Source organism: Streptomyces sp. NPDC056361, assembly GCF_042262805.1.
Classification (GTDB): Bacteria; Actinomycetota; Actinomycetes; order Streptomycetales; family Streptomycetaceae; genus Streptomyces.
This window is the reverse complement of the sequence record NZ_JBHJQI010000049.1, coordinates 1-56,295: the sequence shown is the minus strand read 5'-3', so window position 1 is coordinate 56,295 and position 56,295 is coordinate 1. Positions and strand designations below refer to the sequence as shown.

The window sequence follows — 56,295 nt, the reverse complement described above, 5'->3', positions numbered from 1 at the left end:
GGGCCACCCTGTTCGGGTGGCCCGCTTTCTCTTCTGTGGAGCTAAGGAGAATTGAACTCCTGACCTCCTGCATGCCATGCAGGCGCTCTACCAACTGAGCTATAGCCCCTTGCTGTTTTCCGTCTCCGTTTCGGTTTCCCTCGCGGCGACAGACAGAACATTAACCGGCTCCCGGGCAGATCACCAAATCCATTCCCCGGACCCCTCTGACCAGGCGGGTAGGGTCGCCGACTGTGTCCGTCTCCGTGCTCTCCAAAACCCGCGCCCGGCCGTGGCCCCTGGCCACCGCCGCGGCGGTCTGCCTGCTCTCGTTCGCGGCCTTCTGGGTGGCGCAACGCCTCGCCCACGTGAACATGCTCGACGTGATGGTCTACCGGGCCGAGGGCGAGACGGTCCGGGCCGGCGGCGACCTCTACGCGATGCGCGCCACCTCGGCGAACCTCGGCATGACCTACCCGCCGTTCGCGGCCCTGCTGTTCGTCCCGCTGACCCTGGTGGGCGTCCCGCTGATGCGGACGCTCAGCACCGCGGGCAACCTGCTCCTGGTCGTCGCCCTGGTCCAGCTCTCGCTCCAGCTGGTCCGCCCGTCGCTGTCCCGCACGAACCTGTGGCGCACGACGCTGTGGGTCGCCGCGGTCGTGGTCTGGTGCGAGCCGGTGTGGACGACGCTGCGGTACGGCCAGATCAACCTGCTGATAGCGGTGGCGGTGCTCTGGGACCTCACCCGTCGCGAGGGCAGCCGCTGGGCCGGCCTGGGCATCGGCCTGGCGACCGCGGTGAAGCTCACACCGGGACTCTTCGTGGTCCTGCTGCTCGCCGCGGGCCTGCTGCTGTGGCGCCGGGACCGGTCCTGGAACCAGTGGCTGCGCACGGCGGTCACGGCGACCGGGGTGTTCCTGGGGACCACGCTGGCCGTGGCGCTGGTCCTGCCGGCGGACTCGAAGCGGTTCTGGACCCAGACGCTGTTCGAGACGGGCCGGGTCGGCTTCGCCGAGGAGACCGGCAACCAGTCCATCCGCGGTGTCCTGGCGCGGCTGATGCACACCGACGACCCGGGCATGTGGTGGGCGGTGTCCGCGGCCGTCCTGGGCGGCGCGGCGATGGTCCTCGCGGTACGCGCCGCGGTGCGGGGCGACAAGGCGGTGGCCGTGGTCGTCTGCGCGTTCACGGCCCTGATGATCAGCCCGATCTCGTGGTCCCACCACTGGGTGTGGTGCGTGCCGCTGCTGATCCTGCTGGCGGACCGCGCCACGCGCGCGTGGCCGGTGACGGGGGCGGTGGCCCTCGCCTTCGCCTCGTTCGCGCTCTGGTGGGTGCCGCACGACCCGGGCCGTCCCGAACTGGACCAGAACGCGGGGCAGATGCTGCTCTCGGCGATCTACCCGCTGACGACGACGGCGCTGCTCGTGGGGTACGCGCTGACGCTGCGGCGTCAGGCCGTGGCGAAGGAGTAGAACCGCTTGAGGGTGCAGTGCTCGTCCAGGAGCCGGCCGTAGATCGGCTCGCCCTCCAGCTCGCGGTACGTCTCGATCGGGTCGCCTTTTATGATCAGCGCCCGCGCGCACTCCTCGCACCAGTACTGGAACCCGGTGTTGACGGGATCCATGTCTCGCACGATGGGCGTGCCGCTGCCGCACCAGTCGCACTTCCGCCTGTGTGCACCCATCGATCAGCTCCAGCCGTGGCCGCAGGCCGTGCACCCACAGGACGCCCCGCCGTAGTCGCCGAGCACTTGGGTCACCCTCCCGTCCGGAGCCTCGTCCCCCTCCGGCCGTCCGATTCTGCCATGGCCCCGCAAGAGGGTCAGCGTGCTCGGCGCGGCAGCCCCGCCGAGGCGGCGCCCACGACCGAGGCGGCGGCCAGGGCGAGGGTGGTGACCCACAGCGCGTCGGCGGAACTCTGCGCTCCGGGGGCGGCCAGGCGGCCGAGGAACAGCGTGCCGAAGGTGGCGACCCCGATGAGCTGGCCGAGCTGGGTGACGGTGGCGAGCAGACCGCTGGCGTCGGCCGCGTCCTCGGCCCGTACGGTGGCCAGCGCACCGGTCAGCGCCGGGCTGAAGGCCAGTGAGATGCCCGCGCCGAGCGCGCCCAGAGCCGGGTAGAGGCCCCAGCCGCCCGAGTCGCCGTCCCCGAGCAGCCCGCCGACGGCGAGGGCGGCCACGGCCGCGATCAGGAACCCGCCCGGGACCAGCGCGCGCTGCAGCCGGGCCGGCCAGCGCCGCCAGGTCAGTCCGACGGCGCCGAACACCACGGCGGCGGGCCCGAACGTGAGTCCGGCGCGCAGGGCGCTGTGACCGAGCCCGCCCTGGAGGTGCAGGGTGAGGGTGAACAGGAATCCCGCGTTGACGCCCATCGCCACGGTGATCCACAGGACGGCCCGCCCCATGCCGGGGATGCGCAGGACCCGCGGTGCGATGAGCGGCGCGCCGCCGCGGCGGGCGAGCCCCGACTCGTACGCGCCGAAGGCCGCCAGGAAGACCAGGGAGGCGCCGAGGGAGAGCCAGGACCACAGCGGCCAGTCCTGTTCCTGGCCGAGGACCAGGGGGACGGTCAGGAGGGACACGGCGGCCGCGAGCAGGAGCAGGCCCGGCAGGTCGAGGCCACGCGCACGCGTGGGCCCGCAGTGGGCGTCCCTGGGCAGGAACCTGGCGCCGAGGACGAGCAGGACGAGCCCGATCGGGACGTTGACGAGGAAGACCGGCCGCCAGCCGGTGCCGAAGAGGTCGGCGCTCACCAGGATGCCGCCGACGACCTGGCCGGCGGCGGCGCCGGTGGCCAGGACCGCGGAGTAGGCGCTGAGGGCGCGGACCCGGTGCTCGCCGGTGAAGTTGCGCTGGATGAGGCTCAGGACCTGCGGGATCATCAGGGCCGATCCCGCGCCCTGCGCGAGCCGGAAGGCGATCAACTGGCCGGTTCCCGCCGCGAGTCCGCAGGCGAGGGAGGCGGCGGTGAAGAGGGCGAGGCCGCCGAGGTACATGCGCCGGTGCCCCAGCAGATCGCCCAGGCGGGCTCCCGTGATCAGCAACACCGCGTAGGCGATGGTGTATCCGGCGATCACGAGCTGGAGCGCGGCTCCGGACGCGGCGAGTTCGGTACGGATGGTGGGGGCGGCGACGTTGACGATGAAGACGTCGAGGAGCGCCATGAACTGGGCGGCGAGCACCACGCCGAGCAGCAGTCCGGGGCGGTTGTCGGTGCCACGGTCTTTACTGAGTGCGGGACGTGTCGTGGTCGGGGTCATGCGACGAGCGTGACGGCGATCCGATACGGGTAACGAGAGCCCGCTGATGCTGGTACTGACAGCACCTGGCAGCGGCGGCACGGGGACTCGACCATGGGGGTGTGACGATTGTGGCAGCAGCACCGACACAGCGGCGCCGACGGCCGGAACTGGCCGCGTTCCTGCGCAGCCGCCGGGCCAGGGTGACACCCGAGGACGTGGGCATGCCACCGGGCCTGCGCCGCCGCACACCGGGGCTGCGCCGCGAGGAGGTCGCGCACCTCTCGGGGGTCGGCGTCACCTGGTACACCTGGCTGGAACAGGGCCGGCCCATCAACGCCTCTGCGCAGGTCCTCGACGCGGTCGCCCGCACGCTGCGGCTCGACCGGCCCGAGCGCGAGCACCTCTACCACCTCGCCGAGGTGCCCTACGCCCCGGACCGGCCCCCCGCGGCCTCCGAGGTGGTCAGCCCGGAGATCCAGGGCATCCTCGACGCCCTGGTCCCGCACCCCGCCGTGCTCTACAACGCGCGGTACGACGTGCTCGCGACCAACGTCATGTACGAACGGCTCCTGATGCAGGGCGGGCAGGGCCTGGACACGGGCCCGTTCGGCATACGCAACGTGCTGTGGGCGCTCTTCAGCGTGCCCGAACCCCGATGCCCCGTCGTCGACCGGAAGCGGGAGCTGCCGCTGATGGTGGCCCAGCTGCGCGGCGCGTACGGACGCCATGTGGGCGAGCCCGCCTGGGAGGAGTTCGTGCGGCGCCTCGCGGACGCCAGTCCGGAGTTCGCCAGGCTCTGGCGGAGCGGTGACGTGGTGCCGCCGGGGACCCGGGTGAAGACCTTCCGTCACGAGCGGGTGGGCGAGGTCCGGTTGACCTCGGTCTCCCTCTCCGTCAACGGGATGCCGGAGTGCCGGATCGTCGCCTACACGCCGAACGACGAGGAGAGCCGCCTAGGGATCGCGTCCCTGCGTGAGGGGCCATGACAGCGAGGGGATGCCGCATCGAGGCGCCATGACGGCAAGCGAGCCGTGACGACGATGGGCCACAACGACGAATCCCGCCCCCTTGCGGGGACGGGATCCGGTGATTGTGGAGCTAAGGAGAATTGAACTCCTGACCTCCTGCATGCCATGCAGGCGCTCTACCAACTGAGCTATAGCCCCTTGTGTTCTTCTGTTCTCTGCGCTCTGCGCTGCGAACAAGAAGAACTCTAGCCTGTGACCTGCCGGAAAGTGAAATCCGGGTCCGACAGGCAGGCCTCCGGCGTCAGTCGTCGTCGCCGAGGACCGGCTCGGGCAGCGTGCCGGCGTTGTGCTCCGTCAGGCGCCACCCGCGCGCGCCCTCGCCGAGGACGGACCAGCAGCAGTTGGAGAGGCCGCCCAGGCTCTCCCAGTGCCGGGCCTCCAGACCCAGGAGCCGGCCGATGGTGGTGCGGATCGTGCCGCCGTGGCTGACCACGACGAGGGTGCCGTCCTCGGGCAGCTTGTCCGCGTGCGTCAGGACCACCGGAGCGGCCCGGTCGGCCACCTCGGTCTCCAGCTCGCCGCCGCCCCGGCGCACGGGCTCGCCGCGCTTCCAGGCGGCGTACTGCTCGCCGTACCGCGCCACGATCTCGTGGTGGGTCAGCCCCTGCCACTCCCCCGCGTACGTCTCGCGCAGCGCGGAGTCGTGGACGACGGTGTGGCCGGTCAGCGCGGCGAGCTCGGCGGCGGTGGCCGCCGCCCGCTTCAGGTCGGAGGCCACGATGGCGTCCGGCTTCAGCGCGGCCAGCAGCCGGGCGGCACGGCGCGCCTGGGCGACGCCGGCCTCCGTCAGCTCGATGTCGGTCGAGCCCTGGAAGCGGCGCTCCAGGTTCCAGGAGGTCTGGCCGTGGCGCCAGAGCACGATGCGGCGGCCGCTGCCGCCCTTGGTGGTGCTCAGCTCAGCTCACCGTCCACCTCGTCGGGCAGGCCGGCGGCGTGGTCGGAGAGGTCGACACCGGTCAGGGCGGCGTGCTCGGCGCCCTTGCCCCGGGTCTTCTGCGCGTCCTCGGGCAGCGGCAGCTCGGGGCAGTCCTTCCACAGCCGCTCCAGGGCGTAGAAGACGCGCTCCTCGCTGTGCTGGACGTGGACGACGATGTCGACGTAGTCCAGCAGGATCCAGCGCGCGTCGCGGTCGCCCTCACGGCGGACCGGCTTGGCGCCGAGGTCCTTGTTCAGGCGCTCCTCGATCTCGTCGACGATCGACTTGACCTGGCGGTCGTTGGGCGCGGAGGCGAGCAGGAAGGCGTCGGTGATCGACAGCACGTCGCTGACGTCGTACGCGATGATGTCGTGCGCGAGCCGGTCGGCGGCCGCCTGGGCGGCGGCGTTGACGAGCTCGATGGAACGGTCCGTAGCGGTCACAAGCAGGCTTTCGTCGGCGGTCCAGTACCCCTCCAGGGTCTCACGGACCGCCGACGGCCCCGCCAACGTTTTCCGGAGCGCCGCTACGAGGCTCCCGGGACCTTGTAGTCCTGGCCGAGGATCACGGTGACCGCGGCCGCTCCCACCGGCTTGCCCTTGGTGACCGCGCCGACCGGCAGACCGAGCGTCTTGGCCACCTCGACCGCCGTCGGCTTCTGCGCGTCGTCGCCGTAGACGACCTGCGACTTCGCCTGGGTGTCCCCCGTGCTGCCGCCCACGAAGGCGTAGCCGCCGTTGATCAGGACGACCCGGGCGGCCTCGGTGGCCTTCTTGCCGGAGCCGTCCCGCACCGAGACGCGGGGCACGTCGCCCGCCTCGGGAGCGGTGACCTTTCCGCCGAGGATGTCCTTCACCACACTGTCGCTCGCGCCCTCGGTCAGCGTGCCGTCCTGCCCGACCGGGAGCAGGGCGGTCTTGTAGTCGCCGATCTTGGCGTGCTCGGCGAGCTTGGCGAGGGAGGCGGCGAGGTCCTTCTCCGGGAGCGAGGGGTCGAGGATCTGCTGGAGGGTCTCGACGGTGACCGTGGCGACCTCGGGGTCGGAGGAGATCTTGCGCAGCACCCCGTACATGACCTGGCCGAAGCGCTGGAGCTGCTTGGCCTCGGCCTCGCCGGGCGCCCGGTAGGTGGCGTAGGCGACGGCGGCGCGGCCGTTCAGGGTCTGCTTCTCGCCCTTCCTGACGAGCGGCTCGGCACCCTTCTTCGTGTCCGGCACGTCCGTGTCGGTGTCCGTCTCGATGCTGCTGACGGCCTCGACGAGGTTCTCCAGGTACGGGGTGTCCAGGCGCCAGGTGCCGGTGATCTTCGTCCCGAGGAGGTTGTCGATCGCCTCCCGGGTGCCGCCGGAGCCGTCGTCCTCGACCGACTTGCCGAGGGTGGTCGCGGCGCCCTCGTCGTCGGCGACGACGACGGAGTTGGGAAGCAGGATCGTGGTGCCCTGGCGGGTGGTCGTGTTGTCCACCAGGAGGGCGGTGGAGGTGCTGCCGCTCTTGAGGTCGTGGAGGTGGAGGACGATCGTGTCGCGCTTCTGCGGACCGGTCGCGGTGTTCCCCTTCTGCTCCGGGGCGGACGTCCCGGGGAGCAGGCCGGCGGACCAGAGGTAGCCGACGCCGCCCACGGCGGCGAGCACGAGGACGACGACGAGCGCGGTGATCCGGTTGCGGCCCCGGCGCCTGGCCTCCTCGCGCCGCTCGGAGCGGCTCTCGGTGAACTTGAGCCAGTCGATGACGTCCTCGGAGTCCTCGTCGGGCTCCTCGATGAACGAGAACTGCTCGGTGCGGTACTCCCGGTCGTCGTCGGCCTGCCGTGACGGGGCGGGGCGCTCGGGGGCGGGCCGCTGGCCGGGCACGCCGGCCGGGGCCGCGACGGGCGCGGCCGGCGGGGCGGGCGGCGCGGGGGCGGCCGGGGCCGCCTGCGCCGGGGCGGGCTCGGCCTGGGCCGCCCACTGCTGCCCGGTGTCGTAGGCCTGCGGGTAGGCGTAGCCCTGCTGTCCGTAGGGGTCGTACTGCGGCTGCTGGGCCTGGGGTTGCTGCGCCTGCGGCTGCTGGGCGTACGGGTCGTAGCCGTACGCCTGCTGGTTCTGCTGGGGCTGGTGCTGCTGCTGTTGGCCTGCGTACGGGTCGTAGTGCTGCGCGGGCTGCTGGTACACCGGCTGCCCGTACTCGTCGTAGCCGATGATCTGCGGCTGCTGCGGATAGTACGGGTCGTACGGATGCTGCTGGTCGTTCACCGGTGCCCCTCCCCGAAGCTCACTCGCCGCGGTACAGCTGGCGTTTGTCGATGTAGCGCACCACGCCGTCCGGAACCAGGTACCAGACGGGATCGCCCTGCGCGACCCTCGCCCGGCAGTCGGTGGAGGAGATGGCCAGGGCGGGGACCTCGACCAGCGAGACGCCGCCCTTGGGCAGTCCGTCGTCGGTGAGGTCGTGGCCCGGCCGGGTGACGCCGATGAAGTGGGCGAGCGAGAAGAGCTCCTCGGCGTCGCGCCAGGTGAGGATCTGCGACAGCGCGTCGGCCCCGGTGATGAAGAAGAGGTCCGAGTCGCTGTTGAGAGAGCGCAGGTCCCTCAGGGTGTCGATGGTGTACGTCGCGCCGCCGCGGTCGATGTCGATGCGGCTGACCGAGAACTGCGGGTTGGACGCCGTGGCGATGACGGTCATCAGATACCGGTCCTCGGCCGCGGAGACCACCTTGTGGCTCTTCTGCCACGGCTCCCCGGTCGGTACGAACACCACCTCGTCCAGGTGGAACAGGGCGGCCACCTCGCTCGCCGCCACCAGGTGTCCGTGGTGGATCGGGTCGAAGGTTCCGCCCATCACGCCGACTCGGCGCTTGCCACGCCCGCCAGTAGGCACTTCCTGCTCTCCCATGCGTGCAGAGCCTACTGGCACGGCAGCGGACGCCTGATCAGAGGTCGCCGGATCAGCGGTCGCGGTTGAAGCGGGTGGTGATCCACAGCAGCAGGAGCAGGGCACCGAAGGCGCCGAAGCCGGTGAGGTAGGGGCTGAGGCTGTCGTGGTTGCCGCCGCCGTGCTCGGCGCCCTCGGCAAGGGTGACCAGGTTGACGGCGGTGCTGTGGAGGCTCATCTTCGGCAGACCTATCGATCGGGGATGGGAGCGGAGACTTCGCGCACATCGTATGCGGGCCGTCCCGACGCGCTCACGCCGACTCAGGCGTTGGCGTCGCGGTCCGTGCCGCCGTCCGTGCGGACCGCCGGTCCGCCGGCCGCGTCGGTGGCGTCCGCGTCGTCGCCGCGGTACCCGCGCAGCAGGAACCAGGCGAGCAGGGCGCCGCCCACGAGCGAGACGATCAGCACGATCCGGAGCGTGTTGCCCGGCCCTTGTGCGGCGGCTTCCGCGAGCAGGGCGGCAGCGGCGTCTGCGGTGTCCGGCATGTCGGTCGTGCTCCTAGGTCGTCCTCGGTGCCCGAGTTATCCACAGGCCCCGGCACACGGTAACGCCAGCCCCTACGCTGGGTTCAGTCAGGGGGACGAGCACCGACTCGTACGAACAGGGGGCATCCATGACCGAGAACGACCAGGGGAACGTGCCGAGCAGGCAGCGGAAGCGGTTCCCGGGCATCTCCTCGCGGGCCTACGAACATCCGGCGGACCGATCGGCCCTGGTGGCCCTGCGGAAGCTCAGTGGCTTCGACACGGTCTTCAAGGCGCTCAGCGGTCTGCTGCCCGAGCGCAGCCTGCGGCTCCTCTTCCTCTCGGACTCCGTCCGGGTGAGCGACGCGCAGTTCAGCCATCTCAACGACATGCTGCGGGACGCCTGCTACATCCTGGACCTGGAGAAGGTCCCGCCGATGTACGTGGCGCAGGACCCGAAGCCCAACGCGATGTGCATCGGCCTGGACGAGCCGATCATCGTCGTCACCACCGGTCTGGTGGAGCTCCTCGACGAGGAGGAGATGCGGGCGGTCGTCGGCCACGAGGTGGGTCACGCCCTCTCCGGCCACGCGGTCTACCGCACGATCCTGCTCTTCCTCACGGGTCTCGCCCTCAAGGTCGCCTGGATCCCGCTGGGGAACGTGGCGATCATGGCCATCGTGACGGCGCTGCGCGAATGGTTCCGCAAGTCGGAGCTCTCCGCGGACCGGGCCGGCCTGCTGGTCGGGCAGGACGTCCAGGCGTCGATGCGCGGCCTGATGAAGATCGCCGGCGGCAACCACCTGCACGAGATGAACGTGGACGCGTTCCTCGCCCAGGCCGACGAGTACGAGAAGTCCGGGGACCTGCGGGACTCGGTCCTGAAGATCCTCAACGTGCTGCCGCGCTCGCACCCCTTCACCACCGTCCGGGCTGCGGAGCTGAAGAAGTGGTCGGAGAACCGCGACTTCCAGCGGATCATGGACGGGCACTACCCGAAGCGCTCGGAGGACAAGGACACCTCGGTCACGGACTCCTTCCGGGAGTCGGCCGGGCACTACGCCGACACGGTGCGGACCAGCAAGGATCCGCTGCTGAAGCTGGTCGGGGACATAGCCGGCGGCGCCGGCGACCTGGCGGGCGGCGCCGGCGACCTGGCGGGCGACCTGGGCGGCCGGCTGCGCAGCCGCTTCGGGTCGGGTCAGGGGCCCCAGAAGCCGGACGCCGGGAAGGACGGGACGGGCGGCGCCCCGGACGGTCAGAGCGCGGGCTGAGCGCGCGGCGCGAGGGCTCCGCACAGCGAGGGTGCGGCGGGCCGGCCCGTGGCGTACGGGTCGGTGGCCGCCGGGCCACCGCCCGTGTCGGGGACCCGCGACCCGGCCAGGAGCGGCTTCAGCGAGCCGGTGGTGTCGGTGCCGCACGCCTGCGGGCCGGCCTCCACGGTGCTGGTCAGCAGCTCGGCCCGGTGCATGCGCAGGTCGTCGCGGTCGAAGCGGAAGTGCACCTGGCGGTGGACCGTGAAGAGGGACGCCGCGACGACCGGTCCCGCGCCGTGGGCGGCCGGGCGCAGCGCGTAGGTGTACGTGTGGTCCGCGGTGACGTCCAGGGTGTCGGGGCCGATCTCCTCGAAGCGGAGGGTGCCCTGCACGCGGGCGGCGGGATCGGCGAGGACGACCCGCTCGGGGTCGAAGCGGACGAGCCAGCCGGCGAGGGCGTGGCGGCCGTCGTCGGCCGGTGACTCGACGCTCCGGTCGAACTGCTCCAGCTGGTCCGGGTCGAGCAGCAGCCGGGCGGGCCTGACGGTCGCCCCGGACAGGACGTCGGGCTCCAGGGAGGAGGCCACCAGATAGTCCTTGGCGATGCCGAGGGCGGCGACGACCTGGCTCTCGGCGAAGTGGGAGGTGCGCCCGGCGACGGGCAGGTTGATGCCGGCGGCCCCGGTGCGGTACTCGGCGGCCGGGCTGTGTGCGAAGAGCCGCGCGGGCTCGCCGCCGGGCACGGTGCCCTGGGGGGCGAGCGGGACCACCGTGGTCCGCAGCGGTTCGGCCCGCTGGTCGACGGGGGGCTGGTACGGGCTGCGGACGCCCAGGTAGATGGCGGTGCCGAAGGCGAGGAGGATCAGCAGGACCAGCATGACCGCCTGGCGGGAGCCGGTGCGGCCCTCCCAGGCGGAGGGGCGGCTGCGGACGGCGCGGGCGTGCTCGCCCATCCGTTCCTGGGCCGAGAACTCCTGGAGGCGGGCAGCACGGACGAACGCCTCGTCGAAGACGACGGATCGGTACTCGTCCTCACCACCGCCGGGGAACCCCTCGGGCGTCCCCTCAGGCGGGTCGCCACGCCCTGCCATACCTTCAGGGTAGGTCTGCGGGGGCTTCGATAAACGCCCAGGTACACGACAAGTTCGGAAGAATTCCGCCGTAGGGGTGTACGGGCGGTGGGGGGACCGGGCGGCGGCTGCTATTCGGGCACGGCGGACCGGAGCGCGGGCGCGACGGCCGCGGGCGGAGCGGGGAGCGGCTTCGGCGTGTCGACGCCGGTGGTGGCCGGCGGCGGGACCTGGTCGTCGCGGTTGGCGGCGGCGCCCCGGTAGACGGCGCTGAAGGCCAGGGCGACCATGCCGATGCCCATGACGAGGGCGAGGAGCCAGGCCACCGGGCGGTGCCAGCGCGCGCTGCCCCGGTAGGGGCGCAGGGCGCCGCCGTGGCGCCCGTAGGGGCTGGCGTCGTCGCCGACGTCGTCGGGCTCGTAGGTGAGGCCCAGGGGGTCGTGGCCGTCCTCGTACGGGTCGTCGTCGGCCGCTCCGATCCCGGCGCGGGCGCGGGCGGCCTCGGCCTCCGCACGGGCCTGGGCAGCGGCGAGGAGCCGTTCCACCGCCGTCGGCTCGTGGACGGTGGCGGCCCGTACGAACTCCTCGTCGAACACCACGGCGGCGTAGACCTCGTCGGCGCCTCCGCGGTCGACACGGTCCTCGGGGTCCCCGCCGTCCTGGAACGGCCTGCCCCCCACGTCGTCCGGCACGGATTCAGAGTAGACCCGCGAGGTGGTTTTGGGCAGGGAGAGTGCGAACCCTCCCCGCCCGTACCGAAAGGAGGTGTTACCGCACGTGACCGTCGCCGGTGACGATGTACTTGGTCGAGGTCAGCTCGGGAAGGCCCATGGGGCCCCGGGCGTGCAGCTTCTGGGTGGAGATGCCGATCTCGGCGCCGAAGCCGAACTGTCCGCCGTCCGTGAACCGGGTGGAGGCGTTCACGGCGACCGTGGTCGAGTCGACCAGCTGGGTGAAGCGGCGGGCCGCGGCCTGCGAGGTGGTGACGATCGCCTCGGTGTGACCGGACGACCACATCCGGATGTGCTCCACGGCCTTGTCGAGGGAGTCGACGACCGCGGCGGCGATGTCGTACGAGAGGTACTCGGTCTCCCAGTCCTCGGCGGTGGCCGGTACGACGGTGGCCTTGGAGCCCTGGGAGAGGGCGAGCACGCGCTCGTCGGCGTGGACGGTGACGCCGGCCTCGGCGAGGGCGGCGAGGGCCTTGGGCAGGAAGGCCTCGGCGACGTCCCGGTGGACGAGGAGGGTCTCGGCGGCGTTGCAGACGCTGACCCGGGACGCCTTGGAGTTGATCAGGATGTCGACGGCCATGTCGAGGTCGGTCTGGGCGTCGACGTAGACGTGGCAGTTGCCGGTGCCGGTCTCGATGACCGGGACCGTGGACTCCTCGACGACGGTCCGGATGAGGGAGGCGCCGCCGCGCGGGATGAGCACGTCGACGAGGCCGCGGGCGCGCATCAGCTCGTGGACCGACTCGCGGGACTCGCCGGGGACGAGCTGGATGGCGTCGGCGGGCAGTCCGGCGCCGCCGACGGCGTCGCGCAGGACGGTCACCAGGGCGGCGTTGGAGGCGTACGCGGAGGAGGAACCGCGGAGCAGGACGGCGTTGCCGGACTTGAGGCAGAGGGCGGCGGCGTCGACGGTGACGTTGGGGCGGGCCTCGTAGATGATGCCGACGACGCCGAGCGGGACGCGGACCTGGCGCAGGTCGATGCCGTTGGGGAGGGTCGAGCCGCGGACGACCTCGCCGACGGGGTCGGGCAGCGCGGCGACGTCGCGGACGTCGGCGGCGATGGCCCGGACGCGCTCCGGCGTGAGGGTGAGCCGGTCGATGACGGCCTCGCTGGTCCCGGCTTCGCGGGCCTTGGCGATGTCCTCGGCGTTGGCCTCGACGATCTCGGCGGTGCGGACTTCGAGGGCGTCCGCGATCGCCAGCAGGGCGTCGTCCTTGGCCGCACGCGGGAGTGGCGCGATTTCGGCGGCGGCGCCACGGGCCCGGTAGGCGGCCCGGGCGACCGGGGAGAGGTTGTCGAGGGGCGTGAGCGAGGTCATGCCCGCAGGGTACTTGCCCCCCTGCGGACATCCCTCACGTATCCCGCACTCCGAGACGTACCCCGGCAGGGGCACGGGCCCGGTTCCCGGGCCGTGTCCCCGATGCTCGGTGCGGTGTCCCCGGCGGTCGGTGCGGTGTCCCTGGTGCTCGGTGCCGTGTCCCCGGTGCTCAGTAGGGGTGGACGCCGACCGGGGCGGCCGGCGGCGGGCCGTAGCCCTCCGCGATGCGCTGGTGGTAGGTCTCGCGGTCGATGACCTCCAGGCCGACGATCTCCCAGGGGGGCAGCTTGGCGGTCTGCCGGTGCTCGCCCCAGAGGCGCAGGGCGACGGCCGCGGCGTCGTGGAGGTCGCGGGCCTCCTCCCAGTACCGGATCTCGGCGTGGTCGTTGGCGTAGCGGCTGGTCAGCAGGAAGGGGTGGTCGTGGGCGAGCTGTTCGAGCCCGCGCCGGACCTCCTTCAGCGGCGACTCCACACCGGAGACGCTGAGGGTGATGTGCCAGAGCTTGGACTCGGGCTGTTCCTTGGCTCGTGCCTCACGCGCCTCGCGTGACTCACGTGCCTCGGTGGTGGTCTCGGTCTTCCTGTCGGTTGACCTGTCCCGTGCCTCGTCGAAGTCGGCTCCGGCCTCGACACTGGTCAGGGCGCGTTCGGCAGTCCCGCGGGGCGGTGCCCCTGGGCGCGCTCGTCTCACCGGCGGCCTCCTGTGTGATGCGTGTGGTGCTGTACCCCGCCTTGGTCTTACCCCCGAGACAAAGTTGACCAGCCCGAGGCGGCAGATGGGGCGGTTTTGGTAAAGGTCCCTTCCGGATGGCCAGACTTTCAGCCGTTTCGGCGGGGGCGGTCAACCGGGCGTGGTGCGGTCAGCCGATGACGACCAGGTCGTCGCGGTGCACGACCTCGCGTTCGTACTCGGGTCCGAGCTCCGCGGCCAGCTCGTGGGTGGACCGGCCGAGCATCCGGGGGAGTTCCTTGGCGTCGAAGTTGACGAGGCCGCGGGCGACGGCCCGGCCGGCGGTGTCGCGCAGCTCGACGGGGTCACCAGCCACGAATTCGCCTTCGACGGCCGCGACACCGGCCGCCAGCAGGGACTTCTTTCCCTCGACCACGGCGCGCACGGCTCCGTCGTCGAGGGTCACGGAGCCCTGCGGGGTGGAGGCGTGGGCCAGCCAGAGGAGCCGGTCGGCGGAGCGGCGGCCGGTGGAGTGGAAGTACGTGCCGGTGTCGCGGCCGGCGAGGGCGTCGGCGGCGCGGCTCGCGGAGGTGAGGACGACGGGGATGCCGGCGGCGGCGGCGATGCGGGCGGCCTCGACCTTGGTGACCATGCCGCCGGTGCCGACGCCCGCCTTGCCGGCCGAGCCGATCTCGACGTGGGCGATCGACTCGGGGCCGGTGACCTGCGCGATCCTCGACGTGCCGGGCTTGGAAGGGTCCCCGTCGTACAGCCCGTCGACGTCGGAGAGGAGGACGAGCAGGTCGGCGCGGACGAGGTGGGCGACGAGGGCGGCGAGCCGGTCGTTGTCGCCGAAGCGGATCTCGTCCGTGGCGACGGTGTCGTTCTCGTTGACGACGGGCAGCGCGCCCATCGCGAGGAGCTGGTCGAGGGTCCGGTACGCGTTGCGGTAGTGCGCGCGGCGGCTGGTGTCGTCGGTGGTGAGGAGGACCTGGCCGACGCGGACGCCGTAGCGGGCGAAGGAGGCGGTGTAGCGGGCGACGAGGAGGCCCTGGCCGACGCTGGCCGCGGCCTGCTGGCGGGCGAGGTCCTTGGGGCGGCGGGTGAGACCGAGGGGGGCGAGGCCGGCGGCGATGGCGCCGGAGGAGACGAGGACGATCTCCTTCTCGCCGCCGCTGCGGACCTTGGCCAGGACGTCGACGAGGGCGTCGACGCGGTCGGCGTCGAGGCCCCCGGAGGCGGTGGTGAGGGAGGAGGAGCCGACCTTGACGACGATCCTGCGGGCCTCCGTCACGTACTGCCTCGTCACGTCCGTCTGTCCCGTCACCTGCGTCGCCACCTGCGTCGTCCTCACTCGGCCTCACGGCCTCACCCGGCTGTCCACCGCCGCGCGCTCCCCGCCGCGGCTGCCAGGCAATCTACGCGAGCCGGGAGTGCCGCCGCTCGTCCGTTTCGCTCTCTGGACCGGGCGCGGCCGAGCTCTGCCCGGTGTTCCGGGGCACCAGGATCCGCCGGGAGACGAGGTAGGTGAAGGGGATCGCGACGACGGCGGCGACGAGTGGCGCGATCCGGTCGTCCATCCCGGCCCAGGTGACGAGCGCGTAGAGGCCGACGCTCTGCACCAGGTAGTTGGTGACGTTGGTGAGGGGGAAGAGGGCGAACTTCTTCCAGGTCGGACGGGTGCGGTAGGTGAAGTAGGTGTTGAGGAAGAAGGAGCCGATCATGCTGAGGAGGAAGGCGAGGGAGTACGCGGCGAAGTACGGCATCCACGGGTGGAGGAGCAGGTAGCACCCGAAGAACGTGCCGGTGTTGACCCCGCCGACGAGGGCGAAGCGGAGTATCTGTGCGAGCCGCTCCCGCCGTGGAGGGGCCTCCGGACGCGAACCGGCCTCCGGACGCGGACCGCTCCCCCGGGCCTCGGCCATCAGCGCTCCCGGTCGGCGGTCACGACGCGGATGCGCTCGGCGGCGGCGCGCTCGGCGGCCGCGCGGCCGAAAGAGCGGTGGGTCTCCTTGACGAGGAAGTGCGGGCGGCGCTTGGTCTCGTAGTAGATGCGGCCGATGTACTCGCCGATCAGTCCCAGCATCACCATCTGCACGCCGCCGAGCCCCACGATGATCGCCACGAGGGTGACGTATCCGGGGGCGGTGACGCCCTGGGTGAGGGCCGCCGCGGTCACCCAGACCGCGTAGAGGACGGCGAGGCCGCTGAGCGTCATCCCGAGCCAGAGGGCGATGCGCAGGGGCCGGTTGTTGAAGGAGATCAGCCCGTCCATGCCGTAGTTGACCAGGGAGCTGAACTTCCACTTCGTCTCGCCGCCCTCGCGTGCGGCGTTCTGGTAGTCGAAGGTGACGGTGTCGAAGCCGATCCAGGAGAAGAGTCCCTTGGAGAAGCGGTTGTACTCGGGCAGCGAGAGCAGGGCGTCGACGGCGGGGCGGGAGAGCAGCCGGAAGTCCCCGACGCCGTCGGTGAGTTCCACGTCGACCCAGCGGTTGACGGCCCGGTAGTACATGCGGCTGAGCGCCGAGCGGAGTTTCTTGTCGCCCTCGCGGGTGCGGCGGGCCATGACCTGGTCGTGGCCCTGGTGGTAGAGGTCGAGCATCCGGGCGAGCAGCTCGGGCGGGTGCTGGAGGTCGGCGTCCATGATCACCACGGCGTCGCCGGTGGACTTGCGGAGGCCCGCGAGCATGGCGGCCTCCTTGCCGAAGTTGCGGCTGAAGGAGGCGTACTGGGTGCGGTGCGGGTGCCGGGCGGCGATCTCGCGCAGTTTGCCCAGCGTTCCGTCGGAGCTGCCGTCGTCGACGTAGCAGATCTCGTAGCCCACCGGGAGGGTGTCGAGCACCTGTCGCATGCGGGCGTCGAACCGCTCGACGACGTCCTCCTCGTTGTAGCAGGGGACGACGACGGAAAGCCTGGTCATGGAACGGTCACTCCAGAGGGATGGGCAAGAGTACGTCCTGACGGACCGCCACCGAGCTCTCCTGCGAGCAGCTCGGCCACGGTACGGAGCGGCGGTGACGACCTGGCGTCGCCCGAGTGACCGCCCCCGGTCGGCATGTCGTCCATGCAGCAAAGCATGCGGGGAAGATATTGATATACGTGGCATTTCACCCATTCGTCACCCATTAGGACGACGCGCCACGGACCGTGGACGGCTGGAGCGATGACCGTTGAGCAGGACCACCATCTCGGAGCACGGTGACGCGCGGGCGCGGGAGGACGGAGCGGACGCCGACGGCGAGGGCCTTCGGCGGGCCTCGTCCGGGGTCGCCCTCGTGGTCGCCGCAGGCGCGGCGGCCCTGCTCGCGGTGGGGGCCTTCCTCGGTCTCTACGTGCGCCCCACGTCGGACGACTGGTGCGCCCTCTGGAAGACCCGGGACATGGGCGTCCTGGGGATCACCGCCGACTTCTACGGCACCCAGAACGGACGCGTCACCAACGCCTTCCTGACCGGCCTGATCTACACCGGCGACATGCGGGGACCGAAGCTCCTGCCCGCCGTCCTCGTGGTCGCGCTCGGCGGCGGGCTGTTCTTCCTCGGCCGCGCGGCCCTGCGCGCCCTGGGCCTCCCCCGGCCGCCCGCCGCGCCGCTCGTGGCCGCCGCGGCCCTCCTCTCGGCGCTGCTGTTCTTCGCCGGCACCCGCACGTACCAGGTACTGCTGTGGGCGCCGGCGACCATCTCCCACACCCTGCCGAGCGTGATCGGCCTCTGGGCCGTGCTCGCCGCCGTCCGGGCAGCGCACGGCGCGCCGCGGTGGGCCAGGGGCGCGGCGGTGGGATCCGCGCTGGTGACCGGGGCGGCGCTCGGCATGCTCAGCGAACCGTTCACCCTGGTGGCCGGGCTGCTCGCCGCCACCACCGGCGTCCTCTGCCTGCCCCGGCTCGGCTGGACCCAGGACCGGTACGTCTCCACCTGGTGCGCGGCGGCCTGCCTCGGGCTCGCCACCGGCCTCGCCCTCCTCTACACCTCGCCCGGCGCCCGGTGGCGGCGCGAGCAGCACCCCCAGGAGCCGCTGTCGATGGCGCAGATCGGCGAGACGTTCCACGACTGGTGGCGCGTCTGGCAGACGATCGGCGGCCAGGGGGCGTACGCAGGAGCCGTCGCCGTCGGCGTACTCCTCGGCCTGGCCCTGGTCGCCGTCCGGCCCGAGCGGGACCGGACGGGCGGCCGCGACCGCCCCGCCGGCCTCCCCCCGCGCCGGCTCCTGCGCGTCGTGGTGCTCCTGCCGGTCCCGCTGGTCGCCCTCGCGAGCCTGGCCGTCGTCCACGGACTGCGCAGCGGTTACGGCGACACCGGCTGGACCTACGGCCGCACCTGGACGAGCTTCCTCTTCCCGCTCCTGCTCGCCCTCTGCGCGTACGGCACGTGGGGCGGCCACCTGCTCGGCCGGCGCCTCCTGACCCCCGTCCCACGCCCGGCCGCACGGGCCGCCGCGCTGGTCGCGACGGGCGCCGTCGCCCTCGGCGGCGCCGCCGCCCTGGTGCAGCCGGTGTACGACCTGACCACGGCCACGGTGGTGCGGAGCGTCGCCTGGGACCGCCAGAACGCCCGGATCCGCGCCGAGGCGGCGGCGGGCGCCCGGGACGTCGCCTACCGGCCACTCCTCATCGGCGGCCTCAGCGAGCCCCTGTTCGCCTCCTCCTACGAGCGGGACTGGGCGGCGCGGTGCACCGCCACGTACTACGGCGTGGACCGCATCCACCGGCCGCCGGACACGCCCAGGACGCCCTAGGGGTGTCCCGCCCGGAGGAGAACCCGGCCTGATCGGCAGGACGGCCCCGGTCGGATCCCGCCGGACGGCCGGCACACGAAGACCGGTACACGAAGGCGGGCACGCGAAGACGGGCGCACGAAAGCCGGCGCACGAAAGCGGGGTGCCCCGTCGGGGGCACCCCGCCTCGCGTGTGGATCGGCGGCGTCAGCCGGCGGTGCGGGCCGCGCGGTTCGCGCCCCAGCCCTCCCAGGCGGAGGTGATCATGGAGCGGACGTCGTGCTGCGCCTTCCAGCCCAGCTCCGACTCGATGCGCTCCGCCGAGGCGACCACGCGCGCCGGGTCGCCCGGACGGCGCGGGGTGACCAGCGGCTCGACGCTGTGGCCGGTGATCTCGTTGATGAGGTTCACCATCTCGCGCACCGACACGCCCTCGCCGCGCCCGATGTTCAGGGTCAGCGTGGCGGTCTCGCCGGCCTCGCCCGCCGCGACGAGCGCGCGGGCGGCGGCCAGGTGCGCGTCCGCGATGTCGGCGACGTGGATGTAGTCGCGGATGCAGGTGCCGTCCGGCGTCGGGTAGTCGTCACCGAAGATGCGCGGGGACTCGCCGGCGTCGAGGCGCTCGAAGACCATCGGCACCAGGTTGAAGACGCCGGTGTCGGCGAGCTCGGGGGCCGCGGCGCCCGCCACGTTGAAGTACCGCAGGCAGGCGGTGGACAGGCCGTTCGCCTGGCCGGCGGCGCGCGCCATCCACTCGCCGACGAGCTTGGTCTCGCCGTACGGGCTGAGGGGCAGGCACTCGGTGTCCTCGGTGACGAGGTCCACGTCGGGCATGCCGTAGACGGAGGCGGAGGAGGAGAAGAGGAAGCTCTTCACGCCCGCGGCCGCCGCCGCTTCGAGGATGACCTGGAGGCCCGTCACGTTCTCGCGGTAGTAGTACAGCGGCTTCTCGACGGACTCGCCGACCTGCTTCTTGCCGGCCAGGTGGACGATGCCCTTGATCCGGTGCTCGCGCAGCACGCGGTCGAGGAACTCGCGGTCGAGGACCGTGCCCTGCTCCAGGACGATGCCCTCGGGGACGCGCGCGGGGTTGCCGGTGCTGAGGTCGTCGACCACGACGACGTGCTCGCCGCCCTCGGTCATTGCTTTGACGACGTGGGAACCGATGTAACCGGCGCCGCCGGTGATGAGCCAGGTCATTCGGACAGTGTAGCCACAGCGCCCGGACCCCTCCGGGGGCTCCGGAAGCGGCCCCGGACACACGGGAGCCCCGCCCGGAGCCCGGCCGGAAGGGCTTCCGGCGGGGTCGCGGGCGGGGCTCACGGGCGGTTCCAGCGGGCGGTTCTAGCGGTCGATCTCCTCGAACGCCGACTCCCACTGGTCGAGCACGTGCGGCAGTGCCAGGTGCGCGACGTGCTCACGCCCGGCGCTGCCGTACCGCTGCCGCAGCTCGCCGTCGTCCATGAGCTCGCCGAGCGCGGCGGCCAGACCCGGCACGTCCGCCGGCGGGACCAGGGTGCCGGTGACGCCGTCCGCGACGAGCTCCCGGACACCGCCGGAGACGTCGAAGCTCACGCACGGCACACCGCAGGCGGCGGCCTCGGCCAGCGCCATCGGCCGGCCCTCGCGCTCACTGCTGATCGCGACGATGGACAGCTCGCGGTAGGCGGACGCCATGTCCTTGGCCGTGCCGCGGAAGACGACCTGGTCGGCGACGCCGAGGTCGGCGGCGGTCATCCGCAGCTCGCTCTCCAGCGGACCCTCGCCGAAGAGGTGCAGCTCCCAGCCCTCGCGGCCCTTGTGGGCCTGCGCGAAGGCCTCGATCATCCGGTCGTACCGCTTGATCGGGTCGAGACGGCCGACCGCACCGATCTTGCGGGTGTCGAGCGGGGCCTTCTCGTCCGGGTAGAACGGCAGCGGGTTCGGCATGACCCGCACGTTCGGCACGCGCTGGTTGACGAACTCGACCGCGTCGCCCTCGGAGAGCACCAGCGTCTGCTCGAGCTCCGGGTAGTGACGCCGGATCAGCGACAGGTTGGCGCTGCGCTTCGCCTGCGCGAAGGACTCGTGGTACTGCCCGATGCCCTTCAGGTGCCGCCACTTCAGCGGCATGATCCAGTCCACCGCCCACGGCGAGCCGAAGACGATGTAGCCGTCCCGCACCTCGGCGAGCTTCCGCTCCAGCTCCGCGCGCGCGTGGTCGCGCTCGGCCCTGGCCCGCCGGGTCTCGGCGCGCCGCGCCAGGCTGAGCCGGTCCCCGACCGTGCGCACGGGCGACTTGGGCTCGACGGGCGCCGGGTAGAGCGTCGTGTGCCGGTAGGTGCGCTCGGCGTTGTACGGGAAGGGCTCGGGGCTCGGGCGGATGCCGATCAGCTCCACCCGGTGACCGCGCTCCCCCATGCCCTGGGCGAGGGTGTGCAGCACCCGCTGGGATCCGCCCATCGAGTCGACGTCGATGCCGACGAAGAACACGTTCTTGCGGGCAGGGGAGGCCTCAGTCATGGGTGCCGCCTTCGAAAAAAGCGTCGACCACCATCTTGCTGGCGTGGCCGGTCTCGTACGAGCAGAACATTTCCTGGAAGCGCGCGTACCGCTGCGCGTGCCGCTCCTGGACGCCGTCCAGGTCCCGCACGGCGGCCGCGAGGTCCTCGGTGGTCGTCAGCATCGGACCGGGCGCGATCTCTTCGAGGTCGTAGTACGTGCCGCGGTCGCCGCCCCGGTAGGCCTCGTAGTCGTCCGTGTAGAGCAGGATCGGACGGCCGGTGTTGGCGTAGTCGAACATCAGCGACGAGTAGTCCGTGAGGACCGCGTCCGACAGCAGCATCAGGTCGTTGATGTCGGCGAACGTGGACCCGTCGCGGAGGAAGTGACCGAGCTCCGGGGCGATCTTGAAGTTGTCGTACGGGTGGGTGCGCACCACGATGACCCACTCGTCGGACAGGTACGGGGCCAGCTCCTCGAAGTCCACCCGGACCGACTGGCCCGTGCGGCGCGCCGCGTCGCGGAACGTCGGGGCGTAGAGCAGCACCTTGCGGTCGGCCGGGATGTGCAGGGCCTCGCGGGCGGCGGCCACCCTGGCCTGCTGCTCCGGCTCGGCCCAGCGCACCAGCACGTCGTTGCGCGGGTAGCCGGAGCGGATCAGGTCGGCCGAGACCTCGAAGGCCGGCACGAAGGTCCGCTCGAACTCGGCGCTCGGGCAGACCAGCGCGTCCCAGCGGGCCACGCCCGCCCGGAACTGCTCCTGCTCGGCGGCCGACGCCTGGCGCAGCGACGGCACGTCGAAGCCCATCGCCTTGAACGTCTGCCCGTGCCACGTCTGCAGGTACCGGGTGCCCTTCGGCTTCGGGTACAGGTACGGCAGGTTGTGGGAGTCCACCCAGTACGTGGCCCGGGCCAGCGCGCGACCGTACGCGAAGCTGCCGCGCCGGACGACCGGGACGCCCTTCGGGAACGAGGCACGGTTGCCGGAGTACACCCAGACCACGTCGATCGGGAGGTTCCGGCGCTTGAGCTCCTCGTAGATGTAACGGGGGTTGTCCGCGTAACCGCGGCCCTCCATCGCCTCGAAGACGGCGAGGCTGCGCTTGCGCGGCAGCTTGGAGACGACGTCGTACGCCGTGGCCTTGCCCTCGTTGCCGACGAGGATCTTCTTGACCTTGCCGACCTTGGCCTTCGCCTTGCGGGCGTACGGGCCGAGCGGTTCGAGCGACTTGAGGACGCCGGACCGCTGCCAGGTCACCTCCAGGCGGCCGGCACCCTTCTGCTCCGCCTTGACGCGGAGGTAGTGGATGCCGAACTTGTGGTACGTCACGGTGGCGCGGTAGTCGGGCTGGTCGTGCTCGGCCAGCAGGACGTCCGTGCGGTGGGCGCCGTCGCGCTCCAGGGCGACGACCGGGTGCCTGCGGGTCGCCACGCCGACCTTGCCGACCGGCACCTTGCGCAGGTCGAGCTCGGCCGCGGACACGTACTGCCCGTCGCCGTCGGGGCGGAGGACCAGCGGCACCGACAGCGGCTTCTTGTGGGCGGCCAGCTTGATCGAGGCCACGGTGCCGTCGGTGATCAGACCCGCCGGGTCGTACGTGCGGATCTCCAAGCACAGGACCGGGCCGCGCATCTTCACGGAGGTCAGCTCGTGGCGGAGACGGCCGCTGGTGAGGACCTGGCGGCCCATGTGCCACTCGCTGATGTCCAGCTCGGCGCGGCTCGCGTCGTCGGCGGGGGCGACGGCACCCCAGTAGGCGGCCCCGTCCACCTCGGTCACGAAGCGGGGGGCGAGCTGCGGACGGCCCAGCTGGCGGGCGGCGACCTGGAGTTCCTCCAGGCGGCCGGTGCGCAGCAGGTGGATGCAGATGCGCTCCTCGCGGGAGAGCCGGGCGTAGGTCTCGTCCGCGATCTCGTCGAGGTACGGGCTGACCACGTCGGCGAACTCGGCGATCCACTCGAGGTCGCGGAAGACCAGGTCGCCCAGGTACAGGCGGAAGTCGTGGCGGAGGAACTTGTAGTCCTTCTCGGCGCGCAGACCCGCGCGGCCGGTCTCCTCGAACCATGCGTCGATCAGCCGGGCGACGCCGATGCGGTCCACCACGTTCTGGATCTTGTGGCGGCTGGAGGAGATGGAGACGCTCTCCGGCGCGAGGCGCCAGGTGTAGACGGACCACGGGACGACGGCGAAGGACTCCGCGAGCGAGAAGGCCTGCGCGGAGAACAGCTGGTCCTCGTAGTGGATGCCCTCGGGGAAGGTGAGGGCGTTGTCCCGGATGAAGGCGGTCCGGTAGAGCTTGTTCGTCGACAGGTGGTCGAAGAAGTACTCGGGCCGCTCGGCGATGCCGTTCACGACCCGGCGCTCGGTGAAGAGGTGCGGGTACCAGAGGCCGGTGGTGTTCGTCTCCTCGAAGAGACGGGTCACCTCGCCGGTCACGAAGTCGACGCCGGTCTCCTCGGCGACGAGGAGCAGGCTCTTGCATGCGTGCCGGGGCAGCTCGTCGTCGCTGTCCAGGAACATGACGTGCGGGGCGCGCGCGACCTCGATGCCGCGGTTGCGGGGCGCGCTGCAGCCGCCGCTGTTCTGCTCCAGGCGCACGTAGCGCACGCGCGGGTCGGAGGCTTCCAGAGAACGCGCGACGCGCTCGGTGCCATCGGTCGAACAGTCGTCGGCGATGATCACTTCGAGGTTGTTCAGGGTCTGGTCGAGCACCGACCGGACCGCTCGCGGGAGCCGTTCCTCATCGTTGTAGACGATGATGACGACGCTCACATCAGGGACGTCGTTAGTCGGCATCCAAGTCCTCTCACAAGTGCGTGCGGCCAATCCGGCGCCTGGCCGACTCGCCACGGCGCTGCCCGCGCCCCGGGTCACGGCGCGTGTCGGCTTCGGTGGTGTCGGGTGCCGCCCCAGCCTGTCCGATCAGCGCCACCCAGCGACCGGCAAGACTACCGGCGGGATGAATTGTTCCATAATTGCTCCGCCGCACCTTCGGTGATGTTCACCGCATCGCAAGGAGCCTCTTGAACCGTCCCGACAGCACCTGGCGGGCGCCGACCGCGCCCCCGGCGAGCCGGAGGACGAGCCCGCGCCGCGCCGAGGCCACCACCTGCACGAGCAGGGGCCGCCCGAGCCGTCCGGCGACGACGCCCCGCCGGCCCGCGAAGCCCCGCGGGGCCCGCACCTCGACACGCCCGGTCGAGCCGTCCTCGTACCGCAGCTCGGCGTGGAGCGACCACGCGGCGAGTCGGCCCGGCCGGAGCAGCCGCGCGGTCGGCACCCGCACGGTGGCGGTCCAGCCCCCGGCGGCGGGGACCAGCGGCGCCTCGACCGGCAGTTCCTCCGCCGACACCCGCTCGGTGAACTCCACCTTCAGGGCGGTGGGGCGCTGCGCGCCGACCCGGCCGTACAGGTCGTGCACGGTCAGGGTCAGCCGGGTCGTCCCGCCGACGGCCACCTCCCCGTCCACGGCGACCGGCAGCTCGGCCGGCGCCAGCTCCGCGAGACCGTCCAGCGGTACGTCGGCGGGGGCGGCGGCCAGCACCGGGGTGCCGTCCTCGGCACGGGGGTACGGGGGGACCAGCCTGGGCGTGGGCGCGGCCAGCTCGACGAACCGGGTCAGCTCGCCGCCCTCGGGCGCGTCGACCAGGGCCGTGAGCGCGGCGTGCAGCCAGCGGGACGGCGCCTGCGCCGCCGCGACGGCGGCGGCGTCGAAACCGGCCAGGTGGGCGCGGGTCGCCTTCCACCAGTCGGTCCGGTAGGAACCCGTCCGCTGCGGCAGTTCGCGCAGGTACATGGGGAGGTCGTAGTCGAGGAACTTCGTCTGCGCGGCGAGGGCGAGCGCGGGGCGGTCCGCGGCGCGGAACACGTCGACGACGGCGGCGTGCGCGGCGATCCGGTGCTCCCAGTTCGCCAGCGAGGCGCGGCGCAGCGAGATCGACAGGGTCGCGGCCTGGCGCCGCACGTGCCACACGTACACCGGCACGTCGGTGACCGCCAGGCGCGGGGCGGCGGCCTGGACGCGGGCGCTGAAGACGAAGTCCTCGTAGTGGAAGGCGCCGTCGGGGAAGCGGATCGCGTGCGCGTCGAGGAAGTCGCGGCGGTAGAGCTTGTTGACGGACAGCGTGTCCAGGACGAACTCGGGGTGCTCCTCGATGCCCTCCAGCACGGTCCCCGGGAGCGTCGCCCCGTGCGAGACGTCGTACAGCGACGGCGCCCACACCGTCTCGCGACCCTCGGGCAGCTCACGCCGCACGCACACGCCGGCGACGACGTCCGCGCGCTCGGCGGTCGCGACGGCCAGCAGCCCGTCGACGGCGCCGGGCACCAGCAGGTCGTCGCTGTCCAGGAACAGGACGTACGGGTGGACCGCGGCGGCCACACCGTCGTTGCGGGGCGTCCCGCAGCCGCCGCTGTTCTCGGTCCGGATCAGCGGCCGGACCCTCGGTTCGTCCGCGAAACCTGCGAGCACCCCGGGCGTGTCGTCCCCGGACGCGTCGTCCACGACGACGACCTCGCCGACCGCGTCCCCCTGCGCGAGGGCGGACCGGATCGCGTCGCCGACGTGCACCGCGTCGTTGTAGGCGATGACGACGACACTGACACGGTCCGGGACCTGCGGGGGGGCACTCTCGCTCACCCGAGAATCCTACGGGAGCCCCTCCCCCACCCGGCCCGCCCCCGAAACCGCGGGGGCTGGCCGGACGGACCCGGGCAATCGGCCCCAGGGGGCCTCACCGGCGTCGGGCGGCTGCGCCGGACTCCGACCGGCAGAGGGGCACAGCGCCCGGACCCGCTAGAACGGGTCGAACTCGTCGTACTCGCGCTGGGCGTCGTCGCGGGCGGCGTCACGGTCGCGGCGGCGCTGGGCGGCGGGGCGGGGGGCTTCGAGGCGGTGGGCAGAACCCACTCCCGCCCCCCTCACACGGCTCGGCCCCAGGGGGCCTCACCGGCGTCGGGCGGCTGCGCCGGACTCCGACCGGCGGAGGGGCGCAGCGCCCGGACCCGCTAGAACGGGTCGAACTCGTCGTACTCGCGCTGGGCGTCGTCGCGGGCGGCGTCGCGGTCGCGGCGGCGCTGGGCGGCGGGGCGGGGGGCTTCGAGGCGGTGGTCCTCGCCGCGGCGGCCGAGCATTTCGGCGCCGGCCATCATCGAGGGTTCCCAGTCGAAGACGACGGCGTTGTCGTCGGAGCCGATGGCGACGCCGTCGCCGGCGCGGGCGCCGGCCTTGAGGAGGCGGTCCTCGACGCCGAGGCGGTTGAGGCGGTCGGCGAGGTAGCCGACGGCCTCGTCGTTGTTGAAGTCGGTCTGGCGGACCCAGCGCTCGGGCTTCTCGCCGCGCACCCGGTAGACGTCCTCGGCCTCGTCGTAGATGACGGTGAAGCCGGCGTCGTCGACGGCCTTCGGGCGGATGACGATGCGGGTCGCCTCCTCCACCGGCTTGGCCGCGCGCGCCTCGCCGACGATGCCGGCGAGGGCGAAGGAGAGCTCCTTGAGGCCCGTACGGGCGACTGCGGAGACCTCGAACACCTGGTAGCCGCGCTCTTCGAGCTCCGGGCGGATCATGTCCGCGAGGTCCTGGCCGTCCGGGATGTCGATCTTGTTGAGGACGACGATCCGGGGCCGGTCCTCGAGGCCGCCGTACTGCTTCAGCTCCTCCTCGATGATGTCGAGGTCGGAGACGGGGTCGCGGTCGGACTCCAGCGTCGCGGTGTCGAGGACGTGGACGAGGACGGAGCAGCGCTCGACGTGGCGCAGGAACTCCAGGCCCAGGCCGCGGCCCTGGCTGGCGCCGGGGATCAGGCCGGGCACGTCTGCGATCGTGTAGACGGTCGAGCCGGCGGTGACGACGCCCAGGTTCGGGACGAGCGTCGTGAAGGGGTAGTCGGCGATCTTCGGCTTGGCGGCCGAGAGCACGGAGATGAGCGAGGACTTGCCCGCGCTCGGGTAGCCGACCAGCGCCACGTCGGCGACCGTCTTGAGCTCCAGGACGACGTCGCCGGCCTCGCCGGGCTCGCCGAGGAGCGCGAAGCCGGGGGCCTTGCGGCGGGCCGAGGACAGGGCCGCGTTGCCGAGGCCGCCGCGGCCGCCCTGGCCGGCGATGAAGGTGGTGCCCTGGCCGACGAGGTCGGCGAGGACGTTGCCCTGCTTGTCGAGGACGACGGTGCCGTCGGGCACGGGCAGGACGAGGTCCTGGCCGTCCCTGCCGGAGCGGTTGTCGCCGGCGCCGGGCTGGCCGTTGGTGGCCTTGCGGTGCGGCGAGTGGTGGTACTCGAGCAGCGTGGTGATCGCCTGGTCGACGACCAGGATCACGTCGCCGCCACGACCGCCGTTGCCGCCGTCGGGTCCGCCGAGCGGCTTGAACTTCTCCCGGTGAACGGAGGCGCAGCCGTGGCCTCCGTTACCCGCGGCGACGTGCAGCTCGACGCGGTCCACGAAGGTGGTCATGGGTGTGCCTCCAGAGAGTTACGTGCGGAATGTCTATCTAGTAACACGCGAAAGGCGGACCCGCTTCCCGTACGGGAAGTGAGGTCCGCCTCCGCAAAGAGTTCCGATCAGGCGACCGGAACGATGTTCACGACCTTGCGGCCACGGTGGGTGCCGAACTGCACCGCACCGGCCTGCAGGGCGAACAGCGTGTCGTCGCCGCCACGGCCGACGCCCGCGCCCGGGTGGAAGTGGGTGCCGCGCTGGCGGACCAGGATCTCACCAGCGTTGACGGCCTGACCGCCGAAGCGCTTCACGCCGAGCCGCTGGGCATTGGAGTCGCGCCCGTTCCGGGTGGACGATGCGCCCTTCTTGTGTGCCATGTCTCAGTCCCTCTTACTTCGCAGCCGCGGGGATACCGGTGACCTTGATCGCCGTGTACTGCTGGCGGTGACCCTGGCGACGGCGGTAGCCGGTCTTGTTCTTGTAGCGCAGGATGTCGATCTTGGCGCCCTTGTGGTGGTCCACGACCTCGGCCGTGACCTTGATACCGGCCAGGACCCACGGGTCGCTGGTCACGGCGTCGCCGTCGACAACGAGCAGGGTCGAGAGCTCGACCGTGTCGCCAACCTTGGCAGTGGAAATCTTGTCAACCTCAACGATGTCGCCGACAGCAACCTTGTGCTGGCGACCACCGCTGCGCACGATGGCGTACACGCGGATCTCTCTCTCACTCGGGATGGGAACCTCTGAAGCCAGCCGCTCACACGGGCCCGGGGGCCCGCGGCGTTCCGGAATCGGACGAGCGGCCTCTCCCGACGAGCGGGAGGGAGGTGCTCAGAGGCGCGACGTGTCGATCAGACACGCCGACGGTCTAGGTTACGGGCGGCTGCCACAAGGGGTCAAATTCGCCCGAGCGGGTGCGGGCCGCCCCCGTGGAGGGACGGCCCGCACCCGGTGGATCAGTCCTGGGCCGGAGCCGTGGTCTTCTCCGCCGCCTTCTTGGCCGGGGCCTTCTTGGCGGTGGTCTTCTTGGCCGCGGTCTTCTTGGTCGCCGCCGTCTTCTTGGTGGCGGCCTTCTTGGCCGTGGCCTTCTTGGCGGTCTTGCGGGCCGCCGTCTTCTTGGCCGGGGCGGCCTCGGTGTCGGCGTCGGCCGGCGCCTCGGGGGCCTCGGCCGGAGCCGCGGTCACCACGACGACGGCGGCCTCCTCGGCGCCCGCGGGCGAACCGGCGGGAGCGGTGGCCTTGCGGACCACCCGGCGGCGGGCACGCGGCGCGGCGGCCACGGGGGCCTCCTCGACGACGGGCTCGGCGACCGGCTCCACGACGGGCTCCGGCTCCGGGGCGGTCTCGACGACCGGCTCGGCGACGACGACCGGCTCGGCGACGACCTCGGCGACCGTCTCCGTGGTGGAGACGACCGGGGAGGTCACCCGGCGGGTCGCGCGGCGGCGGCCGCGCGGGGCCGGGGCGGCGGTCTCCTCGACCACCGGCTCGGCCGGCGCCTCGGCGACGGGCGCGGGCTCCACGACCGGCGCCGGGGCGGCGACGGGCTCCGGCTCGTACACGACGGCCTCGGTCTCGACGACCGGCGCCGGGGCGACCGGGGCGGACACCCGGCGGGTCGCGCGGCGACGGCCGCGACCGCGCGTGGCGGCGGCCTCGGCCTCGGCGGCGGAGCCGTACAGCTCCTCGTCCGCGGCGATCGGCTCCGGCAGGGCGATCGGGGCGGCGAGCTCCGCCGCGACCTCGGCCTCGGTCTCGACCTCGGTGTCGGCCTCCGGGGCCTCCACCTGCTCGTGCTCGTGCTCGTGGACGTGCTCGGCGCCGCCGCGGCCGCGCTTCTTCGAGCGCTTGCCGCCGCCACCGCCACCGGCGGTGGCCGGCTGCTCCATGTGCACGATGACGCCGCGGCCGTTGCAGTGGACGCAGGTCTCGGAGAAGGACTCCAGGAGGCCCTGGCCGACCCGCTTGCGGGTCATCTGCACCAGGCCGAGCGAGGTGACCTCGGCCACCTGGTGCTTGGTCCGGTCCCGGCCCAGGCACTCCAGGAGGCGGCGCAGCACCAGGTCGCGGTTGGACTCCAGGACCATGTCGATGAAGTCGATGACGACGATGCCGCCGAGGTCGCGCAGGCGCAGCTGGCGGACGATCTCCTCGGCCGCTTCGAGGTTGTTCCTCGTCACGGTCTCTTCGAGGTTGCCGCCCTGGCCGGTGAACTTGCCGGTGTTGACGTCGACGACGATCATCGCCTCGGTCTTGTCGATCACCAGCGAGCCGCCGGACGGCAGCCAGACCTTGCGGTCCAGCGCCTTCATGAGCTGCTCGTCGATCCGGTAGGTCGCGAAGACGTCGACCTCGCTGGTCCACTTGGACAGGCGGTCGGCCAGGTCGGGCGCGACGTGCGAGACGTACCCGTGGATGGTCTCCCACGCGTCGTCGCCGCTGACGATGACCTTGGAGAAGTCCTCGTTGAAGATGTCGCGGACGACGCGGACGGTCATGTCCGGCTCGCCGTAGAGCAGGCTCGGCGCGGACGTCGAGATCTGGGCGGCCTTCTTCTGGATGTCGGCCCACTGCGCCTGCAGGCGCTCGACGTCGCGGCGCAGCTCGTCCTCGCTCGCGCCCTCGGCGGCGGTGCGCACGATGACGCCCGCGTCCTCGGGGACGATCTTCTTGAGGATGGTCTTCAGGCGCGCGCGCTCGGTGTCCGGGAGCTTGCGGCTGATGCCGGTCATCGAGCCCTCGGGCACGTACACGAGGTAGCGGCCGGGCAGCGAGACCTGGCTGGTCAGGCGGGCGCCCTTGTGGCCGATCGGGTCCTTCGTGACCTGGACGAGGACCGACTGGCCGGACTTGAGGGCGCTCTCGATGCGGCGCGGGCCGTTGCCCATGCCGAGCGCCTCGAAGTTGACCTCACCGGCGTACAGGACGGCGTTGCGGCCCTTGCCGATGTCGACGAAGGCGGCCTCCATGGACGGCAGGACGTTCTGGACCTTGCCCAGGTAGACGTTGCCGACGTACGAGGTGGCCTGCTCCTTGTTGACGTAGTGCTCGACGAGCACGTTGTCTTCCAGGACGCCGATCTGGGTGCGCTCGCCGTTCTGGCGGACGACCATGACGCGCTCGACGGCCTCGCGGCGGGCGAGGAACTCGGCCTCGGTGATGATCGGGACGCGGCGGCGGCCCTGCTCGCGGCCTTCGCGGCGGCGCTGCTTCTTGGCCTCCAGGCGGGTCGAGCCCTTGATGGACTGGACCTCGTCGGCGCCGGTGCCGGGCTCGGCCTTCTCGCGGGCCGGGCGGGGCTCGCGGACCTTGACGACCGTGCGGACGCCCTCTTCGTCGGCGCCCTCGGCGTCGGCGGCGGCGTCCCCGCTGCGGCGGCGACGGCGGCGGCGACGACGGGAGCTGCTGGAACCGCCGGTGAAGCCCTCGGCCTCGTCCGACTCGTCCTCGCCGTCCTCGGCCTCCTCGGCCTCGTCCTCGGCGTGCGGCTCCTCGCCCTCCTCGGCCTCCTCGACCTCGGTGAGCTCACCGCGGCGGCGGCGGCGGCCACCGCGACGGCGACGGCGGGACGGGCGGTCCTCGTACTCGTCCGTCTCCTCGGCCTCGTCTGCCTCCTCGGCCTCGTCGGCGACGGCCTCGACCTCGGGCTCGTCGGCGACGGTGGCCGGGACGGGCTCGACGGCGACGGGCTCGCCGCGGCGGCGGCGGCGACGGCGGGAGCCGGTCTCGGCGCGCTCGGCGGGCTCCGGTGCCTCGACGGCCTCGACCTCGACCTCGGCCTCGACGACCTCGATCTCCTCGACCGTCTCGTCCTCCTCCGGCTCCACCGCGACGGCGGCGGCGGCCGCGGCGGCGGTCTCCGGGGTCTGGAACATCGGCTCGGTGAAGACCGGGGCCTGGAAGACGGCGACGGACGGGCGCGCGGCGCGGCGCGACTCCCTGGCCGGGGCCGGCTCGGAGGTGAACTGCGGGGAGGTCGCGCGGCGGCGGCCGCGGCCGCGGGTGGCGGCGGTCTCGGCGGCGGCGACCTCGGCCTCTTCGGCGGCGATCTGCGCGACGGTGGACGACGGCAGCGACTCGCCGGCGGCGGCCTCGGTGGCCACCTCGGGGGAGGTGGCCTTGCGGGTGGCACGGCGGCGGGTGCGGGCCGGCGGCGCGGCCTCGGCCTCGACCGGGGCGGCCTCCACGACCGGCTCGACGGCCGGGGCGGCGGCCACGGGCTCCGCGGCCTCCGCGGCCTCCTCGGCGACGTCCGCGACGACGGCGGGGGCGGTGGCCTTGCGGGTCGCGCGGCGGCGGGTGCGGGCCGGCGGGGCGGCCTCCTCCACGGGCTCCTCGGCGACGGCCGGGGCGGCCTCGGTCGGCTCCGCGGGCTCCTCGGCGGCGGCCGGGGAGGTCACGGGCGAGGTGGCCTTGCGGGTGGCACGGCGGCGCGCGGGACGCGCCGGAGCGGCCTCGGCGGCCTCCTCGGCGACGACCGGGGCCTCGGCGACCGGGGCGACGGCCTCGGCCACGGGGGTCTCCACGGCCGCGGTCTCGACGACCGGGGCGGTGGCCTTGCGGATGGCACGGCGGCGGGTGCGGGCCGGCGGCGCGGCCTCGGCCTCGACCGGGGCGGCCTCCACGGCCGCGGCCTCGGGGGCCGCCGTGGTCTCGGCGGAATCGGCGGTCGCGCCCGTCACCGGCGGACCGGCGGGGCGGGAAGCGGCGCGGCGCCTGCGGCGCGGCGGCAGCTTGTCACCGGGGGCATTGGTGTCTTCGTTGGACTCGAGCATGCGGGGTTCTCCCGTCACGCTCCCGGGCGCCGCGCCTGGTTCCGGTCCGGCGGCACGGTCGCGCCTGTGGCGCGGTGCCGCCGTCCGGGGCGCGGGCGCCGCACGGGAGCTCTGTGTCTGGCTCGCCGGTTCCGTACGCCCTGTGCGGACGGCCTGGCGAAAGTCTCCTGGTCAGTGCGCTGCCCGACCCAGGTGGCTCCCGAGTGCCAGGGCTGCGCTACAACGACCGCTCCCTACGCGGTACCCGCACCCGGCGCCGTCGCAGAGGTGGTCGCGGCGGCCGTGGTAGAAGCGGCCGTGACTGCCTCGCGGTCGGGCGCGAGCGGGTCGGTCACCGTGCCGGACTCCTCGTCGAAGAGCCCCTGCGCCAGCCTGGTCACCGCAGCGGGGACCGGCGGCGCCAGGTCGGCCACAGCTCGGAGACCGGACAGGACGTCGTCGGGTCGCACGGCAGGTGTCACGTGCCGAACAACCAGGCGCAGTATCGCACAGGCGCTGTCCAGCGGCCTATCGCCCTGGGGATCGCCCTGGGGACGTGCTGCCGTCAGCTCGGTGACCGCTGAGCGGGCGTCGAAGGTACGGACGCCGTTCTTGGTCTTGCGCTGTACTTCCACCGTCTCGGCCGCGAGAAACGCCTCGACGGCCTTCGTCGCGTCCTCGACCGTGACGCCTTCGAGCCGGAGCTCCCACACGGAGGCGGTGAGCCGGTCGGCGAGTCCGGAGGTCCGGGCCTCGACGGCGTCGGTGATGTCGAGGCCCGCCGGCAGGGACTCGTCGAGCAGGGCCCGCAGCGTCTCGGGGTCGCGCGCCTGGGTCAGCGCGATCTCCAGGTACTCGGCCTCGGAGCCGGTACCCGTCGGGGCGGCGTTGGCGTACGACACCTTGGGGTGCGGGGTGAAGCCGGCCGAGTACGCCATGGGCACCTCGGCGCGGCGCAGCGCACGCTCGAAGGCGCGCTGGAAGTCACGGTGGCTGGTGAACCGGAGGCGGCCGCGCTTGGTGTAGCGCAGTCGGATGCGCTGCACCGCCGGTGCGGGCGGCGGGCCTTCGGGCTGTCGCTTGCCCAGTGGTTCTTCTCCTCGGTGCGGGGCGGCGCGGGTGGCGCCGTCCACGAGATGTACGGGTTGCCCTGGGGGTCCCGCCCGGTTCACCCCCGCTTTCGCAGGGAGATCTCGGGGGCGGGCGCCGCGCCGGGGACGTTCGTTGTACTACCCAGAGTACGCGCCCGGGCCGCTCCCGGTTCCCCGGGCTCGGTCATCCGTGCTCCGCCGACCAGGGCTCGCCAGGTGTCCCGGCGGGCCTCCCGCACGGTCGCGCGCGCCGAGGCGAGCGCGTCGCGGACGGTCGCGCGGCCCGACGCGAGCGCCTCCCGCACGCCGGCGCGTGCCGAGGCCAGTGCCTCCCGCGCCGCCCGCCCGACCGTGGCGGCGAGCCTGCGGGCCGGGGCCCACACGCGGTCCCGCGCCCAGCGCCCGGCCGGTCGGGCGATCCGCGTCCACGCCCAGGCGGCGGGCCGCCCGACCAGGTTCCACGCCACCCACTTCACCGCCCGTCCGACGGCCCGCGACACGAACCCGGCGACCCGCCAGCACATCCCGAGCGCGTCCCGCACCTCCCGCGCGACGGGCACCAGGATCCGCGTCCAGAGCCATCGGACGGGGACCACGACGCCGTACCGGCCCACCGGCACGACCACGTACCGCCACAGCCCCGCCCACGGCCACACGAACAGGGCCTTCGCCAGCCACACCGCCGTCACCGCCAGCCCGTGCCCGACCCGCGGGAGGAACCACCCGAGGCCCCGCCCGACCTGCCGGAACGCCCGGCCGATGCCCCGGCCCAGCGGGCTCAGCACGTACCGGTCGAGCCATACGGCGGGCACGACCACGCCGTACCGGAAGAGCGGGACGAGGAGGTGGCGGAAGAGCGCGGCGAGGGGGATGAGGACGAGCTTCTCCAGGAGGAACAGCAGCGCCGTGCCGAGTCGTGTGAGGACCTCCCGGTACAGCCAGGCGGCTGGTACCGCGATCCCGTACCGGCAGACGGGCACGACCACGTGGCGCCACAGCCCCACCCAGGGCCACACGAACACGGCCTTCCCCAGCCAGAGGCCGGCCGCGGACAGTCCCCGCCACAACCAACCGGCCCCGCCGGCGAGCCCGCGGCCCAGTCCGGTGAGCGACCAGGCGAGCCCGCGGCCCAACCCCGTGAGCGACCGGGCGAGCCCGCGGCCCACCCGGACGAAGAACCACGCCAACCCCCGCCCGGCCCCGGTGCACACCCGCGCGAGGCCTCGGCCCACCCCGCTGGACACCCACGCAATCCCGCGCCCCACGGGTGCCAGGACCGTGCGGTGCAGCCAGCGCGACGGGCGGGCCACCGTGTGGTGGAGGAGCCGGCCGATGCCGTGGCCGACGGCGGTGAGGACCCGGCGGAGACCGCGGTTCAGGCCGGTGAGCAGCCGGGTCAGGGCCCGTCCCGTGGGGCGGAGGAGGGTGCGGTGGAGGAAGTGGGCCACGGCCGTCAGGGCGTCCCAGGACATGCGGACGGGGAGGACGATCAGCAGCACGACGATCCGGACGGGGATGCGGATCAGTGCCGGCGGAGGCGACGGGTTCTCCATGGTCATGCCGGAAATGACGCAACGGCCCGGCGGAGGGTTTCCCCTCGCGCCGGGCCGTCGCCGGAGCGTTACCCGATCGGACTACTTGACGACCGACAGCGGCAGCAGCTTCTTGCCGGTGGGGCCGATCTGGATGTGGGTGTCCATCTGCGGGCAGACGCCGCAGTCGAAGCACGGGGTCCAGCGGCAGTCCTCGACCTCGGTCTCGTCGAGCGAGTCCTGCCAGTCCTCCCAGAGCCAGTCCTTGTCGAGACCGGAGTCCAGGTGGTCCCAGGGCAGGACCTCCTCGTAGGTCCGCTCGCGGGTGGTGTACCAGGCGACGTCGACCCCGAAGTCGGGAAGCGTCTTCTCGGCGCAGGCCATCCAGCGGTCGTACGAGAAGTGCTCGCGCCAGCCGTCGAAGCGGCCGCCGTCCTCGTAGACCGCGCGGATGACGGCACCGATGCGGCGGTCGCCGCGGGAGAGGAGGCCCTCGACGATGCCGGGCTTGCCGTCGTGGTAGCGGAAGCCGATGGAGCGGCCGTACTTCTTGTCGCCGCGGATCTTGTCGCGGAGCTTCCGCAGGCGCTCGTCGGTCTCCTCGGCGGAGAGCTGCGGGGCCCACTGGAAGGGGGTGTGCGGCTTGGGGACGAAGCCGCCGATGGAGACGGTGCAGCGGATGTCGTTCTGGCCGGAGACCTTGCGGCCCTCGGCGATCACGTTCATCGCCATGTCGGCGATCTGGAGGACGTCCTCGTCGGTCTCCGTCGGCAGGCCGCACATGAAGTACAGCTTCACCTGGCGCCAGCCGTTGCCGTACGCGGTGGAGACGGTCCGGATCAGGTCCTCCTCCGAGACCATCTTGTTGATGACCTTGCGCATGCGCTCGGAGCCGCCCTCGGGGGCGAAGGTGAGACCGGAGCGGCGGCCGTTCCTGGTCAGCTCGTTGGCGAGGTCGACGTTGAAGGCGTCCACGCGGGTCGAGGGCAGGGAGAGACCGACCTTGTCGTCCGTGTAGCGGTCGGCCAGGCCCTTCGCGATCTCACCGATCTCGGTGTGGTCCGCGGAGGAGAGCGAGAGGAGGCCGACCTCCTCGAAGCCGGTCGCCTTGAGACCCTTCTCGACCATCTCGCCGATGCCGGTGATGCTTCGCTCCCGCACGGGGCGCGTGATCATGCCGGCCTGGCAGAAGCGGCAGCCGCGGGTGCAGCCGCGGAAGATCTCGACGGACATGCGCTCGTGGACGGTCTCCGCGAGCGGCACGAGGGGCTGCTTCGGGTACGGCCACTCGTCGAGGTCCATGACGGTGTGCTTGGAGACGCGCCACGGCACGCCGGACTTGTTCGGCACGACGCGGCCGATGCGGCCGTCCGGCAGGTACTCGACGTCGTAGAAGCCCGGAATGTAGACCGAGCCGGTCTTCGCGAGGCGGAAGAGGACCTCCTCGCGCCCGCCCGGCCGGCCCTCCGCCTTCCACGCGCGGATGATCTCGGTCATGTCGAGGACGGCCTGCTCGCCGTCGCCGATGATCGCCGCGTCGATGAAGTCCGCGATCGGCTCGGGGTTGAAGGCGGCGTGGCCGCCGGCGAGCACGATCGGGTGGTCGACGGTCCGGTCCTTCGCCTCCAGCGGGATGCCGGCCAGGTCGAGGGCGGTGAGCATGTTCGTGTAGCCGAGCTCGGTGGAGAAGCTCAGGCCGAAGACGTCGAAGGCGCTCACCGGGCGGTGCGAGTCGACCGTGAACTGCGGTACGCCGTGCTCCCGCATCAGCTCTTCGAGGTCCGGCCACACGCTGTAGGTGCGCTCGGCGAGGACGCCCTCGCGCTCGTTCAGCACCTCGTACAGGATCATGACGCCCTGGTTGGGCAGGCCGACCTCGTACGCGTCCGGGTACATCAGCGCCCAGCGGACGTCGGCGGACTCCCAGGGCTTGACCGTGGAGTTCAGCTCTCCACCGACGTACTGAATCGGCTTCTGCACGTGCGGGAGCAGAGCTTCGAGCTGCGGGAAGACAGACTCGGCAGCAGACATCTCGAACCTTCGTGAGCTGGCAGGGGGGCGACTCTCAAGCGTACCCCGGTGCTCAGCGGGTCAGTGCCGACCGGATGTGCGGGGCCGAGGCCCGCGCCCACGCCGTGGGCAGCTCGCGCTCGGCGGCCGCGGCCGCCGCCTCCTCGCGGCCGTACAGAAGTCCCCAGGTGAAGGCCGATTCGCCGACCCCGTGGGCTTGGACGCCGAGCTCGCGCAGGGTGGTGCGGGCGACGACGGAGTCGTGGTGTTCGCCGAGGAGGGACTGGACGGCCTTGACGCGTTTCGCGAGGCGCTTGGCGGGCTTGCCGAGGGTGGGGCGGGCCGCGTCGGCGGCGTAGCGGGCGCGTTTGGCGGCCTTGCGGGCTTCGTGGAGGGCGAGGTCGCGCTCGTGGCCGGGGGCGAGGGAGAGGGCGTGTGCGATCCGGCGGCCGAGGCGGTCGTGGTCCGCGCGGACGGCGCGGGCGAGGACCTTGCGGGCGTCGTGGCGGGCGGCCTTGCGCAGCGGCGGGGCGGCGAGGAGCGCGTCGAGGGTGTCGAGGAGGGCGAGGTGGCGGGCGGAGTCGAGGGCGGCGAGGGCCTGGTGCCGGGCGCTCTTGGCGCGGGCGGCGTCCCGACGGCGCAGTCGGGCCCTGACCGGGCCGAGGACCAGGGCGGCGGGCAGGTCCGCGACGTGGGCGCGCAGGCGGGCGTCGAGGACTTCCTGGTCGCGGGCGACGCCGAGCTCCCCGGCGAGCCACTTCAGTTCGTCGCCGACGGGGTCGGTGACGTTCCGGTCGAGGACGCGGCGGTAGGTCTTGAAGGCGCTGCGCAGGCTGCGGCAGGCGACCCGCAGCTGGTGGACGGCGTCGGGGAGGTCGCGCCGTACGGCGGGGTCGAGGGCGGTGATCGCGTGGACCTGTTCCCGTGCGTAGGCGAGGACGGCGGCCGCGGCGGTGCCGGGTTCCGCGGGGGCGTCCGCCTCCCGGGGGCCGCCGCCCGTCTCGGCGAGGGCCCTGGCCAGCTTGGACGCGGAGGCGGAGGGGTGGATGCCGGCCTTCCCGAGGCGCTTGCCGATCGCGTCGAGGAGCGCCGGGTCGGGTGCGCCGGGGCTGCCGGGGCCGTCCGGGCCGTCGGCGAGTTCCACCTCGATCTCGGTCCAGCCGGTCTCCGGGCCGTCCGGCAGCCGTGCGGCGTGCACGGTGTCGACGGAGAGTTCGGCGAGGAGGGTGCCGTCGGCGGCGAGGAGGTGGCGGACGTCCCGGGCCGAGCGGAGGCGTACGACGGGGACGACCGCGCCGGTCCGGACCCGGGAGCGAAGGAGCCCCGCCAGCTCACCCGGCAGGGTGTCGCCGAGCGGGGCCCTGATCTCGTCGCGGATGCCGGCGGCGACGGGGAACTTGGCGTGCCAGCCGGCGTCGCTCCCGCCGGTGCGGCGGCGGAGGGTGACCGAGTCGGCGGCGAGGCGCAGGTCGGGCGTGTCGTAGTAGACGGCGTCCAGTTCCATGACGCCCCGGTCCACGACCCGGGCGATCCCGGGGACCTCGGTGAGGTCCGGTAGCGGAGTCTCCCCGGTGGCTTCGTACTTCCGCTCGATCTCGCGCTTCGTCTCGGCCATACCTCGAATCTAGTCGCCGTCAGGCCGTCATCGGACGTTGGACGCGGATCGACTGGAGCAGTCCGATCGCCACCCAGACCGCGAACATCGACGAGCCGCCGTACGAGACGAACGGCAGCGGCAGGCCGGCGACCGGCATGATGCCGAGGGTCATGCCGATGTTCTCGAAGGACTGGAAGGCGAACCAGGCGATGATGCCGGCCGCGACGACGGTGCCGTAGAGCTCGGTGGTCTCGCGGGCGATCCGGCAGGAGCGCCAGAGGATGACGCCGAGGAGGACGAGGATCAGTCCGGCGCCGACGAAGCCGAGCTCCTCCCCCGCGACCGTGAAGACGAAGTCGGTCTGCTGTTCGGGGACGAACTGGCCGGTGGTCTGGGACCCCTTGAAGAGGCCGGAGCCGAGGAGGCCGCCGGAACCGATGGCGATCCGGGCCTGGTTGGTGTTGTAGCCGACGCCGGAGGGGTCGAGGTCGGGGTTGGCGAAGGCGGCGAAGCGGTTGATCTGGTACTCGTCGAGCATGCCGAGCGTGGTGACGAGGACCGCGCCGAGGACGCCCGCGCCGATCAGGCCGAGGACCCACCGGTTGGAGGCGCCGGAGGCGAGGAGCACGCCGAGCACGATGACGGCCATGACCATGACCGAGCCGAGGTCGGGCATCAGCATGACGATGCCCATGGGGAGGGCCGCGAGGGCGAGGGCCTTGGCGACGGTGCGGTGGTCGGGGTGGAGCTGGTCGCCGGCGTCGACCTTCGCGGCGAGCAGCATCGCCATGACCAGGATGATCGTGATCTTCACGAACTCGCTGGGCTGGAGGGAGAAGCCGCCGCCGACGACGATCCACGCGTGGGCGCCGTTGATGGTGGCGCCGAGCGGGGTGAGGACGGCGAGGATCAGCACGATCGACAGCGTGTAGAGGATCGGCACGGCGCCGCGCAGGGTGCGGTGGCCGAGCCAGATCGTGCCGATCATCAGGGCGAGGCCGATGCCGGTGTTGAGCAGGTGCCGGAAGAGGAAGTAGTACGGGTCGCCGTTGTTGAGCTCGGTGCGGCCGCGGGTGGCGGACCAGACGAGCAGGGATCCGATGCCGGAGAGCGCGAGCGCCGAGAGCAGGATCGGCCAGTCGAGCCGGCGGAGCACCGAGTCGCGGGCCGCCAGCTTGGCGAGGGTCCCGCGCTCGGGTGCGTACCGGGAGACGGAGAAGCCGTGGGGTGCGGTCATGGTTTCAGTCCCCCACTCGGCCCGCGGGCGGACCCGCGAGCGCCTGGTCGTCGTCGTCCGGCTTCTTCGCGCCGTCCGGCGCCTTCGGGGGCGCGTTCGGGTCGATCTTCCCGACCTCGGGGTCGTACGGCTTGATCTTCGGGGCGTCGATGGAGCCGTCGGCCTCGATCTTCGGCAGGGCCTTCTGCGGCTGCGGCAGCAGGGCCCGCTTGAGGTCCTGGTTGCCGGCGTCGTCGAGTCCGTAGAGCGCGTCGTAGATGTTGCGCACGGCGGGGCCCGAGGCGCCGGAGCCGGTACCGCCCTGGGCGATCGTCATGATGATCGCGTAGTCCTTGGTGTACGTGGCGAACCAGGAGGTCGTCTGCTTGCCGTAGACCTCGGCGGTACCGGTCTTGGCGTGCATCGCGATCTTGTCCTGCGGCCAGCCGCCGAATCGCCAGGCGGCCGTACCGCGGGTGGCGACTCCCGCGAGGGCCTCCTCTATCAACGCCTGGGTCTTGGCGTCCATGGGCAGCTTGCCGTGGGACTTGGGCTTGATCTCGGTGACCTTCTTGCCGTCGGGGCTGATGACGGCCTTGCCGACGGTGGGGTTCCAGAGGGTGCCGCCGTTGGCGATGGCGGCGTAGATGGTGGCCATCTGGATGGGGGTGACGAGGGTGTCGCCCTGTCCGATGGAGTAGTTGACGGAGTCACCGGCGCGCATGAGGTTGCCTTCGAGGCAGTTCTCGTAGGAGAGCTGCTGCACGTAGGTGCCGCCGCGCTTGCCGATCTTGCACCAGTAGTCCTTGTTGGCCGTCCAGAAGTTCTGCTTCCACTTCCGGTCGGGGACGCGGCCGGTGACCTCGTTGGGGAGGTCGATGCCGGTCTCGGCGCCGAGGCCGAACTGGTGGGCCGTCTTGTAGAACCAGTCCTTGGCGTCCTTCTTCGGCTTCATGCCGCCGTCGTTGAGCCACTGCTGGTGAGAGAGGGCGTAGTAGACGGTGTCGCAGGAGACCTCGAGGGCCTGGCCGAGGGTGATGGAGCCGTGGCCCTGGGACTCGAAGTTCTTGAAGACCTGGCCGCCGATGGAGTACGAGGAGGGGCACGGGTAGCGCCCGTTGAACTCGTATCCGGCGTTGACGGCGGCGGTCGTCGGGATGACCTTGAAGATCGAGCCGGGGGCGGCCTGGCCCTGGATGGCCCGGTTGAGGAGCGGGAAGTTCGAGTCCTTGCCGGTGAGGGCGGCGTAGTCCTTGGCGGAGATGCCGCCGACCCAGGCGTTGGGGTCGTAGTCGGGCTGCGAGGCCATGGCGACGATCCGGCCGGTCTTCGTCTCCATGACGACGACGGCGCCGGCGTCGGCCTTGTAGTTCTCGTTGGTGTTCCGGTCGTGGACCTTGCGGGCCTCGACCATCGCGTTGTGCAGCTCCCATTCGGCGACCGCCTGCACGCGGGCGTCGATGGAGGTGACGACGTTGGCGCCGGGCACGGCGGGGTCGCTCTTGGCCTGGCCGATGACGCGGCCGAGGTTGTCGACCTCGTAGCGGGTGACGCCGGCCTTGCCGCGCAGTTCCTTGTCGTAGGTGCGCTCCAGGCCGGAGCGGCCGACCTGGTCGGAGCGGAGGAACGGCGAGTCGGTGTCCTTGGCCTTCTCGATCTCGGCGTCGGTGACGGGCGAGAGGTAGCCGAGGACCTGGGAGGTGCGGGACTTGCCGGGGGCCGGGTAGCGGCGGACGGCGGTGGGTTCGGCGGTGATGCCGGGGAAGTCCTCGGCGCGCTCGCGGATCTGGAGGGCCTGCTGGGTGGTGGCCTCGTCGGTGACCGGGATCGGCTGGTAGGGCGAACCGTTCCAGCAGGGCTTGGGCGTCTTGGAGTCGCAGAGCCTGATCTTGTTGATGACGTCGTCGGGCTTCATGTCGAGGACGTCGGCGAGCCGGGTCAGGACGGTCTTGCCCCGGTCCTTCATCTTCATCAGCTCGGTGCGGGACGCGGAGACCACGAGGCGGGTCTCGTTGTCGGCGAGCGGCACGCCGCGGGCGTCGAGGAGCGAGCCGCGGACGGCGGGCTGGACGACCTGCTGGACGTGGTTGTTCTTCGCCTCGTCGGTGTACTCCTTGCCGTTGCGGATCTGGAGGTACCAGAGGCGGCCCCCCAGGGTGAGCAGCAGCGAGAAGACCAGGATCTGGATGACGACGAGCCGGATCTGGACCCGCGGGGTCCGCCCGGTCTCGGGGATGTTGCTCATACTGCCGGTGCCCCCTCGGTCACAGTCGCTTGACTCCCTTGATGCGTCCGGCCCGTGAGGCGCGGCTGCGGGCGGCCTTCACGCGCAGGCCGCCGCGCTGGTTGCCGATCCGCAGGCCGGTGCCGGAGGAGAGCCAGCCGGACGCGACGTCGGCGCCGTTGCCCCCGCCGGCGTCGGCGAGCGGATCGTTCTCGGCCCGTCTGGCCAGCGCCATGATGAGCGGCACCGTGAACGGCGCGAGGAGCAGGTCGTAGACGGCCGCGGTGAACAGCAGGAACCCGAGGCCGACATGGCGGGCGGCGGTGTCGCCGACGAGGGCGCCGACGCCGGCGTACAGCAGGGTGGAGCCGACGGCCGCGGCGACGACGACGGCCATGGGGCCGGTCGCGGAGGTCAGCCGGCCGTTGTCCGGGCGGGCGAGGCCGACCAGGTAGCCGATGACGCAGAGCACGAGGGCGTAGCGGCCGGCGGCGTGGTCGGCGGGCGGGGCCAGGTCGGAGAGCAGTCCCGCGGTGAAGCCGATGAGGGAGCCGCTGACGGGGCCGTAGACGAGGGCGAGGCCGACGACGGTGAGGAGGACGAGGTCGGGGACGGCGCCGGGGAGTTGGAGGCGGGCGAGGACGGAGACCTGGACGACCAGGGCGACCACGATCAGGGTGGCGGAGAGGAGGATGCGGTTGAACTTCACGGTGTCGCGTCCCCCTGGTCCTGCGGTGCCTGCTGGTTCTGGTTCGGCTTCTGCCCCTGTGGTGTGCCGTCGGCGGCCTGCTGTCCGTCCGGTGGCGGCGGGGTGACCGTGACGGTGACGGTCGGCGCGGGCTTCGGCTTCTGCGGCAGGACCATGTCGCGGGGGTCGGAGCGGGGGGCCTGGACGACGACGCCGACGATGTCGAGCTTGGTGAAGCCGACGTACGGGCGGACGTAGATGTTGCGGGTCAGGCCGCCGCCCGCGGGGTCGACGCGGACGACCTCGCCGACCGGCACGCCGGGCACGAAGGGCTTGTCTCCGCGCGAGCCGAAGGTGACGAGCCGGTCGCCGGGCTTGACCTTGGCCTTGCCGTTGAGGAGCTGGACCAGGAGGGGGCTGTCGCCCTGGCCGGTGGCGAAGCCGAGTTCGTCGGACTTCTCCATGCGGGTGCCGACGGTGAAGTCGGGGTCGTTGGCGAGGAGGACCGTGGAGGTGGAGGGGCCGACGGTGGTGACGCGGCCGACGAGTCCGGAGCCGTTGAGCACGGTCATGTCCCGCTTGATGCCGTCGCGGGCGCCGACGTCGATGGTGACGGTCCAGGAGAAGCCCTGGGCCGCTCCTATGGCGATGACCTGGGCGCCCTTGATGCCGTACTGCCCGGCGCCGGCGGTCTTGAGCATGGTGTCGAGCTCGCGGAGCCGGTTGCGGTTGCGGTCGTCGCTGCCGAGCTCGGCCTTGAGCTCGGCGTTCTCCTTCTCCAGGGCGGCGATCCGGGTGTGCCGCTCCCCGGAGTCCCTGACCGCGCCTATGGCGTTGCCGATCGGATCGACGGCCGCCGCCACGCCGTTCTCGACGGGACCGAAGACCGCGGCCGCGGCCTGTCGGGCACCGTCGACGGGTGACTCCTGGCCGCCGCGGATGTCCACCGTGATCAGTGCGAACGCGATGGCGATCAGCAGCACCAGGAGCAGCCGGCTCTCTCGTGTGTCCCTCACGTGCGGCGGCCGTGCCTTTCCTCGTGGTTCGGGTGTTCGGTTGTACGACTACGGGTACTGCGGGTGCTGCGGTCAGCGGCGCGGCTGGGCGTCCAGGACCTGCTGGAGGGCCTCGAACTCCTCCACGCACTTGCCGGAGCCGAGCGCCACCGAGTCCAGCGGGTCCTCGGCGATGTGGATCGGCATGCCGGTCTCGCGGCGGAGCCTCTCGTCGAGGCCGCGCAGCAGGGCGCCTCCACCGGTGAGAACGATGCCGCGGTCCATGACGTCACCGGAGAGCTCCGGCGGGCACTTGTCGAGGGTGGTCTTCACCGCGTCGACGATGGCGTTGACCGGCTCCTCGATGGCCTTGCGGACCTCGGCGGCGGAGATGACCACGGTCTTGGGCAGACCGGAGACGAGGTCGCGGCCGCGGATCTCGGTGTGCTCGTCCTTGTCGAGGTCGTACGCCGAGCCGATGGTGATCTTGATCTGCTCGGCGGTCCGCTCACCGAGGAGGAGCGAGTACTCCTTCTTGATGTGCTGGATGATCGCGTTGTCGAGCTCGTCGCCGGCGACCCGGATCGACTGTGCCGTGACGATTCCGCCGAGGGAGATGACGGCGACCTCGGTGGTGCCGCCGCCGATGTCGACGACCATGTTGCCGGTGGCCTCGTGGACGGGGAGGCCCGCGCCGATGGCCGCCGCCATGGGCTCCTCGATGATGTGCACCTGGCGGGCGCCGGCCTGGGTGGACGCCTCGATGACGGCGCGGCGCTCCACTCCGGTGATGCCGGAGGGCACGCAGACGACGACGCGGGGGCGGGCCAGGTAGCGACGCTTGTGGATCTTGAGGATGAAGTAGCGGAGCATCCGCTCGGTGATCTCGAAGTCGGCGATGACGCCGTCCTTGAGCGGGCGGACGGCGACGATGTTGCCGGGCGTCCGGCCGATCATCTTCTTCGCTTCCGCGCCGACCGCGAGGATGCCGCCGGTGTTGGTGTTGATCGCGACGACGGACGGCTCGTTCAGAACGATGCCCCGACCCCTGACGTACACCAGCGTGTTGGCGGTCCCGAGGTCGACAGCCATGTCACGGCCGATGAACGACATTGAGTTCCCCTTGATTTCCCATGGCTGAGAGTGGTGCGGCGATGGAGTTTTCCATCGTAGTGCCGCCTGCGCGGATGCCGCGCGTTGGTCCACCTCTGTACGTGGTGACGGCAGGACGCGGCGATCCGTTCCCGGGATTGGCGTTCATATGCCTGGGGGCGACCGAAATTCCTTCGGTCGCCCCACAGGGTGCTTCGTTCGGCTGACTCCGGGTCAGATCAGACGAGGCCGGGGAAGAAGATCTTCAGCTCGCGGAGCGCCGACTCCTCGGAGTCCGAGGCGTGGATCAGGTTCTCCCGGACGATCGTGCCGAAGTCGCCGCGGATGGAACCGGGGGCGGCGGCGATCGGGTCGGTCGGGCCGGCGAGCTGCCGGACGCCCTCGATGACCCGCTCGCCCTCGACGACGAGCGCCACGACCGGACCGGAGGACATGAAGCCCATCAGCGGCTCGTAGAACGGCTTGCCCTTGTGCTCGCCGTAGTGCTGCTCAAGGGTCTCCTGGTCCAGCTCGCGCAGCTCCAGGGCCGCCAGGGTCCAGCCGGCCTTGCGCTCGATACGGCCGATGATCTCGCCGATCAGGCCACGGCGGACGGCGTCGGGCTTGAGCAGGACGAGCGTGCGCTGGCTCACGGGGTGACTCCTTCGGAAAAGCGGTGTGCGGGACCTCCGAGGCTACAGGTCCCGCACGTGCTTCGATTACGCAGCGTCAGGCCCTGCCGAGGCCCCCGCGGCCTGCGCCTCGGCCCAGCGCGCCTTGATGTCGTCGATCCGTCGCCCGTAGTGAACGGAGGCCCACCACAGGCCGGCGAAGACCGCGCCCAGGAAGAACATGGTGGGGACGACGAAGCCGCTGAGGATCAGGCCGATCTGCAGGGCCCAGCCGAGCTGCACGCCGCCGGGACGGGTGACCATCCCGCACAGCAGCACCGAGAAGACCATCGCGACACCGCAGACCCACCAGACGGTGGACATCGCGAGGCCGTCGTCCTTCATGGCGACGAGCCCGGCGAAACCGATGACGAAGAACTCGCCGATGAGCGTCGAGGAACAGAGCGTACGCATCGGATCAGCCCCTCCGCAGCAGCAGCCGGGCGTCGCCGACCGTGAAGATCGAACCGGTGACGAGGACGCCCGCGCCGCCGTACTCGGCCTCTTCCTCCGCAAGGGTGATGGCGGCCTCGATGGCGTCGTCGAGCCGCGGCTCGACGACGACCCGGTCCTCGCCGAAGACCTCGACCGCGGTCGCGGCCAGCGCGTCCACGTCGGTGGCCCGCGGCGTGGAGTTCGCCGTGATCACGACCTCCGCGAAGATCGGCTCGAAGGCCTCCAGGAGCCCCTTGGCGTCCTTGTCGCCGCTCGTGGAGACCACGCCGATGAGCCGGGAGAAGCCGAAGGCCTCGCTGATGCCCTCCGCCGTGGCGCGCGCGCCGTGCGGGTTGTGCGCGGCGTCCAGGATGACCGTCGGGGAGGAGCGGACGATCTCCAGGCGGCCGGGCGAGGCCACCTGGGCGAAGGCCCGGCGGACCGTGTCCACGTCCAGCGTCCGGGCGTGCTCGGCGCCGATCCCGAAGAAGGCCTCGACCGCGGCGAGCGCCACGGCGGCGTTGTGCGCCTGGTAGGCGCCGTGCAGCGGCAGGAAGAGGTTGTCGTACTCGCCGCCCAGGCCGCGCAGGGTGAGGAGCTGGCCGCCGACCGCGACCTCGCGGGAGACGATGCCGAACTCCATGCCCTCGCGGGCGACGGTGGCGTCCGCCTCGACGGCCTTCTTCAGCAGGACCTGGGCCGCGTCCACCGGCTGCTGGGCCAGGATCACGGTCGCGCCCTGCTTGATGATCCCGGACTTCTCGCCGGCGATCTCGCCGGTCGTCCCGCCGAGCCGGTCCGTGTGGTCCAGGTCGATCGGGGTGACGACGGCGACGGAGCCGTCGATGACGTTCGTCGCGTCCCAGGTGCCGCCCATGCCGACCTCGACGACGGCCACGTCGACCGGGGCGTCCGCGAAGGCCGCGTAGGCCATTCCGGTGAGGACCTCGAAGAAGGAGAGGCGGTACTCCTCGCGGGCGTCGACCAGCTCCACGTACGGCTTGACGTCCTGGTACGTCTCGATGAACCGCTCGGCGGAGATCGGGGCGCCGTCCAGGCTGATCCGCTCGGTGATGGTCTGCACGTGCGGCGAGGTGTACCGCCCGGTGCGCAGCTCGAAGGCGCCGAGCAGGGCCTCGATCATGCGGGCCGTCGACGTCTTGCCGTTGGTGCCGGTGATGTGGATCGAGGGGTACGCGCGCTGCGGCTCGCCGAGGACGTCCATCAGGGCCGCGATCCGCTTGACCGAGGGCTCCAGCTTGGTCTCGCCCCAGCGGGTGGACAGCTCGGTCTCGACCTCGCGGAGCGCCTTGTCGAGCTCCGGGTCCTCGGGGCGGCTGGGTACGGGGTCGCCCTGCGGCGCGCCGCCCTGCGTGCGCAGGGTACGGCTGCCGGCCTCGATCACCGCCAGGTCGGGGTCGCGGTTCGTCTCGGTGTCGACGATGTCGTCGAACTGGTCATTCGGGTCGCTCGGCTCGCTCACGGGGCCAGTCTACGGAGGCGTACCGACAGGACCATGGACCCACCCCTTTCGGGACTTTCGGTCCACCGCCCGCCGGATCGGCCCGGCAAACTTGGCGATCATGGACATAGGGATCGACCTCGGCACGGCCAACACGCTCCTGTACGCACGCGGCCGGGGCATCGTGCTCGACGAGCCGTCCGTGGTGGCGGTGCAGGAGGGCTCCCGGCACGCGCTCGCGGTCGGCACGGAGGCGAAGGAGACCATCGGCCGCACGCCGGGGTCGATCACCGCGATCCGGCCCCTGCGCGACGGCGTGATCAGTGACTACGAGGCGGCCGAGGAGATGATCCGGCACTTCGTGCGCAAGGCCGTGCCGGGCCGCAGGCGCCCCCGCACCCGGATGGTGGTCTGCGTGCCCAGCGGGGTGACCCAGGTCGAACGCCGGGCCATCGTGCACGCCTCGCTGTCGGCCGGCGCCCGCGCGGTGCACCTGATCGAGGAGCCGATGGCGGCGGCGATCGGCGCCGGGCTGCCCGTCTCCGACCCGCGCGGCTCGATGGTGGTCGACATCGGCGGCGGCACGACCGAGGTGGCGGTGATCTCGCTGGGCGGGATCGTCACCGCCCGGTCGCTGCGGGTCGGCGGCGACCGCCTCGACACGGCGATCACCGACTACGTGCGCAAGGAGCACTCGCTGCTCATCGGCGAGCGGACCGCCGAGGACGTCAAGGTCGCGATCGGCACGGCGTGGCCGGTGCCGGGCGGCGAGGAGCTGGAGCGCCGGACGTTCACCGTCCGCGGCCGGGAGAAGGTCAGCGGGCTGCCCCGGACGGTGGAGCTGACGGTGCCGGAGGTGCGCACGGCGCTGGACGAGCCCGTCGAGGCGATCATCGCGGCCGTCCGGGTGACCCTGGAGGAATGTCCGCCGGAGCTGTCCGGCGACGTGATGGAGCACGGCATCGTCCTCACCGGCGGCGGGGCGCTGCTGCCCGGCCTCGATCTGCGGATGGCCTCCGCGACGGGCATCCCGGTCTTCGTCGCGGACCGGCCGTTGGACTGCGTGGCCCTGGGCTCGGGTCGGTGCGTGGAGGACTTCGACGGCCTCCAGCGCGTGATGGGGAAGGCGGAGACGGTCCGCTGAGCGGGAGGGGGCACCCGCCCTGGCGGGCGGGGCCCGTCGGGAGCTGCCGGCGGGCGGGGCCCGTGGGGAGCTGCCGGCGGGCGGGGCCCGTGGGGAGCTACTGGCGGCCGAGGCCCGTGGGGAGCAGGGCCGTGACCGCGTAGGTGCCGCCCTCGCGGCGGGCCTCGAGGGTGCCGCCCATGCTGGTGACGCGTTCCTCCATGGAGAGCAGGCCGGTGCCGGTGGAGACGGGGGACGGGGCGGGCGGGGTGGTGGGCAGCGGGTTGCGGACCTCGATCCGCAGATCGGGCCCCGCGACCGTGATCGCGACCGTCACCGGGAGGCCGGGCGCGTGCTTGGCGGCGTTCGTCAGGCACTCGCGGACGACCCGGTGGACGGCCGCCTGCCGGAGCGGCGACAGCGCCTTGGCCTCCTCGGCGACCGTCAGGTCGACGGCGCCGCCCATCCGCTCGCTCTCCGCGGCGAGCGCGGCGAGCCCTTCGAGGCCGGGGGTGGCGGCGTCCCGGTCGGCGCGGCGCACGATCGTCTCGTTGAGCATGAGGTGGGCGCGGCGGGCGGTGTCGGCGAGCTCCTCGAAGTCCTTCTGGTGGGAGTCGCCCCTGGACCGTACGGCGAGGACCTCGGCCCGCACCGCGAGGACGGTGAGCTCGCGGCCGACGAGGTCGTGGACGTCCCGTCCGACGGAGATCCGCTCCTCCTGGACGGCCTGCCGGGCGGCGGCCTCGCGGCGCTGGACCTCCAGGGCGCGGACGAGGTCCTGGCGGTAGGCGGCGATGCCGACGCCCGCCGCGAGGACGCCGATGGGGACGACCAGGCTGAGGAAGTCGCTGAGGGTCTCGCCGTGCTCGGCGGGCCAGCCGGGCGTCAGGTAGAGCCCGTACGCCACGGCGACGTACAGCAGGGTCGCGACGATCGCGGCGCGGCGCCCCCGGAACCGCCCGATCGAGTACAGCGCGAACTGGATCATGGTCAGCTCGTGCAGCCATCCCATCAGGCCGAGCGCGACGACGTACGGCACCCACGGCAGCCGCCGCCTGAGCACCAGGGTGGCCGCGCCGGCCGCGAGGACCAGGGTGGCGGTGACGCCGGTGAGGGAGTTGTCGGCGCGGGCGAGCCCCGGCACGTCCAGGACCATCAGGCCGAAGGCGCTGAGCGCGGCGACGACGTCGAGGGCACGGGGCGAGACCGCCCACCGGTCCACGCAACGGCGGAGCGCGGGGACGGCGGGGAGGCGGAGCATGCCCTCCATCATCCAGGGTCCTTCGTCCCGGCACCGCGGACCGGAAGTCCCGTCTGGTGTGAGATAGGGCACTTCGCCCGATTTGACGGAGTCTCAGGGGTGCGCGAAGGGCCCGGAACCGATGACCGGTTCCGGGCCCTTCGCGTCGTACGGATCAGGCCTGCGGCAGGTTCGCCAGCTGGGTCTGGATGCGGGCGATGTCCTCGTCCGCCTTGGCGAGGCGGCCCTTGATCTTGTCCACGACGTTGTCCGGGGCCTTGGCCAGGAAGGCCTCGTTCCCGAGCTTGGCCTCGGCCTGGGCCTTCTCCTTCTCGGCGGCCGCGAGGTCCTTGGCGAGGCGCTTGCGTTCGGCGGCCACGTCGATGGTGCCCGAGAGGTCGAGCGCGACCTCGCCGCCGACGACCGGCAGGGTGGCGGTGGCCGCGAAGCCCTCGCCCTCCGGCTGGAGGCGCAGGATCTGGCGGATGGCGGCCTCGTGGGCGGCGAGCGGGGTGCCGGTCAGCGCGAGGCGGGCGGGCACCTTCTGGGCGTCCTGGAGGCCCTGCTCCTTGCGGAACCGGCGGACCTCGGTGATGGCCCGCTGGACCAGCGCGATCTCCTGCTCGGCGGCCGGGTCGCGGAAGCCGCTGTCCTTCGGCCAGTCGGCGACCACGAGGGACTCGCCGCCGGTGAGCGTGGTCCACAGCGTCTCGGTGACGAACGGGACGACCGGGTGGAGCAGTCGCAGCATGACGTCGAGGACCTCGCCGAGGACGCGGCCGGAGACCCGCGCGCCCTCGCCGCCAGCGAAGAACGTCGTCTTCGACAGCTCGACGTACCAGTCGAAGACCTCGTCCCACGCGAAGTGGTAGAGCGCCTCGCTGAGCTTGGCGAACTGGAAGTCGTCGTAGTACGCGTCGACCTGGGCGACGGTCTCGTTCAGGCGGGACAGGATCCAGCGGTCGGTCGCCGACATGTCCTCGGGGGCCGGCAGCTCGCCCTCGATCGTCGCGCCGTTCATCAGCGCGAAGCGCGTGGCGTTCCAGATCTTGTTGGCGAACTTGCTGGAGGCCTGGACCCAGTCCTCGCCGATCGGGACGTCGGCGCCCGGGTTGGCGCCCTTGGCCAGGGTGAAGCGGACGGCGTCGGAGCCGTACGCGTCCATCCAGTCCAGCGGGTCGACCGCGTTCGGGTTGGACTTCGACATCTTCTTGCCGAACTCGTCGCGGACCAGACCGGTGAGGGCGACCTGCTTGAACGGGGCCTCGCCGTCCATCGCGTACAGGCCGAACATCATCATCCGGGCGACCCAGAAGAAGATGATGTCGTGGCCGGTGAGCAGGACGTCGGTCGAGTAGAACTTCGCCAGGTCGGGGGTCTTCTCCGGCCAGCCGAGCGTGGAGAACGGCCACAGGCCGGACGAGAACCAGGTGTCCAGGACGTCGGAGTCCTGGGTCCAGCCCTCGGCCTCGGTGCCGGGCGCCTCCTCGTCGGGTCCGACGCAGACGACCTGGCCCTCGGGGCCGTACCAGATCGGGATGCGGTGGCCCCACCACAGCTGGCGCGAGATGCACCAGTCGTGCATGTTGTCGACCCAGTCGAAGTAGCGCCGGGACAGCTCCTTCGGGTGGATCTCGACGGAGCCGTCGCGGACGGCGTCGCCGGCGGCCTGCGCCAGCGGGCCGACCTTGACCCACCACTGCATCGAGAGACGCGGCTCGACGGTCGTCTTGCAGCGCGAGCAGTGACCCACCGAGTGCATGTACGGGCGCTTCTCGGCGACGATCCGGCCCTGCTCCTTGAGCGCGCCGACGATCGACGAACGGGCCTCGAAGCGGTCCAGGCCGAGGAACGGGCCGTGGACGGTGATCACGCCGTGCTCGTCCATGACGGTGAGCGAGGGCAGGTCGTGGCGGCGGCCGATCTCGAAGTCGTTCGGGTCGTGCGCCGGGGTCACCTTGACGGCGCCGGTGCCGAACTCCGGGTCGACGTGGGTGTCCGCGACGACCGGGATCGTGCGGTCGGTCAGCGGCAGCTTGATCTGCTTGCCGACCAGGTGCTTGTACCGCTCGTCGTCGGGGTGGACGGCGACGGCCGTGTCACCGAGCATCGTCTCGGCGCGGGTGGTGGCGACGACCAGCGACTCGTCCCCCTCGCCGTAGCGGATGGAGACCAGCTCGCCGGCGTCGTCCTGGTACTCGACCTCGATGTCCGAGATGGCGGTCAGACAGCGCGGGCACCAGTTGATGATGCGCTCGGCGCGGTAGATCAGACCGTCCTCGTAGAGGTCCTTGAAGATCCGCTGGACGGCCTTCGAGAGGCCCTCGTCCATGGTGAAGCGCTCGCGCGACCAGTCGAGACCGGCACCGAGGCGGCGCAGCTGGCCGAGGATCCGGCCGCCGTACTCCTCCTTCCACTGCCAGACGCGCTCGACGAATTCCTCGCGGCCCAGGTCGTGGCGGGACTTGCCCTCCTCGGCGAGCTGCTGCTCGACCTTGTTCTGGGTCGCGATGCCGGCGTGGTCCATGCCCGGCAGCCAGAGCGTCTCGAAGCCCTGCATCCGCTTGCGGCGGGTCAGGGCGTCCATCAGCGTCACCTGGAACGCGTGGCCCAGGTGCAGCGCGCCGGTGACGTTCGGCGGCGGGATGACGATGGTGTACGGCGGCTTGTCGCTCGTCGCGTCCGCCTCGAAGTACCCGCGCTCTACCCAGCGCTCGTACAGCGGCCCCTCTACCTCGGCCGGCGCGTACTGGGTCGGCAGTTCGGTCGTGGGCGCTGTCTGCTGCTGAGTGTTCTCGGTCACGGGGCCAGTTTAGGGGTGTCCCAGGCCTGTCCTGAAACGCTTTGGTTCGGTAACGGTGTGGCCCCCGCCGCACTTCCACGCCGCCGGTTCCGCCAGGATGTTCGGTAGGCATAAACATCTTGTGAGGGGAACCTGTCGATGAGCTACAACCAGCCGGGCCCGTACGGCGGCCAGCCGCCCCAGCAGCCCGGGCCCTACGGCGGCCAGCCGGGCCCCTACGGCCAGCAGCCCGGCCCGTACGGTCAGCAGCCGCAGGCTCCCCAGCCCGGTTACGGATACCCCCAGCAGGCCCCGCAGGGCGTCCCGCCGCAGCAGCCCTACGGCTACCCGCAGCAGCAGCCCGGCCCCTACGGCCAGCAGCCCCCGTACGGCGCCCCCCAGGGCCCCGGCGGCTACGTCCCCCACCCCCCGGCCCCCAAGAAGTCCAAGGCCGGCTGGGTCATCGGGGCCGTCGCGGTCGTCGCGGCGATCGGCGTGGGCGCGTACTTCCTGCTCGGCGGCGGCGGTTCCTCGGTCGCCGACGACGGCCCGCACAAGCTGATCACCCCGGAGACGGTCCTCGGCGAGTACAAGAAGGCTCCGGACAAGGGCGGCTCCTCCTCCGGGGACGACTCGCTGGCGGAGGCCGAGAAGAACGGCGTCAAGAACGCCAAGAAGGTCAAGGCCACCTACCAGGTGGAGAACAAGGCGAACCCGCTCGCCAGCAAGATGATCTCCTTCAGCGGTCTCTACGGCGAGATCGACGACCCGGAGAAGGTCGTCGACGCCGTCTTCGCCAGCGCCAAGGCCGAGGCCGACAAGGACGCCGGCAAGGGCGACGCCCCGCAGCTGGAGGGCAGCCCCCAGGCGTACGAGCCGGACGGCCTCGACGGCGCGGTCCTCAAGTGCCAGCAGGCCAAGGGGAAGGGCGACGCGTCCACCGGCGTGCCCACGTTCACCGTCACGATGTGCGTGTGGGCCGACCACAGCACCGTGGGCTTCGTGGTCCCGGTCGACATGTCCGCCATGATGACCGGCAAGGGCGCCTCCGGCGAGGAGGCCGCCGGCATCGCGGCCAAGCTCCGCAAGGAGGTCCGCGTCAAGTCCTGACCGGCTGACCGGACATGAGTGAGGGGGTCCCGCCTTCGGGCGGGACCCCCTCATCCGTGTGCGACCGGTGTCAGGCCGACTTCTCGTGCCTGCCGTCGTTCTTCACGATCCGCGGGACCAGCGTCGGGTTGACGTTGTTGCGGACGACGTCGGCCGTGATGACGACCCGGGCGACGTCCTTGCGGGACGGGACCTCGTACATGACCGACTGGAGGACTTCCTCCATGATGGCGCGCAGGCCGCGCGCGCCGGTGCCGCGGAGGATCGCCTGGTCGGCGATGGCCTCCAGGGCCGGGCGGTCGAAGTCCAGCTCCACGCCGTCGAGTTCGAAGAGGCGCTGGTACTGCTTGACCAGTGCGTTGCGCGGCTCGACGAGGATCTGGAGGAGCGCCTCGCGGTCCAGGTTGTGGACCGAGGTGAGGACGGGGAGGCGGCCGATGAACTCCGGGATCATCCCGAACTTCACCAGGTCCTCCGGCATGACCTCCTGGAACTGGTCGCTCGCCTCGATCTCGCGCTTGGAGCGGATGGTCGCCCCGAAGCCGATGCCCTTGGCGCCCGCCCGCGACTCGATGATCTTCTCCAGGCCGGCGAAGGCGCCGCCCACGATGAAGAGCACGTTCGTCGTGTCGATCTGGATGAACTCCTGGTGCGGGTGCTTCCGCCCGCCCTGCGGCGGTACGGAGGCGGTGGTGCCCTCCAGGATCTTCAGCAGGGCCTGCTGCACGCCCTCGCCGGAGACGTCACGCGTGATCGACGGGTTTTCGCTCTTACGGGCGACCTTGTCGATCTCGTCGATGTAGATGATCCCGGTCTCGGCCTTCTTGACGTCGTAGTCCGCGGCCTGGATCAGCTTGAGCAGGATGTTCTCGACGTCCTCGCCGACATAGCCGGCCTCCGTCAGCGCCGTCGCGTCGGCGATGGCGAACGGGACGTTGAGCATCCGGGCCAGAGTCTGCGCGAGCAGCGTCTTCCCCGAGCCCGTGGGGCCGAGCAGCAGAATGTTGGACTTCGCCAGCTCGATGGCGTCGTCCCGGCCCTGCGCGCCGCCGTTCTCGCCGGCCTGGACGCGCTTGTAGTGGTTGTACACCGCGACCGAGAGGGCCTTCTTCGCGGGCTCCTGCCCGACGACGTACCCCTCGAGGAACTCGTAGATCTCGCGGGGCTTCGGGAGTTCCTCCCAGCGCACCTCGCTCGTCTCCGCGAGTTCTTCCTCGATGATCTCGTTGCAGAGGTCGATGCACTCGTCGCAGATGTACACACCGGGTCCCGCGATGAGCTTCTTCACCTGCTTCTGGCTCTTTCCGCAGAACGAGCACTTGAGCAGGTCGCCGCCATCACCGATGCGTGCCACGAGGTGCTTCCCCTTCGCCTGGGAGTGCTTGGTTCAGCGACTCCTGGTGCCTCATATTCGACGGTACCTTGCCGGGCCCCTCGTTCGGGCCCCCCTTGGCACGGTTCACATGGTCGCGATTCGGCCACGCGGACCGTGCCAGGGGAAGGTCGGGCGTCAGTGTGCCGCGGAGGCCGTGCTCTTGCGGGTCGAGACGATCTGGTCGACCAGGCCGTACGCCAGGGCGTCCTCGGCGGTCAGGATCTTGTCGCGCTCGATGTCGTCACGGATCTTCTCGATCGGCGTCGAGGAGTGCTTGGCCAGCATCTCCTCGAGCTGGCTGCGCATGCGCAGGATCTCGTTGGCCGCGATCTCCAGGTCGGAGAGCTGCTCACGGCCGGTGCCGCCGGAGGGCTGGTGGATCAGCACGCGGGCGTTCGGCAGGGCCATCCGCTTGCCGGGGGTACCGGCGGCGAGCAGCACGGCCGCGGCGGAGGCCGCCTGGCCCATGCAGACCGTCTGGATGTCCGGCTTCACGAACTGCATCGTGTCGTAGATGGCCGTCAGCGCGGTGAAGGAGCCACCGGGGCTGTTGATGTAGATCGAGATGTCGCGGTCCGGGTCCATCGACTCCAGGCACAGCAGCTGCGCCATGACGTCGTTGGCGGAGGCGTCGTCGATCTGCACGCCGAGGAAGATCACGCGCTCCTCGAAGAGCTTCGCGTACGGGTCGTACTCGCGGATGCCCTGCGAGGTGCGCTCGACGAAGCGCGGCACGACGTAGCGGTTGTCCATCGGCGCGCCGGTGTAGAGGCCGCTCGCGGAGAGGTTGTTAAGCATCGGGGTGTTCACCGTCCTGGTGGCGTTCGGCGGGGGGCTGGGGCTCTTCGGCGGCCGGCGCTCAGGCGCCGGTGCCGCCGCCGCCCGGAACACCCGCGGCGTGCGTGATGATGTCGTCGATGAGGCCGTACTCCTTGGCCTCCTCCGCGGTGAACCAGCGGTCGCGGTCGCCGTCGCGGATGATCGTCTCGACGGTCTGGCCGGAGTGCTGCGCGGTGATCTCGGCCATGCGCTTCTTCGTGCGCAGCAGGTACTCGGCCTGGATCTTGATGTCGGAGGCCGTGCCGCCGATGCCGGCGGAGCCCTGGTGCATCAGGATGTCGGTGTTCGGCAGCGCGAAGCGCTTGCCCGGGGCACCGGCGGTGAGCAGGAACTGGCCCATGGAGGCCGCCATGCCCATACCGATGGTGACGACGTCGTTCGGGATGAACTGCATGGTGTCGTAGACGGCCATGCCGGCCGTCACCGAGCCGCCGGGGCTGTTGATGTACAGGAAGATGTCCTTCTCCGGCTCGGCGGCCAGGAGGAGCATCTGGGCGGTGATCTTGTTGGCGATCTCGTCGTCGACCTGCTGGCCGAGGAAGACGATGCGCTCGCCGAGGAGCCGGTTGTAGACATGGTCGCCGAGGCCGCCACCGATGGACGGCTCACCCGCGGCGTAAGGCTTCAGATTCGTCACGTATCCACCTGCTCGTCTCCGACGGCCCGGGCCGTCTCAGCGTCTCGTTCAGAGGGCACTGCCCTCGTATTCATGGACCCTAACGCGCAGGTAGGACAACGCCATCCCGGTTCCCGAACTGTTCGCTGGGAGCGCAAGGTAGTTGGGGGCGTGTAACGGGGTCCCGGTACGTCCACGGGCCCGTACGCACAGCAGTGCGTACGCGCC

General features: G+C 71.9%; 46 protein-coding genes and 2 tRNA genes. 6 read left to right on the top strand and 42 right to left on the bottom strand.

Annotated elements, in window-relative coordinates; translation table 11 throughout:
• Positions 1-36: 36 nt before the first annotated feature.
• Positions 37-109: transfer RNA gene (locus ACFCY7_RS18225), tRNA-Ala, on the bottom strand.
• Positions 110-233: 124 nt separating this feature from the next.
• On the opposite strand from ACFCY7_RS18225, the gene ACFCY7_RS18220 reads away from it, so the two are divergent.
• Positions 234-1,454, top strand: a complete 1,221-nt coding sequence (locus tag ACFCY7_RS18220) for a glycosyltransferase 87 family protein (protein WP_376486081.1) — start codon at positions 234-236, stop codon at positions 1,452-1,454.
• Here the strand turns inward: ACFCY7_RS18220 and ACFCY7_RS18215 are convergent.
• Together ACFCY7_RS18215 and ACFCY7_RS18210 are read right to left on the bottom strand one after the other, a co-directional pair.
• Positions 1,433-1,666, bottom strand: coding sequence for a hypothetical protein (locus ACFCY7_RS18215; RefSeq protein ID WP_017239283.1), 234 nt, complete (start codon positions 1,664-1,666; stop codon positions 1,433-1,435). The genes ACFCY7_RS18220 and ACFCY7_RS18215 overlap by 22 nt on opposite strands.
• Positions 1,667-1,803: 137 nt before the next feature.
• Positions 1,804-3,240 (bottom strand): MFS transporter, encoded by a 1,437-nt coding sequence (locus ACFCY7_RS18210; protein ID WP_376486078.1) that lies wholly within the window; start codon positions 3,238-3,240, stop codon positions 1,804-1,806.
• Between the two features lie 101 nt (positions 3,241-3,341).
• On the opposite strand from ACFCY7_RS18210, the gene ACFCY7_RS18205 reads away from it, so the two are divergent.
• Entirely contained in the window at positions 3,342-4,208 is an 867-nt protein-coding gene (locus ACFCY7_RS18205; protein WP_376486077.1) for a helix-turn-helix transcriptional regulator, read from the top strand.
• 107 nt (positions 4,209-4,315) lie between these two features.
• Here ACFCY7_RS18205 and ACFCY7_RS18200 read toward each other — a convergent pair.
• The 7 genes from ACFCY7_RS18200 to ACFCY7_RS18170 form a co-directional block, all read right to left on the bottom strand.
• Positions 4,316-4,388, bottom strand: a tRNA-Ala gene (locus ACFCY7_RS18200).
• A 103-nt stretch (positions 4,389-4,491) separates the two neighbouring features.
• Positions 4,492-5,145 (bottom strand): histidine phosphatase family protein, encoded by a 654-nt coding sequence (locus ACFCY7_RS18195; RefSeq protein ID WP_376486087.1) that lies wholly within the window; start codon positions 5,143-5,145, stop codon positions 4,492-4,494.
• Positions 5,142-5,609, bottom strand: coding sequence for a ribosome silencing factor (rsfS, locus tag ACFCY7_RS18190; RefSeq protein ID WP_033201197.1), 468 nt, complete (start codon positions 5,607-5,609; stop codon positions 5,142-5,144). Before rsfS ends, ACFCY7_RS18195 begins: the two co-directional genes overlap by 4 nt.
• Before the next feature lie 83 nt (positions 5,610-5,692).
• Entirely contained in the window at positions 5,693-7,396 is a 1,704-nt protein-coding gene (locus tag ACFCY7_RS18185; protein WP_376486075.1) for an LCP family protein, read from the bottom strand.
• A 19-nt stretch (positions 7,397-7,415) separates the two neighbouring features.
• The gene (nadD, locus tag ACFCY7_RS18180; RefSeq protein ID WP_376486072.1) at positions 7,416-8,036 is read right to left on the bottom strand and encodes a nicotinate-nucleotide adenylyltransferase; all 621 of its coding nucleotides are present in this window, start codon (positions 8,034-8,036) and stop codon (positions 7,416-7,418) included.
• A gap of 52 nt (positions 8,037-8,088) precedes the next feature.
• A complete protein-coding gene (locus ACFCY7_RS18175; protein WP_376486071.1) occupies positions 8,089-8,253 on the bottom strand; it encodes a hypothetical protein in 165 nt (54 codons plus the stop codon).
• An 83-nt stretch (positions 8,254-8,336) separates the two neighbouring features.
• Complete coding sequence (locus tag ACFCY7_RS18170; RefSeq protein WP_376486090.1) at positions 8,337-8,561, bottom strand: hypothetical protein; 225 nt, start codon at positions 8,559-8,561, stop codon at positions 8,337-8,339.
• A gap of 128 nt (positions 8,562-8,689) precedes the next feature.
• On the opposite strand from ACFCY7_RS18170, the gene ACFCY7_RS18165 reads away from it, so the two are divergent.
• The gene (locus ACFCY7_RS18165; protein ID WP_376486069.1) at positions 8,690-9,814 is read left to right on the top strand and encodes a M48 family metallopeptidase; all 1,125 of its coding nucleotides are present in this window, start codon (positions 8,690-8,692) and stop codon (positions 9,812-9,814) included.
• Here the strand turns inward: ACFCY7_RS18165 and ACFCY7_RS18160 are convergent.
• The 7 genes from ACFCY7_RS18160 to ACFCY7_RS18130 all read right to left on the bottom strand — a co-directional run bounded on the left by ACFCY7_RS18160 (position 9,799) and on the right by ACFCY7_RS18130 (position 16,508).
• Positions 9,799-10,887 (bottom strand): hypothetical protein, encoded by a 1,089-nt coding sequence (locus tag ACFCY7_RS18160; RefSeq protein ID WP_376486067.1) that lies wholly within the window; start codon positions 10,885-10,887, stop codon positions 9,799-9,801. The two genes, ACFCY7_RS18165 and ACFCY7_RS18160, sit on opposite strands and share 16 nt — an antisense overlap.
• Before the next feature lie 110 nt (positions 10,888-10,997).
• Positions 10,998-11,558 carry a hypothetical protein gene (locus ACFCY7_RS18155; protein ID WP_376486065.1) on the bottom strand — a complete coding sequence of 187 codons (561 nt, stop codon included), beginning with the start codon at positions 11,556-11,558 and terminating at the stop codon, positions 10,998-11,000.
• 76 nt (positions 11,559-11,634) lie between these two features.
• Entirely contained in the window at positions 11,635-12,918 is a 1,284-nt protein-coding gene (locus tag ACFCY7_RS18150; RefSeq protein WP_376486062.1) for a glutamate-5-semialdehyde dehydrogenase, read from the bottom strand.
• A 169-nt stretch (positions 12,919-13,087) separates the two neighbouring features.
• On the bottom strand, positions 13,088-13,609 hold the full coding sequence (locus ACFCY7_RS18145; protein WP_376486059.1) for a hypothetical protein: 522 nt from the start codon (positions 13,607-13,609) through the stop codon (positions 13,088-13,090).
• A 169-nt stretch (positions 13,610-13,778) separates the two neighbouring features.
• Positions 13,779-14,882, bottom strand: coding sequence for a glutamate 5-kinase (gene proB / locus ACFCY7_RS18140; RefSeq protein ID WP_376486085.1), 1,104 nt, complete (start codon positions 14,880-14,882; stop codon positions 13,779-13,781).
• Positions 14,883-15,006: 124 nt separating this feature from the next.
• Positions 15,007-15,513, bottom strand: coding sequence for a GtrA family protein (locus ACFCY7_RS18135; protein WP_376486056.1), 507 nt, complete (start codon positions 15,511-15,513; stop codon positions 15,007-15,009).
• Positions 15,513-16,508, bottom strand: coding sequence for a glycosyltransferase family 2 protein (locus tag ACFCY7_RS18130; protein WP_376486055.1), 996 nt, complete (start codon positions 16,506-16,508; stop codon positions 15,513-15,515). The genes ACFCY7_RS18135 and ACFCY7_RS18130 overlap by 1 nt, the downstream gene beginning before the upstream one ends.
• A 250-nt stretch (positions 16,509-16,758) precedes the next feature.
• Between ACFCY7_RS18130 and ACFCY7_RS18125 the strand changes: the two genes are divergently transcribed.
• The gene (locus ACFCY7_RS18125) at positions 16,759-18,321 is read left to right on the top strand and encodes a hypothetical protein (protein ID WP_376486053.1); all 1,563 of its coding nucleotides are present in this window, start codon (positions 16,759-16,761) and stop codon (positions 18,319-18,321) included.
• 186 nt (positions 18,322-18,507) lie between these two features.
• Here the strand turns inward: ACFCY7_RS18125 and galE are convergent, their stop codons facing one another.
• The 20 genes from galE to ACFCY7_RS18025 form a co-directional block, all read right to left on the bottom strand.
• Positions 18,508-19,500, bottom strand: a complete 993-nt coding sequence (galE, locus tag ACFCY7_RS18120) for a UDP-glucose 4-epimerase GalE (RefSeq protein WP_376486051.1) — start codon at positions 19,498-19,500, stop codon at positions 18,508-18,510.
• Between the two features lie 144 nt (positions 19,501-19,644).
• On the bottom strand, positions 19,645-20,802 hold the full coding sequence (locus ACFCY7_RS18115; RefSeq protein ID WP_376486049.1) for a glycosyltransferase: 1,158 nt from the start codon (positions 20,800-20,802) through the stop codon (positions 19,645-19,647).
• Positions 20,795-23,578, bottom strand: a complete 2,784-nt coding sequence (locus ACFCY7_RS18110; RefSeq protein ID WP_376486047.1) for a CDP-glycerol glycerophosphotransferase family protein — start codon at positions 23,576-23,578, stop codon at positions 20,795-20,797. The genes ACFCY7_RS18115 and ACFCY7_RS18110 overlap by 8 nt, the downstream gene beginning before the upstream one ends.
• Before the next feature lie 205 nt (positions 23,579-23,783).
• Positions 23,784-25,421: a glycosyltransferase gene (locus ACFCY7_RS18105; RefSeq protein WP_376486045.1), complete on the bottom strand. Its 1,638-nt coding sequence runs from the start codon at positions 25,419-25,421 to the stop codon at positions 23,784-23,786.
• Between the two features lie 368 nt (positions 25,422-25,789).
• Positions 25,790-27,229: a GTPase ObgE gene (gene obgE, locus ACFCY7_RS18100; protein WP_376486043.1), complete on the bottom strand. Its 1,440-nt coding sequence runs from the start codon at positions 27,227-27,229 to the stop codon at positions 25,790-25,792.
• A gap of 107 nt (positions 27,230-27,336) precedes the next feature.
• Complete coding sequence (rpmA, locus tag ACFCY7_RS18095) at positions 27,337-27,591, bottom strand: 50S ribosomal protein L27 (protein WP_003976205.1); 255 nt, start codon at positions 27,589-27,591, stop codon at positions 27,337-27,339.
• 13 nt (positions 27,592-27,604) lie between these two features.
• Complete coding sequence (rplU, locus tag ACFCY7_RS18090; protein ID WP_015033583.1) at positions 27,605-27,925, bottom strand: 50S ribosomal protein L21; 321 nt, start codon at positions 27,923-27,925, stop codon at positions 27,605-27,607.
• A 245-nt stretch (positions 27,926-28,170) separates the two neighbouring features.
• Positions 28,171-31,989 carry an Rne/Rng family ribonuclease gene (locus ACFCY7_RS18085; RefSeq protein ID WP_376486039.1) on the bottom strand — a complete coding sequence of 1,273 codons (3,819 nt, stop codon included), beginning with the start codon at positions 31,987-31,989 and terminating at the stop codon, positions 28,171-28,173.
• Positions 31,990-32,222: 233 nt separating this feature from the next.
• A complete protein-coding gene (locus ACFCY7_RS18080) occupies positions 32,223-33,014 on the bottom strand; it encodes a TIGR03936 family radical SAM-associated protein (protein ID WP_376486084.1) in 792 nt (263 codons plus the stop codon).
• Between the two features lie 122 nt (positions 33,015-33,136).
• The gene (locus ACFCY7_RS18075; protein WP_376486036.1) at positions 33,137-34,618 is read right to left on the bottom strand and encodes a hypothetical protein; all 1,482 of its coding nucleotides are present in this window, start codon (positions 34,616-34,618) and stop codon (positions 33,137-33,139) included.
• 75 nt (positions 34,619-34,693) lie between these two features.
• On the bottom strand, positions 34,694-36,622 hold the full coding sequence (locus ACFCY7_RS18070) for a TIGR03960 family B12-binding radical SAM protein (RefSeq protein ID WP_376486035.1): 1,929 nt from the start codon (positions 36,620-36,622) through the stop codon (positions 34,694-34,696).
• 52 nt (positions 36,623-36,674) lie between these two features.
• Positions 36,675-38,216: a CHAD domain-containing protein gene (locus tag ACFCY7_RS18065; protein ID WP_376486033.1), complete on the bottom strand. Its 1,542-nt coding sequence runs from the start codon at positions 38,214-38,216 to the stop codon at positions 36,675-36,677.
• Positions 38,217-38,235: 19 nt separating this feature from the next.
• Positions 38,236-39,435 (bottom strand): rod shape-determining protein RodA, encoded by a 1,200-nt coding sequence (gene rodA / locus ACFCY7_RS18060; protein ID WP_376486031.1) that lies wholly within the window; start codon positions 39,433-39,435, stop codon positions 38,236-38,238.
• Between the two features lie 4 nt (positions 39,436-39,439).
• Positions 39,440-41,659, bottom strand: a complete 2,220-nt coding sequence (gene mrdA, locus ACFCY7_RS18055) for a penicillin-binding protein 2 (RefSeq protein ID WP_376486029.1) — start codon at positions 41,657-41,659, stop codon at positions 39,440-39,442.
• Positions 41,660-41,678: 19 nt separating this feature from the next.
• Positions 41,679-42,347 (bottom strand): rod shape-determining protein MreD, encoded by a 669-nt coding sequence (mreD, locus tag ACFCY7_RS18050; RefSeq protein WP_376486026.1) that lies wholly within the window; start codon positions 42,345-42,347, stop codon positions 41,679-41,681.
• Entirely contained in the window at positions 42,344-43,342 is a 999-nt protein-coding gene (gene mreC / locus ACFCY7_RS18045; RefSeq protein WP_376486023.1) for a rod shape-determining protein MreC, read from the bottom strand. The genes mreD and mreC overlap by 4 nt, the downstream gene beginning before the upstream one ends.
• A 72-nt stretch (positions 43,343-43,414) precedes the next feature.
• A complete protein-coding gene (locus ACFCY7_RS18040) occupies positions 43,415-44,434 on the bottom strand; it encodes a rod shape-determining protein (protein ID WP_093876113.1) in 1,020 nt (339 codons plus the stop codon).
• Positions 44,435-44,652: 218 nt separating this feature from the next.
• A complete protein-coding gene (gene ndk / locus ACFCY7_RS18035) occupies positions 44,653-45,066 on the bottom strand; it encodes a nucleoside-diphosphate kinase (RefSeq protein WP_015033594.1) in 414 nt (137 codons plus the stop codon).
• A gap of 66 nt (positions 45,067-45,132) precedes the next feature.
• Positions 45,133-45,498, bottom strand: coding sequence for a DUF4233 domain-containing protein (locus ACFCY7_RS18030; protein ID WP_367828115.1), 366 nt, complete (start codon positions 45,496-45,498; stop codon positions 45,133-45,135).
• A gap of 4 nt (positions 45,499-45,502) precedes the next feature.
• The gene (locus ACFCY7_RS18025) at positions 45,503-47,002 is read right to left on the bottom strand and encodes a bifunctional folylpolyglutamate synthase/dihydrofolate synthase (protein ID WP_376486020.1); all 1,500 of its coding nucleotides are present in this window, start codon (positions 47,000-47,002) and stop codon (positions 45,503-45,505) included.
• Positions 47,003-47,102: 100 nt separating this feature from the next.
• Between ACFCY7_RS18025 and ACFCY7_RS18020 the strand changes: the two genes are divergently transcribed.
• Positions 47,103-48,125 (top strand): rod shape-determining protein, encoded by a 1,023-nt coding sequence (locus tag ACFCY7_RS18020; RefSeq protein WP_376486018.1) that lies wholly within the window; start codon positions 47,103-47,105, stop codon positions 48,123-48,125.
• Positions 48,126-48,222: 97 nt separating this feature from the next.
• Here the strand turns inward: ACFCY7_RS18020 and ACFCY7_RS18015 are convergent, their stop codons facing one another.
• Positions 48,223-49,377, bottom strand: a complete 1,155-nt coding sequence (locus ACFCY7_RS18015) for a sensor histidine kinase (protein WP_376486016.1) — start codon at positions 49,375-49,377, stop codon at positions 48,223-48,225.
• Between the two features lie 142 nt (positions 49,378-49,519).
• Positions 49,520-52,147, bottom strand: a complete 2,628-nt coding sequence (locus ACFCY7_RS18010) for a valine--tRNA ligase (RefSeq protein WP_376486014.1) — start codon at positions 52,145-52,147, stop codon at positions 49,520-49,522.
• A 138-nt stretch (positions 52,148-52,285) separates the two neighbouring features.
• Here ACFCY7_RS18010 and ACFCY7_RS18005 point away from each other — a divergent pair, with 138 nt between their 5' ends.
• Positions 52,286-53,236 carry a hypothetical protein gene (locus ACFCY7_RS18005; protein WP_376486011.1) on the top strand — a complete coding sequence of 317 codons (951 nt, stop codon included), beginning with the start codon at positions 52,286-52,288 and terminating at the stop codon, positions 53,234-53,236.
• Positions 53,237-53,306: 70 nt separating this feature from the next.
• On the opposite strand, the gene clpX is transcribed toward ACFCY7_RS18005, so the two are convergent.
• The 3 genes from clpX to ACFCY7_RS17990 all read right to left on the bottom strand — a co-directional run bounded on the left by clpX (position 53,307) and on the right by ACFCY7_RS17990 (position 56,088).
• The gene (gene clpX / locus ACFCY7_RS18000; RefSeq protein ID WP_015033605.1) at positions 53,307-54,590 is read right to left on the bottom strand and encodes an ATP-dependent Clp protease ATP-binding subunit ClpX; all 1,284 of its coding nucleotides are present in this window, start codon (positions 54,588-54,590) and stop codon (positions 53,307-53,309) included.
• Between the two features lie 156 nt (positions 54,591-54,746).
• Positions 54,747-55,409, bottom strand: a complete 663-nt coding sequence (locus ACFCY7_RS17995; RefSeq protein ID WP_362572546.1) for an ATP-dependent Clp protease proteolytic subunit — start codon at positions 55,407-55,409, stop codon at positions 54,747-54,749.
• A gap of 61 nt (positions 55,410-55,470) precedes the next feature.
• Positions 55,471-56,088, bottom strand: coding sequence for an ATP-dependent Clp protease proteolytic subunit (locus ACFCY7_RS17990; protein WP_362572549.1), 618 nt, complete (start codon positions 56,086-56,088; stop codon positions 55,471-55,473).
• Positions 56,089-56,295 lie beyond the last annotated feature (207 nt).

What these genes read in the sequence shown, in the direction of transcription:
- ACFCY7_RS18215 (WP_017239283.1), bottom strand. Translation starts at nt 1,666, where the DNA reads ATGGGTGCACACAGGCGGAAGTGCGACTGGTGCGGCAGCGGCACGCCC.
- ACFCY7_RS18210 (WP_376486078.1), bottom strand. Translation starts at nt 3,240, where the DNA reads ATGACCCCGACCACGACACGTCCCGCACTCAGTAAAGACCGTGGCACC.
- nadD (WP_376486072.1), bottom strand. Translation starts at nt 8,036, where the DNA reads ATGGGAGAGCAGGAAGTGCCTACTGGCGGGCGTGGCAAGCGCCGAGTC.
- ACFCY7_RS18175 (WP_376486071.1), bottom strand. Translation starts at nt 8,253, where the DNA reads ATGAGCCTCCACAGCACCGCCGTCAACCTGGTCACCCTTGCCGAGGGC.
- ACFCY7_RS18170 (WP_376486090.1), bottom strand. Translation starts at nt 8,561, where the DNA reads ATGCCGGACACCGCAGACGCCGCTGCCGCCCTGCTCGCGGAAGCCGCC.
- ACFCY7_RS18165 (WP_376486069.1), top strand. Translation starts at nt 8,690, where the DNA reads ATGACCGAGAACGACCAGGGGAACGTGCCGAGCAGGCAGCGGAAGCGG.
- ACFCY7_RS18160 (WP_376486067.1), bottom strand. Translation starts at nt 10,887, where the DNA reads ATGGCAGGGCGTGGCGACCCGCCTGAGGGGACGCCCGAGGGGTTCCCC.
- ACFCY7_RS18150 (WP_376486062.1), bottom strand. Translation starts at nt 12,918, where the DNA reads ATGACCTCGCTCACGCCCCTCGACAACCTCTCCCCGGTCGCCCGGGCC.
- ACFCY7_RS18135 (WP_376486056.1), bottom strand. Translation starts at nt 15,513, where the DNA reads ATGGCCGAGGCCCGGGGGAGCGGTCCGCGTCCGGAGGCCGGTTCGCGT.
- ACFCY7_RS18130 (WP_376486055.1), bottom strand. Translation starts at nt 16,508, where the DNA reads ATGACCAGGCTTTCCGTCGTCGTCCCCTGCTACAACGAGGAGGACGTC.
- galE (WP_376486051.1), bottom strand. Translation starts at nt 19,500, where the DNA reads ATGACCTGGCTCATCACCGGCGGCGCCGGTTACATCGGTTCCCACGTC.
- ACFCY7_RS18115 (WP_376486049.1), bottom strand. Translation starts at nt 20,802, where the DNA reads ATGACTGAGGCCTCCCCTGCCCGCAAGAACGTGTTCTTCGTCGGCATC.
- ACFCY7_RS18110 (WP_376486047.1), bottom strand. Translation starts at nt 23,578, where the DNA reads ATGCCGACTAACGACGTCCCTGATGTGAGCGTCGTCATCATCGTCTAC.
- obgE (WP_376486043.1), bottom strand. Translation starts at nt 27,229, where the DNA reads ATGACCACCTTCGTGGACCGCGTCGAGCTGCACGTCGCCGCGGGTAAC.
- rpmA (WP_003976205.1), bottom strand. Translation starts at nt 27,591, where the DNA reads ATGGCACACAAGAAGGGCGCATCGTCCACCCGGAACGGGCGCGACTCC.
- ACFCY7_RS18085 (WP_376486039.1), bottom strand. Translation starts at nt 31,989, where the DNA reads ATGCTCGAGTCCAACGAAGACACCAATGCCCCCGGTGACAAGCTGCCG.
- ACFCY7_RS18075 (WP_376486036.1), bottom strand. Translation starts at nt 34,618, where the DNA reads ATGACCATGGAGAACCCGTCGCCTCCGCCGGCACTGATCCGCATCCCC.
- ACFCY7_RS18070 (WP_376486035.1), bottom strand. Translation starts at nt 36,622, where the DNA reads ATGTCTGCTGCCGAGTCTGTCTTCCCGCAGCTCGAAGCTCTGCTCCCG.
- ACFCY7_RS18065 (WP_376486033.1), bottom strand. Translation starts at nt 38,216, where the DNA reads ATGGCCGAGACGAAGCGCGAGATCGAGCGGAAGTACGAAGCCACCGGG.
- rodA (WP_376486031.1), bottom strand. Translation starts at nt 39,435, where the DNA reads ATGACCGCACCCCACGGCTTCTCCGTCTCCCGGTACGCACCCGAGCGC.
- mrdA (WP_376486029.1), bottom strand. Translation starts at nt 41,659, where the DNA reads ATGAGCAACATCCCCGAGACCGGGCGGACCCCGCGGGTCCAGATCCGG.
- ACFCY7_RS18040 (WP_093876113.1), bottom strand. Translation starts at nt 44,434, where the DNA reads ATGTCGTTCATCGGCCGTGACATGGCTGTCGACCTCGGGACCGCCAAC.
- ACFCY7_RS18030 (WP_367828115.1), bottom strand. Translation starts at nt 45,498, where the DNA reads ATGCGTACGCTCTGTTCCTCGACGCTCATCGGCGAGTTCTTCGTCATC.
- ACFCY7_RS18020 (WP_376486018.1), top strand. Translation starts at nt 47,103, where the DNA reads ATGGACATAGGGATCGACCTCGGCACGGCCAACACGCTCCTGTACGCA.
- ACFCY7_RS18015 (WP_376486016.1), bottom strand. Translation starts at nt 49,377, where the DNA reads ATGATGGAGGGCATGCTCCGCCTCCCCGCCGTCCCCGCGCTCCGCCGT.
- ACFCY7_RS18005 (WP_376486011.1), top strand. Translation starts at nt 52,286, where the DNA reads ATGAGCTACAACCAGCCGGGCCCGTACGGCGGCCAGCCGCCCCAGCAG.
- ACFCY7_RS17995 (WP_362572546.1), bottom strand. Translation starts at nt 55,409, where the DNA reads ATGCTTAACAACCTCTCCGCGAGCGGCCTCTACACCGGCGCGCCGATG.